This window comes from Enterobacter sp. ECC_219_Taxon_10 (assembly GCF_058354905.1).
This window is the reverse complement of record NZ_CM178005.1, coordinates 3655818-3713488: the sequence shown is the minus strand read 5'-3', so window position 1 is coordinate 3713488 and position 57671 is coordinate 3655818. Positions and strand designations below refer to the sequence as shown.

Annotated in this window: 49 protein-coding genes, 1 tRNA gene, 3 rRNA genes and 1 other annotated feature (2 of these 54 cut by a window edge); of the genes, 36 read left to right on the top strand and 17 right to left on the bottom strand. The window is 55.4% G+C overall.

Annotated elements, in window-relative coordinates; translation table 11 throughout:
* The 3 genes in view from aroF to AC4ICF_RS17545 are tightly spaced (at most 60 nt apart) and all read left to right on the top strand, a layout consistent with a single transcriptional unit that may run on beyond the window.
* On the top strand, nt 1-532 hold the 3' portion of the coding sequence (aroF, locus tag AC4ICF_RS17555) for a 3-deoxy-7-phosphoheptulonate synthase AroF (RefSeq protein ID WP_041908638.1). Its footprint begins 539 nt before the window's first position; the window shows 532 of its 1071 coding nt (coding positions 540-1071); its start codon lies beyond the left edge, outside the window; the stop codon is at nt 530-532.
* 10 nt (nt 533-542) lie between these two features.
* Nucleotides 543-1664 (top strand): bifunctional chorismate mutase/prephenate dehydrogenase, encoded by a 1122-nt coding sequence (gene tyrA / locus AC4ICF_RS17550; RefSeq protein ID WP_163330166.1) that lies wholly within the window; start codon nt 543-545, stop codon nt 1662-1664.
* Nucleotides 1665-1724: 60 nt separating this feature from the next.
* Nucleotides 1725-2597, top strand: coding sequence for an SMP-30/gluconolactonase/LRE family protein (locus AC4ICF_RS17545; protein ID WP_316380198.1), 873 nt, complete (start codon nt 1725-1727; stop codon nt 2595-2597).
* Here AC4ICF_RS17545 and pheA read toward each other — a convergent pair.
* From pheA to bamD, 5 genes are all read right to left on the bottom strand, one after another.
* The gene (pheA, locus tag AC4ICF_RS17540) at nt 2594-3754 is read right to left on the bottom strand and encodes a bifunctional chorismate mutase/prephenate dehydratase (RefSeq protein ID WP_116343784.1); all 1161 of its coding nucleotides are present in this window, start codon (nt 3752-3754) and stop codon (nt 2594-2596) included. The genes AC4ICF_RS17545 and pheA overlap by 4 nt on opposite strands.
* 30 nt (nt 3755-3784) lie before the next feature.
* Nucleotides 3785-3910: a sequence feature (Phe leader region), on the bottom strand.
* On the bottom strand, nt 3862-3909 hold the full coding sequence (gene pheL / locus AC4ICF_RS17535; RefSeq protein ID WP_100249759.1) for a pheA operon leader peptide PheL: 48 nt from the start codon (nt 3907-3909) through the stop codon (nt 3862-3864). (Overlaps the previous feature by 48 nt.)
* Before the next feature lie 103 nt (nt 3911-4013).
* Entirely contained in the window at nt 4014-4355 is a 342-nt protein-coding gene (gene raiA / locus AC4ICF_RS17530) for a ribosome-associated translation inhibitor RaiA (protein ID WP_003863162.1), read from the bottom strand.
* 260 nt (nt 4356-4615) lie between these two features.
* The gene (locus AC4ICF_RS17525) at nt 4616-5944 is read right to left on the bottom strand and encodes an IS4 family transposase (protein WP_479984861.1); all 1329 of its coding nucleotides are present in this window, start codon (nt 5942-5944) and stop codon (nt 4616-4618) included.
* A gap of 119 nt (nt 5945-6063) precedes the next feature.
* The gene (gene bamD / locus AC4ICF_RS17520) at nt 6064-6801 is read right to left on the bottom strand and encodes an outer membrane protein assembly factor BamD (protein WP_023308867.1); all 738 of its coding nucleotides are present in this window, start codon (nt 6799-6801) and stop codon (nt 6064-6066) included.
* Nucleotides 6802-6932: 131 nt separating this feature from the next.
* On the opposite strand from bamD, the gene rluD reads away from it, so the two are divergent.
* From rluD to AC4ICF_RS17480, 8 genes are all read left to right on the top strand, one after another.
* Nucleotides 6933-7913, top strand: coding sequence for a 23S rRNA pseudouridine(1911/1915/1917) synthase RluD (rluD, locus tag AC4ICF_RS17515; protein ID WP_080330260.1), 981 nt, complete (start codon nt 6933-6935; stop codon nt 7911-7913).
* Nucleotides 7910-8641, top strand: coding sequence for a purine nucleoside phosphorylase YfiH (gene yfiH, locus AC4ICF_RS17510; protein ID WP_316380974.1), 732 nt, complete (start codon nt 7910-7912; stop codon nt 8639-8641). The genes rluD and yfiH overlap by 4 nt, the downstream gene beginning before the upstream one ends.
* A 129-nt stretch (nt 8642-8770) precedes the next feature.
* Nucleotides 8771-11344: an ATP-dependent chaperone ClpB gene (gene clpB, locus AC4ICF_RS17505; protein ID WP_116343782.1), complete on the top strand. Its 2574-nt coding sequence runs from the start codon at nt 8771-8773 to the stop codon at nt 11342-11344.
* 426 nt (nt 11345-11770) lie between these two features.
* A 16S ribosomal RNA gene (locus AC4ICF_RS17500) occupies nt 11771-13310 on the top strand.
* An 85-nt stretch (nt 13311-13395) separates the two neighbouring features.
* Nucleotides 13396-13471: transfer RNA gene (locus AC4ICF_RS17495), tRNA-Glu, on the top strand.
* Between the two features lie 182 nt (nt 13472-13653).
* A 23S ribosomal RNA gene (locus AC4ICF_RS17490) occupies nt 13654-16557 on the top strand.
* A 68-nt stretch (nt 16558-16625) separates the two neighbouring features.
* Nucleotides 16626-16741: ribosomal RNA gene (gene rrf, locus AC4ICF_RS17485) — 5S ribosomal RNA — on the top strand.
* The 16S, 23S and 5S rRNA genes sit together here with 1 tRNA gene alongside, the layout of an rRNA operon.
* A 211-nt stretch (nt 16742-16952) precedes the next feature.
* Nucleotides 16953-18248 (top strand): MFS transporter, encoded by a 1296-nt coding sequence (locus AC4ICF_RS17480; RefSeq protein ID WP_163330604.1) that lies wholly within the window; start codon nt 16953-16955, stop codon nt 18246-18248.
* Here AC4ICF_RS17480 and AC4ICF_RS17475 read toward each other — a convergent pair.
* The 5 genes from AC4ICF_RS17475 to trxC all read right to left on the bottom strand — a co-directional run bounded on the left by AC4ICF_RS17475 (nt 18245) and on the right by trxC (nt 23966).
* Complete coding sequence (locus AC4ICF_RS17475) at nt 18245-18568, bottom strand: YfiM family lipoprotein (protein ID WP_116343333.1); 324 nt, start codon at nt 18566-18568, stop codon at nt 18245-18247. The two genes, AC4ICF_RS17480 and AC4ICF_RS17475, sit on opposite strands and share 4 nt — an antisense overlap.
* Nucleotides 18569-18613: 45 nt before the next feature.
* Nucleotides 18614-19969, bottom strand: coding sequence for a CDP-diacylglycerol--serine O-phosphatidyltransferase (pssA, locus tag AC4ICF_RS17470; RefSeq protein WP_116343332.1), 1356 nt, complete (start codon nt 19967-19969; stop codon nt 18614-18616).
* A 110-nt stretch (nt 19970-20079) separates the two neighbouring features.
* Complete coding sequence (locus AC4ICF_RS17465; RefSeq protein ID WP_316380679.1) at nt 20080-22743, bottom strand: bifunctional acetate--CoA ligase family protein/GNAT family N-acetyltransferase; 2664 nt, start codon at nt 22741-22743, stop codon at nt 20080-20082.
* 35 nt (nt 22744-22778) lie between these two features.
* The gene (gene tapT, locus AC4ICF_RS17460) at nt 22779-23477 is read right to left on the bottom strand and encodes a tRNA-uridine aminocarboxypropyltransferase (RefSeq protein ID WP_316380678.1); all 699 of its coding nucleotides are present in this window, start codon (nt 23475-23477) and stop codon (nt 22779-22781) included.
* 69 nt (nt 23478-23546) lie between these two features.
* A complete protein-coding gene (gene trxC, locus AC4ICF_RS17455) occupies nt 23547-23966 on the bottom strand; it encodes a thioredoxin TrxC (protein ID WP_061097357.1) in 420 nt (139 codons plus the stop codon).
* Between the two features lie 204 nt (nt 23967-24170).
* On the opposite strand from trxC, the gene AC4ICF_RS17450 reads away from it, so the two are divergent.
* The gene (locus AC4ICF_RS17450; RefSeq protein WP_316380677.1) at nt 24171-25301 is read left to right on the top strand and encodes a tRNA/rRNA methyltransferase; all 1131 of its coding nucleotides are present in this window, start codon (nt 24171-24173) and stop codon (nt 25299-25301) included.
* A gap of 40 nt (nt 25302-25341) precedes the next feature.
* On the opposite strand, the gene ung is transcribed toward AC4ICF_RS17450, so the two are convergent.
* Nucleotides 25342-26031: a uracil-DNA glycosylase gene (ung, locus tag AC4ICF_RS17445; protein WP_023333064.1), complete on the bottom strand. Its 690-nt coding sequence runs from the start codon at nt 26029-26031 to the stop codon at nt 25342-25344.
* Between the two features lie 314 nt (nt 26032-26345).
* Between ung and grcA the strand changes: the two genes are divergently transcribed.
* Complete coding sequence (gene grcA / locus AC4ICF_RS17440) at nt 26346-26729, top strand: autonomous glycyl radical cofactor GrcA (protein ID WP_006176733.1); 384 nt, start codon at nt 26346-26348, stop codon at nt 26727-26729.
* 52 nt (nt 26730-26781) lie between these two features.
* On the opposite strand, the gene srmB is transcribed toward grcA, so the two are convergent.
* Nucleotides 26782-28110 (bottom strand): ATP-dependent RNA helicase SrmB, encoded by a 1329-nt coding sequence (gene srmB / locus AC4ICF_RS17435; protein WP_116343327.1) that lies wholly within the window; start codon nt 28108-28110, stop codon nt 26782-26784.
* A 132-nt stretch (nt 28111-28242) separates the two neighbouring features.
* Between srmB and trmN the strand changes: the two genes are divergently transcribed.
* Nucleotides 28243-28980, top strand: coding sequence for a tRNA(1)(Val) (adenine(37)-N(6))-methyltransferase TrmN (gene trmN, locus AC4ICF_RS17430; RefSeq protein WP_023344703.1), 738 nt, complete (start codon nt 28243-28245; stop codon nt 28978-28980).
* Here the strand turns inward: trmN and nadB are convergent.
* Entirely contained in the window at nt 28965-30584 is a 1620-nt protein-coding gene (gene nadB / locus AC4ICF_RS17425; RefSeq protein ID WP_116343324.1) for an L-aspartate oxidase, read from the bottom strand. The genes trmN and nadB overlap by 16 nt on opposite strands.
* Before the next feature lie 344 nt (nt 30585-30928).
* Here nadB and rseD point away from each other — a divergent pair, with 344 nt between their 5' ends.
* From rseD to acpS, 12 genes are all read left to right on the top strand, one after another.
* On the top strand, nt 30929-31012 hold the full coding sequence (rseD, locus tag AC4ICF_RS17420; RefSeq protein WP_233002681.1) for a rpoE leader peptide RseD: 84 nt from the start codon (nt 30929-30931) through the stop codon (nt 31010-31012).
* Nucleotides 31009-31584: an RNA polymerase sigma factor RpoE gene (gene rpoE / locus AC4ICF_RS17415; RefSeq protein WP_006176728.1), complete on the top strand. Its 576-nt coding sequence runs from the start codon at nt 31009-31011 to the stop codon at nt 31582-31584. Before rseD ends, rpoE begins: the two co-directional genes overlap by 4 nt.
* A 31-nt stretch (nt 31585-31615) precedes the next feature.
* Nucleotides 31616-32266: an anti-sigma-E factor RseA gene (rseA, locus tag AC4ICF_RS17410; protein ID WP_014832926.1), complete on the top strand. Its 651-nt coding sequence runs from the start codon at nt 31616-31618 to the stop codon at nt 32264-32266.
* Nucleotides 32266-33219 carry a sigma-E factor regulatory protein RseB gene (rseB, locus tag AC4ICF_RS17405; RefSeq protein WP_041908666.1) on the top strand — a complete coding sequence of 318 codons (954 nt, stop codon included), beginning with the start codon at nt 32266-32268 and terminating at the stop codon, nt 33217-33219. The genes rseA and rseB overlap by 1 nt, the downstream gene beginning before the upstream one ends.
* A complete protein-coding gene (gene rseC / locus AC4ICF_RS17400; RefSeq protein WP_116343322.1) occupies nt 33216-33692 on the top strand; it encodes a SoxR-reducing system protein RseC in 477 nt (158 codons plus the stop codon). Before rseB ends, rseC begins: the two co-directional genes overlap by 4 nt.
* A 185-nt stretch (nt 33693-33877) precedes the next feature.
* Entirely contained in the window at nt 33878-35677 is a 1800-nt protein-coding gene (gene lepA, locus AC4ICF_RS17395) for a translation elongation factor 4 (protein WP_014884847.1), read from the top strand.
* Between the two features lie 16 nt (nt 35678-35693).
* Entirely contained in the window at nt 35694-36668 is a 975-nt protein-coding gene (gene lepB, locus AC4ICF_RS17390; RefSeq protein ID WP_116343320.1) for a signal peptidase I, read from the top strand.
* A gap of 222 nt (nt 36669-36890) precedes the next feature.
* Nucleotides 36891-37571: a ribonuclease III gene (gene rnc / locus AC4ICF_RS17385; protein ID WP_003860711.1), complete on the top strand. Its 681-nt coding sequence runs from the start codon at nt 36891-36893 to the stop codon at nt 37569-37571.
* Nucleotides 37568-38473, top strand: coding sequence for a GTPase Era (gene era / locus AC4ICF_RS17380; RefSeq protein ID WP_025757643.1), 906 nt, complete (start codon nt 37568-37570; stop codon nt 38471-38473). The genes rnc and era overlap by 4 nt, the downstream gene beginning before the upstream one ends.
* A gap of 17 nt (nt 38474-38490) precedes the next feature.
* Entirely contained in the window at nt 38491-39198 is a 708-nt protein-coding gene (gene recO / locus AC4ICF_RS17375; RefSeq protein ID WP_116343316.1) for a DNA repair protein RecO, read from the top strand.
* 33 nt (nt 39199-39231) lie between these two features.
* Complete coding sequence (gene pdxJ, locus AC4ICF_RS17370) at nt 39232-39963, top strand: pyridoxine 5'-phosphate synthase (protein ID WP_116343315.1); 732 nt, start codon at nt 39232-39234, stop codon at nt 39961-39963.
* Entirely contained in the window at nt 39963-40343 is a 381-nt protein-coding gene (gene acpS, locus AC4ICF_RS17365) for a holo-ACP synthase (protein ID WP_163330599.1), read from the top strand. The genes pdxJ and acpS overlap by 1 nt, the downstream gene beginning before the upstream one ends.
* Here acpS and AC4ICF_RS17360 read toward each other — a convergent pair.
* Nucleotides 40340-40600, bottom strand: a complete 261-nt coding sequence (locus AC4ICF_RS17360) for a YfhL family 4Fe-4S dicluster ferredoxin (RefSeq protein ID WP_316380676.1) — start codon at nt 40598-40600, stop codon at nt 40340-40342. The two genes, acpS and AC4ICF_RS17360, sit on opposite strands and share 4 nt — an antisense overlap.
* Nucleotides 40601-40646: 46 nt before the next feature.
* Nucleotides 40647-41495: a MurR/RpiR family transcriptional regulator gene (locus AC4ICF_RS17355; protein ID WP_316380675.1), complete on the bottom strand. Its 849-nt coding sequence runs from the start codon at nt 41493-41495 to the stop codon at nt 40647-40649.
* Nucleotides 41496-41612: 117 nt separating this feature from the next.
* On the opposite strand from AC4ICF_RS17355, the gene murQ reads away from it, so the two are divergent.
* From murQ to tadA, 4 genes are read left to right on the top strand one after another with little or no spacing between them, the layout of a single operon-like run.
* Entirely contained in the window at nt 41613-42506 is an 894-nt protein-coding gene (gene murQ, locus AC4ICF_RS17350; RefSeq protein ID WP_116343308.1) for an N-acetylmuramic acid 6-phosphate etherase, read from the top strand.
* 11 nt (nt 42507-42517) lie between these two features.
* Nucleotides 42518-43879 (top strand): PTS transporter subunit EIIC, encoded by a 1362-nt coding sequence (locus AC4ICF_RS17345; protein WP_163330595.1) that lies wholly within the window; start codon nt 42518-42520, stop codon nt 43877-43879.
* A 3-nt stretch (nt 43880-43882) separates the two neighbouring features.
* A complete protein-coding gene (gene yfhb / locus AC4ICF_RS17340; protein ID WP_116343304.1) occupies nt 43883-44518 on the top strand; it encodes a phosphatidylglycerophosphatase C in 636 nt (211 codons plus the stop codon).
* Between the two features lie 24 nt (nt 44519-44542).
* A complete protein-coding gene (gene tadA / locus AC4ICF_RS17335) occupies nt 44543-45082 on the top strand; it encodes a tRNA adenosine(34) deaminase TadA (RefSeq protein WP_116343302.1) in 540 nt (179 codons plus the stop codon).
* Here tadA and mltF read toward each other — a convergent pair.
* The gene (gene mltF / locus AC4ICF_RS17330) at nt 44970-46520 is read right to left on the bottom strand and encodes a membrane-bound lytic murein transglycosylase MltF (RefSeq protein WP_116343300.1); all 1551 of its coding nucleotides are present in this window, start codon (nt 46518-46520) and stop codon (nt 44970-44972) included. The genes tadA and mltF overlap by 113 nt on opposite strands.
* A 267-nt stretch (nt 46521-46787) precedes the next feature.
* Between mltF and purL the strand changes: the two genes are divergently transcribed.
* The 5 genes from purL to glnB all read left to right on the top strand — a co-directional run bounded on the left by purL (nt 46788) and on the right by glnB (nt 55103).
* Entirely contained in the window at nt 46788-50675 is a 3888-nt protein-coding gene (purL, locus tag AC4ICF_RS17325) for a phosphoribosylformylglycinamidine synthase (RefSeq protein WP_316380674.1), read from the top strand.
* Between the two features lie 533 nt (nt 50676-51208).
* Nucleotides 51209-52633: a two component system sensor histidine kinase QseE/GlrK gene (gene qseE, locus AC4ICF_RS17320; RefSeq protein ID WP_320719960.1), complete on the top strand. Its 1425-nt coding sequence runs from the start codon at nt 51209-51211 to the stop codon at nt 52631-52633.
* A 4-nt stretch (nt 52634-52637) separates the two neighbouring features.
* Entirely contained in the window at nt 52638-53375 is a 738-nt protein-coding gene (qseG, locus tag AC4ICF_RS17315) for a two-component system QseEF-associated lipoprotein QseG (RefSeq protein WP_116343293.1), read from the top strand.
* Nucleotides 53362-54699, top strand: a complete 1338-nt coding sequence (gene glrR, locus AC4ICF_RS17310) for a two-component system response regulator GlrR (protein WP_028014084.1) — start codon at nt 53362-53364, stop codon at nt 54697-54699. The genes qseG and glrR overlap by 14 nt, the downstream gene beginning before the upstream one ends.
* 65 nt (nt 54700-54764) lie before the next feature.
* Nucleotides 54765-55103, top strand: a complete 339-nt coding sequence (gene glnB / locus AC4ICF_RS17305) for a nitrogen regulatory protein P-II (protein WP_003860685.1) — start codon at nt 54765-54767, stop codon at nt 55101-55103.
* A gap of 75 nt (nt 55104-55178) precedes the next feature.
* Here glnB and hmpA read toward each other — a convergent pair whose 3' ends face one another.
* Nucleotides 55179-56369 carry an NO-inducible flavohemoprotein gene (gene hmpA, locus AC4ICF_RS17300; RefSeq protein ID WP_316380672.1) on the bottom strand — a complete coding sequence of 397 codons (1191 nt, stop codon included), beginning with the start codon at nt 56367-56369 and terminating at the stop codon, nt 55179-55181.
* A 304-nt stretch (nt 56370-56673) separates the two neighbouring features.
* Between hmpA and glyA the strand changes: the two genes are divergently transcribed.
* Nucleotides 56674-57671, top strand: the 5' portion of a protein-coding gene (gene glyA, locus AC4ICF_RS17295) for a serine hydroxymethyltransferase (protein WP_025757663.1). Its footprint extends 256 nt past the window's final position; only the first 998 of its 1254 coding nucleotides appear in the window; its start codon is at nt 56674-56676; its stop codon lies beyond the right edge, outside the window.

Genomic DNA, 57671 nt, shown 5'->3' with positions numbered 1-57671 from the left:
GTCGATGCCGGTTGGCTTTAAAAACGGTACCGATGGCAGCCTGGCGACGGCGATCAACGCCATGCGCGCCGCCGCTATGCCGCACCGCTTTGTCGGTATCAACCAGGCGGGCCAGGTGTGTCTGCTGCAAACGCAGGGCAACCCGGACGGTCATGTGATCCTGCGCGGCGGGAAAGCGCCAAACTACAGCCCGGCGGACGTGGCGCAGTGTGAAAAAGAGATGGAACAGGCGGGACTGCGTCCGGCACTGATGGTAGATTGCAGTCATGGTAATTCGAATAAAGATTACCGTCGCCAGCCAGCGGTTGCGGAATCCGTGGTTGCACAGATCAAAGACGGAAACCGTTCGATTATTGGTCTGATGATTGAGAGCAACATTCATGAAGGCAATCAGTCATCAGAACAGCCGCGCAGCGCGATGAAGCACGGCGTCTCCGTCACGGATGCCTGCATCAGCTGGGAAACCACCGATGCGCTGCTGCGTGAGATCCATAAAGATTTAAGCGGCCAGCTGGCGACGCGTCTGGCTTAAGAGGGTAGTTATGGTTGCTGAATTGACCGCACTGCGCGATCAAATTGATGAAGTAGATAAGGCGCTGCTGGACCTGCTGGCGCGCCGCATGGCACTGGTTGCTGAAGTCGGTGAGGTGAAGAGCAAATACGGCCTGCCGATTTACGTCCCGGAGCGCGAAGCCTCAATGCTGGCCTCCCGTCGTAAAGAGGCCCAGGCGCTGGGCGTTTCGCCGGATTTGATTGAAGATGTTCTGCGTCGCGTGATGCGGGAATCCTATTCCAGCGAAAACGACAAGGGCTTTAAAACCCTCTGCCCGTCCCTGCGGCCGGTGGTGATTGTCGGCGGAGCAGGACAGATGGGGCGTCTGTTCGAGAAAATGCTGACGCTTTCTGGCTATCAGGTGCGCATTCTGGAAAAAGAGGACTGGGCGCATGCTCCGGAACTGATGAAAGATGCCGGAATGGTCATCGTCAGCGTGCCGATCCACGTGACGGAGCAGATCATCGGAAAGCTCCCGCCTCTACCGAAAGATTGCATTCTGGTGGATCTGGCCTCCGTCAAAAATGGTCCTCTGCAGGCGATGCTGGCTGCACATACCGGCCCGGTGCTGGGCCTGCACCCTATGTTTGGCCCGGACAGCGGCAGCCTGGCGAAGCAGGTGGTGGTTTACTGCGACGGTCGTCAGCCGGAAGCCTATCAGTGGTTCCTGGAGCAGATCCAGGTCTGGGGCGCGAGGCTGCACCGCATCAGCGCGGTCGAGCACGATCAGAACATGGCGTTCATTCAGGCGCTGCGCCACTTTGCGACCTTTGCCTACGGTCTGCATCTGGCGGAAGAGAACGTGCAGCTTGAACAGCTGCTGGCGCTCTCTTCACCTATCTATCGTCTGGAGCTGGCGATGGTCGGGCGTCTGTTTGCGCAGGATCCGCAGCTTTACGCCGACATCATTATGTCGTCTGAAAATAACCTGGCGCTGATCAAGCGCTACTATCAGCGCTTTGGTGAAGCCATTACCCTGCTGGAGCACGGAGACAAGCAGGCGTTTATCGACAGCTTCCGCAAAGTGGAGCACTGGTTCGGCGATTACGCCACGCGTTTCCAGAGTGAAAGCCGCACGCTGTTGCGCCAGGCAAATGACAGTCGCCAGTAATCCAATGATGTATATACTGAAAGCCAGCAATGCTGGCTTTTTTCATTTTGGGGAACTGTCATGGCTGAACCGCAGCTGCTGTTGAACTACACCGGGCATCTGCCCGAATGCCCGACGTGGAGCGCAGAAGAAAATGCGCTTTACTGGGCGGATATTCTGGAAGGGGAGATCCACCGCTACCACCTGTCAACGGCGGAACATACCGTGCTCTCCTTCCATGAAGAGGTGGGCTGCTTTGCCCTGCGCGAGCGCGGCGGCTTTATTGTCGCCATGCGCAACGGCATATGGCTTGCCGATAAGCATGGGCTCCTGCAGCGCAAGGTGTGCGATAACCCCTCAAACCCGCAGCTCGCACGTTTTAATGATGGGGGGACCGACCATCAGGGACGCTTCTATGCGGGCACGTTCTGGGGGCCGGGAGATTACAACGGTGCCCTGCTGATGCGCATCGACAACGACCTGGCGCCGAAGGTGATCCAGTGCGATATTCACGGGCACAACGGCTTAGCGTTTAGCCCGGATAAGCGGTGGATGTTTACCTCCGACACGCCAAACGGCGTAATTTACCGTACGCCGCTTGATGAGCATGGTGACCCTGGCAGGCGCGAGGTGTTTCGTCAGTTTAAAGCGGGAGAAGGGATACCCGACGGCGCGGCGATGGATGTGGAAGGCTGCTACTGGAGTGCGCTGTTTGACGGCTGGCGTATTGCGCGTTTTTCTCCGCAAGGGGAGCAACTGGAAGAATACCGCATGCCGGTGCGTTGCCCGACGATGGTCTGCTTTGGCGGCGACGACATGAAAACGCTGTTCATTACCACCACGCGGGAAAATATGGATGCGGAGGAGGTGGAGAAGTATCCGCTCTCCGGCGGCATCTTCACCCTGCCTGTCAGCGTAGCAGGGATGAAGAAAAGCCGGTTTATCGAACGTTAAGCCGGGTCAACCGGGACGACGTTTTCGCTCGGATAGCAGCCCAGCACTTTCATGGAGCGCGTGATTTCGCCCAGTTCGCGCAGGGCTTTCTGCATGGAAGCTGACTCCAGGTTGGCCTGGATATCGAGGTAGAACATCTCTTCCCACGGGTTACCGTGGATTGGGCGTGATTCCAGTTTGGTCATGATCAGGTTGTGGTTGCGCAGCACCAGCAGGGCTTCAACCAGCGCGCCGGCCTGCTGGCCGGTTGCCATCAGCAGCGTGGTTTTCGCCGGCACCTGGTCTGACACGTTGATAGCCTTGCGGGCCAGCACCACGAAACGGGTGATGTTTTGCGTCTGGTTTGCCAGGTTGCGTTCCAGCACTTGCAGTCCATACAGCGCGCCGCCCGCTTCGCTGCCGAGCGCTGCAACGGTTGGGGAGTTGGCCTGCGCCACTTTTTCCATCGCCGCCGAGGTGCTTTCGGTGTACTCAATTTTCCAGTTCGGATAGCGGTTCAGGAACTGGCTGCACTGCTGGAACGGCTGCGGATGGCTGTACACGGTTTCGATCGTGCTCAGGTCGGTTGAGCCGGAGACCAGCACGCAGTGATCGATAGGGATCGTCAGCTCGCCGACAAGTGACAGGCTGGTGTGCTGCAGTAAATCATAGACGTCGTTAATGGCACCGGAGCTGGTGTTTTCAATCGGCACGACGGCGTAATCGGCCTGGCCGGTCTCGACCTGGTTAAAAATGTCGGCAAACTTCGCACAGCCGCTCTCAATAAATTCTTCGAAGTGGCGCGCGGCATATTGACGTGCGGCCAGGTGAGAGTAGGAGCCTTTAGGCCCGAGGAAGGCGATGCGTGCCGAGTGCGGGTTGGTTTTGTTCAGATGCTGCTGGAGTAACGCTTGCTGGGTGAGAACGGAGTCTTCGATGATGAGCTGGAACAACCGGGTGATGTAATGGGCATCGAGGTGATGCGCTCTGCCTAGCTGGATCAGACGCTCCAGCAGGTCGCGCTCGCGGTCGATATCACGCACCGGGCGATGGGAGTCCAGTTTGGCTTTGCCTACTTCAATGGCGAGCGCGCGGCGTTCGGCCAGCAGCGCCAGCAATTTTTCATCCAGCGCGCTGATTTTTACTCGAAGATCCAGTAACGGGTTTTCCGGTGTCATAGTGTTGCCTGTCTCATTTTATCGTTATCAATAAAAAAGGCCCCCCGGTATGGGAGGCCTTATTGTTCGTCTTCGCATTCTTTATCACACGACGAAACGCCTCCCGTTCAGGGGAAGGTAAAAAAGAATGCGAAGAAGAACGGCGTAAGTTTCATAAAGTCATCCTGTGATTGATACCGTTAAAGTACCCGTACTGTTTTCACCCTGTCAATAAAAAACGCGCCCGAAGGCGCGTTGGCGGTACACTCAATTTAAAGGATTACTCTTCTTCAACTTCTTCCGCGAAGCTGGCGTCTTTCACCGATGTCGCGGCGCGACGGGCTTCACCTTTGTGTTGCACTTTATTGAGCTGCCGTTCCAGCTTGTTGATCAAATCGTTAATAGCGGTGTACATATCCTCGTGTTTTGCGCTGGCGACCAGATGGCCGTTTGGAGTATTGATAGTTGCGTCAGCGATGAAACCCTGGGGCTCCTTGGACAGGATGATATGTGGATTAATCAAATGAGTTTGCCATTTATCCAGTTTGGCGAGACGGTCTGCGACGTGCTGGCGAATTGCCGGAGTAATTTCCATTTGTTTACTGGTAATGTTCATTGTCATAAATTTTACCTCTTGTCTTTCCGTCTTGGTGATTCCAGCATACCCGACCTAATGTCAAAATGTGTGATTTAGATCACGTTATTTTGTCGGTTTTTGTCAGGGAATCTTTTTTGTGAGGCAGGGCAGGAAGAGGTGAGATTTACCTTGTGGAAGGTACGAATTGCGGTCATAGTTGACGGGATGTGTTGAGGCTAAAGCGCTTCAGCGGATGTCTGAAATGAATAAAGAAACGGCAGCCTTCTGGCTGTAATGCCAGTCAGTTAAGCAACTGACTGGCTTTTTTTCGGGGCTGTGGGGTATCTCCAGGGCCTTTCCTTTACCACCCTCGGGAAGGCCCTTTCCCTTCTTGTCGGCAACTTTACCAGTTGCGCCATGCTTTCAAGATCACGCATCAGCTCCGGGATACGCCCTGGTGAAGCGCCCTGCAGCGTCATCAGCATTCTCATGACCATGCCGCATGATTCTGAGAAGCTCAGCTGATTCGGCCAGTATCCTTTCAGATGGCCCGCCATTTTAATCATCTGATATCGCACCAGATTATACGCCAGTAACACGCCCCATAACTCCTGCTCCACAAGCTCCGGCTTTTTACTTCTCAGCGTCAGCCTGCTCAGTTGCATCGTTTGTTTTATCTCCCTGTACCCCAGCTCTATTTCCCAGCGATGGCTGTACAGGTCTGCCATTTCTCCTCCGGGATAGCGCATGGCGTCCGTCATCGACGTCAGCAGATGGCTGACTTTCCCTTTGCGCGTCACGGTCAGCAGGCGGGCTGTCATCTCATCTCCCAGACCCGGCCATTTTTTTCGTGCCTGTGGGCTGGTTTTCAGCTTCACCAGATAGTCGCCTTTACCCAGCTTTCTGACCTCTTCATACTGTGCTCCCTTTCTGAGAGGGAGCATCCAGTGACGGTGTTCTCCTGCCTGGCTCCATGCATTCAGCAACCCCAGCGAGTAGTAGCCTTTATCCATTAACGTCAGGGTGTTATCGCCGGTCTGCTCTATCAGTTGCTCCGCGAGCTCATTTTCACTGTTTTTCATCGTGCCGAAGGCCGCTGCCGTCAGCAGATGGCTGGTCAGCTCCATCTGGCAGACCATTTTTACCTGCGGATAGAGTGCCGGGTTTCCGCCATGCGTCTGGCGGGGAAAGGCGCTGTCGTTTTCCGGCGTGTCCGGTGTTCGCCAGAACACACCATCGATGGCCAGCAGGGTCAGGCCGCACCAGTGCGGATGCGGCGTGGCGTTATGCCAGAGCTGCGCTGTTTGCGTGAACACGCGGCGGACGGCTTCGCTTCCCAGCCGCTGACGGGCCTGGATCACGGCGCTGGGGGCAACGAACGGACGATTGCCGGGTAACATGATATCCAGCCGGTTAACTATCTGATGAAGCGGCTCCTTGCGCTCAAGGGCCATACCGACAATGCACCAGACCATCATTTCCAGAGGAAGGCGCCGTTTGCGTAACGTGACGGTGCCGGATTCTTCAAGGCAGCGGGAAATCAGTTCCGGGTCAAGACAGTCGCCCAGAGAAGTCAGAGGGTTACGCAAAGAATCGTAACGGGATACCAGATCAAGAGCCTGTCCAATGTGCATAAAAAAATCCGGAAACGGGTAAACATTTCCGGATTCTTACACAGCCACTGGATCGGTCAACCGATCCTTAACTGATCAGCATTACAGCCTTCTGGCTGCCGTTTTGCATTGAAGCGATATCAGGTGTTGCTGCTGTTCGCAGCGATGATTTTCGCCACTTTTTCAGCCTGAGCGGTCATCTGCATCTGACGGTAAGCATTTTCCATCAGCTTCAGGCCGTCACGCGTTGCCTGAGTATCCGGATAATCACGCAGCATACCTTCTACGCGGTTAACCACAGCAACCCATGCGCCACGGCGGGTATAGTATTCCGCAACGGAGTATTCATACTTTGCCAGACGATCTTTCAGGAACACCAGACGTTTGGTTGCGTCGGTGACGTACTGACTGTTCGGATAGCCGCGCACCAGCTTGGAGAAGTCATTGAAGGCATCGCGCGCATGCTGCGGGTCACGGTCGGAACGATCCACGCCGAAGAAGCCCTGCAGCGCACTATCATCCAGCGCCATGTTGGTCAGACCGCGCATGTACATAACGTAATCGATGTTAGGATGAGTCGGGTTCAGACGCATGAAACGATCGATAGTTGCCTGAGCCAGCGGCAGATCGGCATTTTTGTAGTAGGCGTAGATGAGATCTAACTGTACCTGCTGCGAATACGGACCAAACGGATAGCGATTATCCAACGCTTCCAGTTGCGTTATCGCCTGTTTCCAGTTACCGTCCTGCAACTTTTGTTGTGCAGTCGCATAGATTTCATTCGGCGGATTGTCAGGGACCTGTTCATTCGAACCGGAGCAGCCCACCAAAGCCAGGCTCAACGTGGCCGCTGCCACCAGATATTTCATGCGCGTCATGACGTTTTGACTTTCCTCAAATGTTTGTCCGGGAGAAACTCTGTTCCTGCTCCCGATTAAGACCAGCTACAATAGCACACTATATTAAACGGCAAAGCCGTAAAACCCAACGTTAAACAAAGAAGCAGTTTATGGCACAACGAGTAGAACTCACCGCAACAGTCTCCGAAAATCAGCTCGGTCAACGCTTAGATCAGGCTTTGGCCGAATTGTTCCCTGATTATTCGCGTTCACGCATAAAAGAATGGATCCTTGACCAGCGTGTGCTGGTAAACGGCAAGATCTGGGACAAACCAAAAGAGAAAGTGTTTGGTGGGGAAGCTGTTGCCATCAATGCTGAAATCGAAGAGGAAATCCGCTTCGAGCCGCAGGATATCCCGCTGGACATCGTCTATGAAGATGATGACATTCTGGTGATCAACAAGCCGCGCGACCTGGTTGTACATCCGGGCGCGGGTAATCCTGACGGTACGGTGCTTAATGCACTTCTCCATTATTATCCGCCGATCGCGGATGTTCCACGTGCAGGCATCGTTCACCGTCTGGATAAAGACACCACCGGTCTGATGGTAGTGGCGAAGACTGTTCCTGCTCAAACTCGTCTGGTGGAATCACTGCAGCTGCGTGAAATCACCCGCGAATATGAAGCGGTGGCGATTGGGCACATGACTGCTGGCGGCACGGTAGAAGAGCCGATCAGCCGTCACCCGACGAAACGTACCCATATGTCGGTGCATCCGATGGGTAAACCTGCGGTGACGCACTATCGCATTATGGAGCACTTCCGTATTCATACCCGCCTGCGTCTGCGCCTGGAAACCGGGCGTACTCACCAGATCCGCGTTCACATGGCGCACATTACCCATCCGCTGGTGGGGGATCAGGTGTACGGTGGGCGTCCGCGTCCGCCAAAAGGCGCATCGGATGAGTTCATCAGCGTATTGCGTAAATTCGACCGTCAGGCGCTGCACGCGACCATGCTGCGTCTTTATCATCCGATTACAGGAATCCAGATGGAGTGGCATGCGCCTATCCCGCAGGATATGGTGGAACTTATTGACGCCATGCGTGCCGATTTCGAAGAACATAAGGATCAAGTGGATTGGCTATGACCAAACTGATTGTCCCGGAGTGGCCGCTGCCTGCAGGCGTGGCCGCCTGTAGTTCGACCCGTATTGGCGGCGTGAGCCAGGGCGCGTGGGAGTCTTTAAACCTCGGCGCGCACTGCGGCGACAGCCTGGAGCACGTTGAAGAGAACCGCACGCGTCTCTTTGCTGCGGGAAATCTGCCGTCGAAACCGGTCTGGCTGGAGCAGGTTCACGGTAAAGCGGTACTGAAGCTGACGGGAGAACCATACGCTTCTAAACGCGCCGATGCCTCTTACAGTAATACTCCGGGCACGGTTTGTGCCGTCATGACAGCCGATTGTCTGCCGGTTCTGTTCTGTAATCGCGCAGGCTCTGAAGTGGCTGCCGCGCATGCGGGCTGGCGTGGCCTGTGCGAGGGCGTTCTGGAAGAGACTGTCTCCTGCTTTAATGATGATCCCGCCAATATCATGGCGTGGCTTGGTCCGGCGATTGGGCCTCGTGCTTTTGAAGTGGGGCCAGAGGTTCGCGAAGCCTTTATAGATAAAGATCCGCAAGCCATTGAGGCCTTCCTGCCTGCCGGGGAAAAATATCTGGCGGATATTTATCAGCTTGCCCGCCAGCGCCTGAATAATATTGGCGTAATGCAGATCTTCGGTGGCGATCGCTGTACGTTCACCGAAAAGGGTGATTTTTTCTCCTATCGCCGCGACAAGACGACGGGTCGTATGGCAAGTTTCATTTGGCTGATATAACCTAAAGAATCAAGACGATCCGGCACGTGCCGTTTTCTTTTCACATAATTCAGGTCATTAACCTTGAATAATTGAGGGATGACCTCATTTAATCTCCAGTAGCAAATTTGACCTGTTATGGGAGGAGTTATGCGTCTGGATCGTCTTACTAATAAATTCCAGCTTGCTCTCGCCGATGCCCAGTCCCTTGCACTGGGGCACGACAACCAGTTTATCGAACCTCTTCATTTAATGAGCGCCTTGCTAAATCAGGAAGGGGGATCGGTACGTCCTTTATTAACGTCTGCTGGCATTAATGCTGGCCAGTTACGCACCGCTATCGATCAGGCGCTGAGCCGTTTACCGCAGGTAGAAGGTACCGGCGGTGACGTGCAGCCGTCTCAGGATCTGGTGCGAGTGCTGAACCTTTGCGACAAGCTGGCGCAAAAACGTGGGGACAACTTTATTTCGTCGGAACTGTTTGTTCTGGCGGCGCTTGAATCACGCGGTACCTTGACCGACCTGCTGAAATCTGCCGGTGCAACCACCACCAATGTGACTCAGGCGATTGAGAAAATGCGCGGAGGTGAAAGCGTGAACGATCAGGGAGCCGAAGACCAACGTCAGGCTTTGAAGAAATTTACGGTCGATCTGACCGAACGCGCTGAGCAGGGCAAACTTGACCCGGTGATCGGCCGTGACGAAGAGATCCGCCGTACGATTCAGGTACTGCAGCGTCGTACCAAGAACAACCCGGTGCTGATTGGTGAACCGGGTGTCGGTAAAACCGCCATCGTTGAAGGGCTGGCACAGCGTATCGTGAACGGCGAAGTGCCGGAAGGGCTGAAAGGCCGCCGCGTACTGGCGCTGGATATGGGCGCGCTGGTGGCCGGTGCGAAATACCGCGGGGAGTTCGAAGAGCGTCTGAAAGGCGTGCTGAACGACCTGGCGAAACAGGAAGGCAACGTTATTCTGTTTATCGACGAACTGCACACCATGGTGGGTGCCGGTAAGGCGGACGGCGCGATGGATGCCGGGAACATGTTGAAACCTGCGCTGGCGCGCGGTGAACTTCACTGCGTTGGTGCCACTACGCTTGATGAGTACCGTCAGTACATTGAAAAAGATGCTGCGCTGGAACGTCGTTTCCAGAAAGTGTTTGTCGCTGAGCCAAGCGTTGAAGATACCATCGCGATCCTGCGTGGTCTGAAAGAGCGCTATGAACTGCACCACCACGTGCAAATTACTGACCCGGCCATCGTTGCGGCGGCGACGCTTTCGCATCGTTACATCGCCGACCGTCAGTTGCCCGATAAGGCCATTGACCTGATTGATGAAGCAGCTTCAAGCATTCGTATGCAGATTGACTCGAAGCCGGAAGAGCTGGACAGACTTGACCGACGCATCATTCAGCTCAAGCTGGAACAGCAGGCGCTGAAGAAAGAGTCTGATGAGGCCAGTAAAAAACGCCTCGATATGCTCAATGAGGAACTGGACGATAAAGAGCGCCAGTATTCTGAGCTGGAAGAAGAATGGAAGGCAGAAAAAGCCTCCCTGTCAGGCACGCAGACTATTAAAGCAGAACTCGAACAGGCAAAAATTGCCATTGAGCAGGCGCGACGCGTGGGCGACCTGGCGCGGATGTCGGAGCTGCAGTACGGCAAAATCCCTGAGCTGGAAAAACAGCTTGAAATCGCCACGCAGTCTGAAGGCAAAACCATGCGTCTGTTACGTAACAAAGTGACTGATGCGGAAATTGCTGAGGTGCTGGCGCGCTGGACCGGTATTCCGGTGGCACGCATGATGGAAAGCGAACGCGATAAGCTGCTGCGCATGGAGCAAGATCTGCATCAGCGCGTGATTGGTCAGGATGAGGCAGTTGAGGCAGTGTCCAATGCTATTCGTCGTAGCCGTGCCGGGTTGTCCGATCCTAATCGTCCGATTGGTTCATTCCTGTTCCTGGGGCCAACCGGTGTCGGTAAAACCGAACTGTGTAAAGCGCTGGCTAACTTTATGTTCGACAGCGACGACGCGATGGTGCGTATCGATATGTCCGAGTTTATGGAGAAACACTCCGTCTCGCGTCTGGTCGGTGCGCCTCCGGGATATGTTGGTTATGAAGAGGGTGGTTACCTGACCGAAGCGGTGCGTCGTCGTCCTTATTCCGTCATTCTACTGGATGAGGTGGAAAAAGCGCATCCGGATGTGTTCAACATCCTGCTGCAGGTGCTGGACGATGGTCGTCTGACCGACGGGCAGGGGAGAACGGTCGATTTCCGTAATACGGTAGTTATCATGACCTCGAACCTGGGTTCCGATTTGATTCAGGAACGTTTCGGTGAGCTGGACTACAGCCATATGAAGGATCTGGTGCTCGGTGTGGTGAGCCATAACTTCCGTCCGGAGTTCATTAACCGTATTGACGAAGTGGTGGTATTCCATCCTCTGGGTGAGAAACATATTGCGTCGATTGCGCAGATCCAGCTGCAGCGTCTGTACAAACGTCTGGAAGAGCGTGGTTATGAAATTCACATCTCCGACGATGCGCTGAAGCTGCTGAGCGAGAATGGTTACGATCCGGTGTACGGTGCGCGTCCATTAAAACGTGCTATCCAGCAGCAGATCGAAAACCCGCTGGCGCAGCAGATCCTCTCCGGAGAGCTGATTCCGGGCAAAGTTATCCGTCTGGAAGCCAACGACGATCGCATTGTGGCAGTGCAGTAAGTCACAAAACGCAAAAACGAGCCGCTTGCGGCTCGTTTTTGTTTAAAAACCAGGCGAAAATTGAGGTCTGGGATGCGTTTCGCCTGGAAAGTGAGCAGTCAGTAAATAATTTTCACTTTATCCTTGCAGCTTCGGAATTACTCCCTATAATGCGCCTCCACTGACACGGAACAACGGCACACACGCCGCCGGGTCAGCAGAGAAAGGCAAAATAAACGCTTGACTCTGAAGCGGGAAAGCGTAATATGCACACCCCGCGCCGCAGCGAAAACGAAGCGGCACTGCTCTTTAACAATTTATCAGACAATCTGTGTGGGCACTCAAAGTGACATGGATTCTTAACGTCGCAAGACGAAAAATGAATACCAAGTCTCTGAGTGAACATGCGTAATTCATTACGAAGTTTAATTCACGAGCATCAAACTTAAATTGAAGAGTTTGATCATGGCTCAGATTGAACGCTGGCGGCAGGCCTAACACATGCAAGTCGAACGGTAGCACAGAGAGCTTGCTCTCGGGTGACGAGTGGCGGACGGGTGAGTAATGTCTGGGAAACTGCCTGATGGAGGGGGATAACTACTGGAAACGGTAGCTAATACCGCATAACGTCGCAAGACCAAAGAGGGGGACCTTCGGGCCTCTTGCCATCAGATGTGCCCAGATGGGATTAGCTAGTAGGTGGGGTAACGGCTCACCTAGGCGACGATCCCTAGCTGGTCTGAGAGGATGACCAGCCACACTGGAACTGAGACACGGTCCAGACTCCTACGGGAGGCAGCAGTGGGGAATATTGCACAATGGGCGCAAGCCTGATGCAGCCATGCCGCGTGTATGAAGAAGGCCTTCGGGTTGTAAAGTACTTTCAGCGGGGAGGAAGGCGATAAGGTTAATAACCTTGTCGATTGACGTTACCCGCAGAAGAAGCACCGGCTAACTCCGTGCCAGCAGCCGCGGTAATACGGAGGGTGCAAGCGTTAATCGGAATTACTGGGCGTAAAGCGCACGCAGGCGGTCTGTCAAGTCGGATGTGAAATCCCCGGGCTCAACCTGGGAACTGCATTCGAAACTGGCAGGCTAGAGTCTTGTAGAGGGGGGTAGAATTCCAGGTGTAGCGGTGAAATGCGTAGAGATCTGGAGGAATACCGGTGGCGAAGGCGGCCCCCTGGACAAAGACTGACGCTCAGGTGCGAAAGCGTGGGGAGCAAACAGGATTAGATACCCTGGTAGTCCACGCCGTAAACGATGTCGACTTGGAGGTTGTGCCCTTGAGGCGTGGCTTCCGGAGCTAACGCGTTAAGTCGACCGCCTGGGGAGTACGGCCGCAAGGTTAAAACTCAAATGAATTGACGGGGGCCCGCACAAGCGGTGGAGCATGTGGTTTAATTCGATGCAACGCGAAGAACCTTACCTACTCTTGACATCCAGAGAACTTTCCAGAGATGGATTGGTGCCTTCGGGAACTCTGAGACAGGTGCTGCATGGCTGTCGTCAGCTCGTGTTGTGAAATGTTGGGTTAAGTCCCGCAACGAGCGCAACCCTTATCCTTTGTTGCCAGCGGTTAGGCCGGGAACTCAAAGGAGACTGCCAGTGATAAACTGGAGGAAGGTGGGGATGACGTCAAGTCATCATGGCCCTTACGAGTAGGGCTACACACGTGCTACAATGGCGCATACAAAGAGAAGCGACCTCGCGAGAGCAAGCGGACCTCATAAAGTGCGTCGTAGTCCGGATTGGAGTCTGCAACTCGACTCCATGAAGTCGGAATCGCTAGTAATCGTGGATCAGAATGCCACGGTGAATACGTTCCCGGGCCTTGTACACACCGCCCGTCACACCATGGGAGTGGGTTGCAAAAGAAGTAGGTAGCTTAACCTTCGGGAGGGCGCTTACCACTTTGTGATTCATGACTGGGGTGAAGTCGTAACAAGGTAACCGTAGGGGAACCTGCGGTTGGATCACCTCCTTACCTTAAAGAACCTGCCTTTGCAGTGCTCACACAGATTGTCTGATGAAAAGTAAGCAGCAAGGCGTCTTGCGATTGAGACTTCAGTGTCCCCTTCGTCTAGAGGCCCAGGACACCGCCCTTTCACGGCGGTAACAGGGGTTCGAATCCCCTAGGGGACGCCACTTGCTGGTGCGTGAGTGAAAGTCACCTGCCGTCATATCTCAAAACTGACTTACGAGTCATGTTTGAGATATTTGCTCTTTAAAAATCTGGATCAAGCTGAAAATTGAAACGACACACAGTTAATGTGTGTTCGAGTCTCTCAAATTTTCGCAATCAGAAGTGAAACATCTTCGGGTTGTGAGGTTAAGCGACTAAGCGTACACGGTGGATGCCCTGGCAGTCAGAGGCGATGAAGGACGTGCTAATCTGCGAAAAGCGCCGGCGAGGTGATATGAACCTTTGACCCGGCGATGTCCGAATGGGGAAACCCAGTGTGATTCGTCACACTATCGTTAACTGAATACATAGGTTAACGAGGCGAACCGGGGGAACTGAAACATCTAAGTACCCCGAGGAAAAGAAATCAACCGAGATTCCCCCAGTAGCGGCGAGCGAACGGGGAGCAGCCCGGAGTCTGAATCAGCTTGTGTGTTAGTGGAAGCGTCTGGAAAGTCGCACGGTACAGGGTGACAGTCCCGTACACGAAAATGCACAGGTTGTGAACTCGAAGAGTAGGGCGGGACACGTGGTATCCTGTCTGAATATGGGGGGACCATCCTCCAAGGCTAAATACTCCTGACTGACCGATAGTGAACCAGTACCGTGAGGGAAAGGCGAAAAGAACCCCGGCGAGGGGAGTGAAAAAGAACCTGAAACCGTGTACGTACAAGCAGTGGGAGCACCTTCGTGGTGTGACTGCGTACCTTTTGTATAATGGGTCAGCGACTTATATTCTGTAGCAAGGTTAACCGTATAGGGGAGCCGAAGGGAAACCGAGTCTTAACTGGGCGTTAAGTTGCAGGGTATAGACCCGAAACCCGGTGATCTAGCCATGGGCAGGTTGAAGGTTGGGTAACACTAACTGGAGGACCGAACCGACTAATGTTGAAAAATTAGCGGATGACCTGTGGCTGGGGGTGAAAGGCCAATCAAACCGGGAGATAGCTGGTTCTCCCCGAAAGCTATTTAGGTAGCGCCTCGTGAACTCATCTTCGGGGGTAGAGCACTGTTTCGGCTAGGGGGCCATCCCGGCTTACCAACCCGATGCAAACTACGAATACCGAAGAATGTTATCACGGGAGACACACGGCGGGTGCTAACGTCCGTCGTGAAGAGGGAAACAACCCAGACCGCCAGCTAAGGTCCCAAAGTCATGGTTAAGTGGGAAACGATGTGGGAAGGCACAGACAGCCAGGATGTTGGCTTAGAAGCAGCCATCATTTAAAGAAAGCGTAATAGCTCACTGGTCGAGTCGGCCTGCGCGGAAGATGTAACGGGGCTAAACCATGCACCGAAGCTGCGGCAGCGACACTATGTGTTGTTGGGTAGGGGAGCGTTCTGTAAGCCGTCGAAGGTGGCCTGTGAGGGCTGCTGGAGGTATCAGAAGTGCGAATGCTGACATAAGTAACGATAAAGCGGGTGAAAAGCCCGCTCGCCGGAAGACCAAGGGTTCCTGTCCAACGTTAATCGGGGCAGGGTGAGTCGACCCCTAAGGCGAGGCCGAAAGGCGTAGTCGATGGGAAACAGGTTAATATTCCTGTACTTGGTGTTACTGCGAAGGGGGGACGGAGAAGGCTATGTCAGCCGGGCGACGGTTGTCCCGGTTTAAGCGTGTAGGTGTGTGTTCCAGGCAAATCCGGTTCACTTTAACACTGAGGCGTGATGACGAGGCACTACGGTGCTGAAGTGATAAATGCCCTGCTTCCAGGAAAAGCCTCTAAGCATCAGGTAACACGAAATCGTACCCCAAACCGACACAGGTGGTCAGGTAGAGAATACCAAGGCGCTTGAGAGAACTCGGGTGAAGGAACTAGGCAAAATGGTGCCGTAACTTCGGGAGAAGGCACGCTGATATGTAGGTGAAGCCCCTGCGGGTGGAGCTGAAATCAGTCGAAGATACCAGCTGGCTGCAACTGTTTATTAAAAACACAGCACTGTGCAAACACGAAAGTGGACGTATACGGTGTGACGCCTGCCCGGTGCCGGAAGGTTAATTGATGGGGTTAGCGGCAACGCGAAGCTCTTGATCGAAGCCCCGGTAAACGGCGGCCGTAACTATAACGGTCCTAAGGTAGCGAAATTCCTTGTCGGGTAAGTTCCGACCTGCACGAATGGCGTAATGATGGCCAGGCTGTCTCCACCCGAGACTCAGTGAAATTGAACTCGCTGTGAAGATGCAGTGTACCCGCGGCAAGACGGAAAGACCCCGTGAACCTTTACTATAGCTTGACACTGAACACTGGTCCTTGATGTGTAGGATAGGTGGGAGGCTTTGAAGCGTGGACGCCAGTCTGCGTGGAGCCGTCCTTGAAATACCACCCTTTAATGGCTGGTGTTCTAACGTGGACCCGTGATCCGGGTTGCGGACAGTGTCTGGTGGGTAGTTTGACTGGGGCGGTCTCCTCCCAAAGAGTAACGGAGGAGCACGAAGGTTAGCTAATCCTGGTCGGACATCAGGAGGTTAGTGCAATGGCATAAGCTAGCTTGACTGCGAGAGTGACGGCTCGAGCAGGTGCGAAAGCAGGTCATAGTGATCCGGTGGTTCTGAATGGAAGGGCCATCGCTCAACGGATAAAAGGTACTCCGGGGATAACAGGCTGATACCGCCCAAGAGTTCATATCGACGGCGGTGTTTGGCACCTCGATGTCGGCTCATCACATCCTGGGGCTGAAGTAGGTCCCAAGGGTATGGCTGTTCGCCATTTAAAGTGGTACGCGAGCTGGGTTTAGAACGTCGTGAGACAGTTCGGTCCCTATCTGCCGTGGGCGCTGGAGAATTGAGGGGGGCTGCTCCTAGTACGAGAGGACCGGAGTGGACGCATCACTGGTGTTCGGGTTGTCATGCCAATGGCACTGCCCGGTAGCTAAATGCGGAAGAGATAAGTGCTGAAAGCATCTAAGCACGAAACTTGCCCCGAGATGAGTTCTCCCTGAGACTTTAAGTCTCCTGAAGGAACGTTGAAGACGACGACGTTGATAGGTCGGGTGTGTAAGCGCAGCGATGCGTTGAGCTAACCGATACTAATGAACCGTGAGGCTTAACCTTACAACGCCGAAGATGTTTTGGCGGAAGAGACAGAAGATTTTCAGCCTGATACAGATTAACAGAATTTGCCTGGCGGCTTTAGCGCGGTGGTCCCACCTGACCCCATGCCGAACTCAGAAGTGAAACGCCGTAGCGCCGATGGTAGTGTGGGGTCTCCCCATGTGAGAGTAGGGAACTGCCAGGCATCAATCAAGAAGAACCCCGTACCGTAAGGTGCGGGGTTTTTTGCTTTGTGTTCCGGAAAATCTGGCCTTTCTCTTAATCCCTTATCCTGCTAATAAAATGTGTGATCCCTGTCTCAATGTTATTTATAACAAAATCATAACATTTCATTTACGAGGTAATTGAGTCTGCTGGCTCAATACGCCGCTGTATATGGCAGGAGCATAATCACAATGACAGAAAGCATTGCATCAAACGGGACGCTGGCTAACAGCGATACCCGAAGAAGGGTATGGGCAATCGTCAGTGCCTCTTCAGGGAACCTGGTAGAATGGTTCGACTTTTACGTCTACTCATTCTGTTCACTCTACTTCGCACATATTTTCTTCCCCTCCGGCAACACCACGACGCAGCTTCTACAAACGGCAGGAGTATTTGCCGCAGGATTCTTAATGCGCCCCATCGGTGGCTGGCTGTTTGGCCGCATTGCGGATCGCCGCGGGCGTAAGGCCTCCATGCTGATCTCCGTGTGTATGATGTGCTTTGGTTCTCTGGTGATCGCCTGTTTACCGGGATATGAATCGATTGGCACCTGGGCTCCGGCGCTACTTTTGCTGGCCCGCTTATTTCAGGGGTTATCGGTGGGCGGTGAATACGGTACCAGTGCAACCTACATGAGTGAAATTGCGCTGGAAGGCCGTAAAGGCTTTTACGCCTCATTCCAGTACGTCACGCTTATTGGTGGTCAACTGCTGGCGATTCTCGTGGTGGTGATCCTGCAGCAGATCCTGACAGACGAACAACTCCACGCCTGGGGATGGCGAATTCCTTTTGCGATGGGGGCCGTGCTGGCAGTTGTTGCACTTTGGCTACGTCGTCAGCTGGATGAAACCTCGCAGAAAGAGGTCAGAACGCTGAAGGAGGCGGGAACCTTTAAAGGATTATGGCGTAACCGCAAGGCTTTCCTGATGGTGCTGGGCTTTACTGCGGGCGGCTCCCTCAGCTTTTATACATTCACCACCTATATGCAGAAGTACCTGGTGAACACCACCGGGATGCACGCAAATGTCGCCAGCGTTATTATGACTGTGGCGCTATTTGTCTTTATGCTCATCCAACCGATTATCGGAGCGCTTTCGGATAAAATTGGCCGACGTACGTCAATGCTGATCTTTGGCGGGCTGTCGGCGTTGTGTACCGTGCCTGTTCTGTCTGCGCTCCAGCACGTATCATCGCCATATGCCGCATTTGCGCTGGTCATGCTGGCGATGGTGATTGTCAGTTTCTATACCTCTATCAGCGGGATACTGAAAGCCGAAATGTTCCCGGCACAGGTGCGTGCGCTGGGGGTTGGGCTTTCTTATGCAGTAGCCAACGCGTTGTTTGGTGGTTCGGCGGAGTACGTTGCGCTGTCGCTTAAATCATGGGGAAGTGAAACGACATTCTTCTGGTACGTGACGGTAATGGGGGCGCTGGCCTTTGTTGTCTCCCTGATGCTGCATCGCAAAGGGAAAGGTATTCGTCTTTAATAATGCGCCATCTGCCACACGGCATAGCCGGTCGTTGCGCCGGCGACATCCCAGGCGAAATCTTTCCAGCTCCAGCCGCTCCCTGAGGGGCGGCTATCCCACAGTTCTTTTGATGCCCCAAGGCCCACAGAGAACATCAACCCTATCCCCGCGCTACGGTCACGGCTGTATCCCTGATGCTGCGCGTACTCATTACCCGCTGCGGAAAGCATAGCGGAAGCGAGGAAATGCTGTGCTTTATCCTGACCGGACCAGCTATCGTTGGCCATATGACTGCAGCCACTCAGAAAGAGGACGCTCAGTAACAGGAGGATGCGCATTTTAGGGCTCCATAAAAAAGCCCTGCGGGTGGCAGGGCCTGGACATTACAGAATACGGCTGATAAGTCGATCAATACGGATACGACGCAAGCGGCGAATCAGCTTGCGGACTTTCACCGGATAATCGGCAATGCTCTGCAGCTCGCGGTAATGATTAACCACCGTGGTATGCGTGCGAATCAACTCCAGTTCACGCTCACGCTGTGCGGCTAACTCATGCTGAGGGTCATGGATCAGGATCGCGTTTTCCAGATCCAGTCGCCACGCGCGCGGGTTCAGATTGTTACCGGTCAGCAGCATCCACTCATCGTCAACCCATATGCCTTTCAGATGGTAACTGTTGTCTTCATCTTTCCAGAGACGCACAACCAGCTGGTCAGTGTTTACGTAATATTGTAAACGGCTCAGGAAACGGCGCAGGTTAATCTCATAAAGATAAGGCAGCGCGCCGATGATTTTGAACGGCTGATCTTCAGGAATGAAGAAGTCGTTTGCCGTTTTATCCCCGACGATAATTTCCACTTTTTTACCATCGCGCAGTAGCTGAATAATGTTACGTACCAGTACGGCGGGAAGGTTAAAGTACGGCGTGCAGATGGTAAGTTTCTGCTCCGCGCACGGCATCAGATGGAAGATCGTTTTATTCAGCAGGCTTGATTTGCCGAGCCCAACCAGCGGGGTAACGGATAACTCTTCGTTATTCGCATCGCCCTGAAAATGGTAGACCGCATCGCGCAGCTCCTGGCGGAAGGCGCGAACATCATTTTTGATCTCCGGGCTTTTAGGGCGCTCAGGATCGTCAAGGCGATTAACGCCACGGCCGTGTACCAGGTTTTTATCAACCCAGTTAAACATAATATCGGCCATCTGCGGATTACGGATCAGATGGTAACGATCGTAGCGATATTTATCGAGCTGATGAAGGTAAACGTCATTCAGACTTGCGCCGCTGTACAGGACGCTGTCATCAATGATAAACCCTTTAAAATGGAGAACGCCGAGCGCTTCACGGGTATTCACCGGTACGCCATAAACAGGCACATCGACGCCAGGATTTTCCTGCGCCGTGCGGCAATACCAGTCTGCATTGGTATTTGAAGCGGCCGCGCCAATACGGCCACGCTGGGCGCGATGCCAGTCAACCAGTACGCGAACATCCAGCTCTGGACGCTGACGCTTGGCTTCATAGAGCGCGTTCAGGATCGCGCGCCCGCCTTCATCTTGTTCAAGATACAGGGCCACAATGCAAATGCGTCGCGTGGCACTGGCAATCTTTTCCAGAAGCGTCTCCCGAAAATGAGCGGGAGCGTAAAAGAACTCTACATCATCAACTGACTGAGAAATCTTCGGTAGTTGAGCAAGGTGTTGTTGATGTTTATTACGCTTAAATTTTGACAACATCACAGTGCGTTTCTTCTCTGTTCATTGAAGGGTTGTCTGTACCATGCAAACAACATAAGCGGACAATGATACCACCAGTCCCGTCCAAAGTGGGTAACATTTCCAGTAGCTTACTCGGGTTTGTCTGCTGATGTCAGGCCGAGAGATAAGGCGACAATACCTTCGTCCAGCTGAATATCAACGTCAAATCCGAGTTTTCGCGCCAGGGTCACCATACCGCGATTGTTCGGCATAGTAATGCCATTCAGACGTAACAATCCGTGATCTCGCGTATAACTGATGAGTTTTTCCAGCAGCCGTCTGCCCAGACCAAGGCCTTTAAGATCGGAGCGTACCAGGACGGCAAACTCCGCGTCGACGTTATCCGGGTCAGAAATAGCGCGCGTCACGCCCAGGATCTCATCGCCCCGATCGGAACGCCGAACAGCGACAAATGCCATTTCTCGATCGTAGTCGATCTGGGTCATATTGGCTAAATCATCATGGGTAAATTCGTTGATTTCGCTAAAGTAGCGGTAATAAAGATCCTCTTTCGTGACTTGAGAGATAAAGGCCCGCAGCTGAGGTTCATCTTCCGGCAGAATAGGGCGGAACAAGGCGCGTTCCCCATTCTTCATCTCAACCCACTCTTCCAGCTGCAGAGGATACGGACGGATCGCCAGGCGGCTCTCTCTGTCCCCTTCGTATGGCGCGATATCCAGCGTCACGTCCAGCGCCGTAAATTCAGTGCCGGAAGCGAGCAGCGGATGGATATCTAGCCTCTGGATCTCCGCACAATCTACGATCAGGTTAGACACCTGCACCAGGAACTGACTCAACCCGGCAATATCGAGCGGACGCAGGGCACTGCGGCCTCGGATCTTTTTGCTTTTAATCGCCTGAATGATGAGATAGCGCGCCAGATTCATGTTCAGCGGTGGTAATGCCACCGCGGCCTGCTCTTCCGGACGCCACTCAACGCCGCCTTCTCCCAGCATAATGAGCGGGCCAAAGACGGGATCGTGTTCAACCACTACCCGCAGTTCCTGAGCGCCTGCGCGGTTAGCCATGCTCTGCACCAGCAGCCCGTGGATCCGCGCCTGCGGCCAGGCCATTTTGACGCGATCGAAAATGGCATCGGCTGCCTGCTGCACCTCCGTTGCCGTACGCAGGTACAGCATGACCCCCTGAACGTCCGACTTATGCGGAATATCGGGGGAACGCAGCTTAAGGGCGACCGGGTAGCCAATTTGTTCGGCTATATGTACGGCCTCAGCGCTGTCGCTGGCGATCCAGGTTGGCAGAGTTTGCATCCCGTAGCTGCCCAGAATGGGCTGCACTTCATGCGTATCAAGCGAGGTCGCGCCTTCTTCGATAGCTTGCTGCAACAGCCGGTGAACGTCGACGGTGTTCGCCGTCAGATTACCCGGCAAAGCCGGCGTCTCACGCAGCTGTTTCTGGTTGCGTCGATATTCCACCATATGCATAAATGCCGTGATGGTGCCTTCCGGCGTGCGGTAGGTTGGCAGTCCGGCTTCACTGAACAGGCGTCGTGCCTCCTGAGAGGAAAACTCACCGCACCAGTTGGTCAGTAGGGTGACGTATTTGCCGCGCGGGTGGTTTCGTACTGCCTCAATCATCGCCCGCGCGCTTTCACTGCCCGGCGCAACCGCGCTGGGGGAGTGGATAATCATCAGCGCATCGAAATCCTGGCTGTCCAGCAAAATGGAGATTGCCCTGATATAGCGATCGCTGCTGGCGTCATCGCGCAAATCAAGCGGATTGCCGGGCGTCACGCTCGCGGGAAGCGCCTCTCTGAGGCGTTGCAGCGTCTCTTCACCCAACGTGGCCAGTTTGCCGTTACGCAGCCAAAGCTCATCCAGCGCGAGTGCGGCAGGGGCGGCACCATTACTGACGATCATCAACTTCTCACCACGCAGCGGTCGCATATGGCTTAGCGTCTCAACGGCGGAAAAAAGTTCATGCGTATCCTGCACCCGCAGTAACCCCGCGCGCTGAATGGCGGCATCCCAGGCGGGATCCATGCCGGAATGGGACTGCAGCAGACGCTGAGCCGCAGGACTGCGACCGCTTTTGATAACGAGGATCGGCTTATTGCGGGAAGCACTTCGTGAAGCCGATACAAAACGACGGGCGTCGCTCAGATGCTCAAGGTAAAGGAGGATTGCGCTGGTTTTGCTGTCTCTCGCCAGGAAATCCAGCAGCTCGTCAACGTCGATATCCATGCTGTCGCCCAGGGCAATGAAGTAGGAAAATCCCATCTCACGCTGCTGCGCCCAGTCGAGGATAGTGTTCGATACGGCTGCCGACTGTGAGATAAAGGCGAGTTTGCCTTTGCGAATTGGCACCGGGGAGAAGCTGGCGTTCAGCCCCTGCCAGGGCGCGAGCAGACCCAGGCTGTTCGGCCCAAGAATGCGCATCTGATAACGGCTGGCGCAGGCCAGCAGTTCGGGTTGCTGTTCAGGCGGCGACGAGAGAATAATGCAGGTTTTACACCCTTTCTTGCCGAGTGACTCCAGCAATTCCGGATTGCGTTTGGCGTTTGTACACAGAACGGCGAGATCCGGTACGAAAGGCAGGCTCTCCACGTCCGGCCACGCAAGCACGCCCTGAACGGCCTTATAAGCCGGCGTGACGGGCATAACGGGACCGTTGAATCCCCCGGCCAGCAGGTTACGCATCATCAGATAGCCTGCACGATCGGGTTTCATTGATGCGCCGATGACGGCAATGGATTTAGGTCGGAGTAGCGCTTCTAACCCTCTCTGGCTCATGCAGGCCTCCTGTAAATGCAAGCGACCTGATGATTTTAAACGCTTTCTGTCTCCGTTGCTGTGATGCTGCCCTTATGAACGGTTTTTGCCGCCAGATAGCGCTCCCGGAAACATGAGAAATGGTTGCCCAGGGCGCCGGCCGCTGCGGTATCTCCTGCTAAATCCAGCAGCGCAATGGCCACTTCGGCGGTGCAGTATTGCCCGTCAGCATGGGCTTCGCGCAGGCGGTAGGCCGAGACGCGGGAAAGATCGACAGAAATCACCGGCAGCGCGTCAAGATAGGGGCTTTTGCGAAACATTTTCCGCGCTTCGGTCCAGGTTCCGTCCAGCATAATAAACAGTGGCGGTTTCCCTGATGGCGGCGCGGTAAGGACCTGACGCTGTTCTCCCGCATAAGACGCCGGGAAAACCACCATCGGCTGGTAGTCTGGGCTTGCCACCAGGTCGAGCAGAGCCTGAGGCGGTGCCGTACGGGACCACTGAAACGCGGCGGTATCCGGCAGAATATCGGCGATAAGACGCCCTGTATTGCTGGGTTTCATCGGCTCGGTATCGAACATGACCAGACAAAAGCGGCTCTCCGCCGAACTCGGGGCCAGCGTTTCGCACAGACAAACCTTCAGCGGCAGCAGGCAGCGCTGACAGCGGCGAATACGGTTGCCGCGGGCGAGGAACGGTCGGGTAGCGCGCGCAAGGCGCTCGGCGCGTAATGTAAGGACAGCGTTATCAGTCATGGGCGAAATGGAGGAAAAACCCTATTTTCGCAGAGGCGGGAACGGGGCACAAGATGTGCCCCGGGAATGTTACAGCGATTCGTTTAACCAGCTATCAAAGGGGGCTTTTGGAACCGCACCGTTGAGCATATCGATCACTTCACCATTTTTGAAAATCATGATGGTCGGGATACTGCGAATACGAAAACGTGCGCTCAGCTCGCGTTCGGCTTCGGTATTGACCTTCACGAACCGCATTTTCCCGCTGCGCTCTTCGGCCACATCTTCGAAGATTGGCGCAAAGCTGCGGCACGGACCGCACCAGGGCGCCCAGAAATCGACCACCACCGGGAGATCGTCCTTGAGGAGTTTGTCCAGCGTAGCACCCGTCGCGTTAATGACATCGCCATCAAACAATTCATGGCCACAACGTCCGCATTTCGCACCATCTTCAATCCGATCGTCCGGAATGCGATTAAGAGCCTGACAGTTGGCACATACGGTATTCATAACTAACCTCTGATAGAGCCGTGGGACAGCGGCAGAACGCCGATAATGTTTCTAATATGTTACATATTATCAATGAGCCTGTTTGAAACAACAATGCGTTTTATTCAATGAGAACAATAGTCACAGGCTTTTGTACGAAATTATGGCTATGCGCTGGCACATCGGGTAATCTGCGCGCTTCGCGCAGCGCTGGTGGAGAAAAGCATGAACGACGAAATGAAAAACAAAAGCGGCAAGGTCAAAGTGATGTATGTCCGCAGTGATGATGACTCTGATAAACGCACCCAAAATCCGCGTACCGGAAAAGGGGGCGGGCGTCCGGCGTCCTCTCGTGCAGACGGTGGCCGTCGCCCCGCCCGCGATGACAAAAATACCCGCGGTGATGACCGCAAACGTGACGATCGCAAACGCGATGACCGTCCGCGTTCCGACCGCCCACGCAGTGACCGTCCACGCGACGATCGTCCGCGTGATGACTTCTCACGCGATAACGCCTCCCCGTGGCGCACCGTTTCTCGCGCCCCTGGCGATGAGACGCCGGAAAAACCAGATCACGGCGGTATCAGCGGTAAAAGCTTTATTGACCCGGAAGTACTGCGCCGTCAGCGTGCGGAAGAGACCCGCGTGTATGGCGAGAACGCCTGCCAGGCGCTGTTCCAGAGCCGTCCTGAGTGTATCGTCCGCGCCTGGTTTATCCAGAGCGTGACCCCGCGCTTTAAAGAAGCGCTGCGCTGGATGGCCGCGAACCGTAAAGCCTACCACGTTGTGGATGATGCCGAGCTGACCAAAGCCTCCGGTACTGAACACCACGGCGGCGTCTGCTTCCTGATCAAAAAACGTAACGGCACGACCGTGCAGCAGTGGGTCAGCCAGGCGGATGCCGATGACTGCGTGCTGGCGCTGGAAGACGTGGGCAACCCGCACAACCTGGGCGCAATGATGCGCAGCTGCGCGCACTTTGGCGTGAAGGGCGTGCTGCTGCAGGATGCCGCGCTGCTGGAATCCGGCGCCGCGATCCGTACTGCGGAAGGCGGGGCCGAGCACGTACAGCCTATCACCGGCGACAGCGTTCTGGATGCCCTTGAGCAGTTCCGTAAAGCGGGCTATTCCATCGTAACCACATCGAGCCATGCCGGCACGCCGCTGTTTAAAGCGACGCTGCCGCGTAAAATGGTGCTGGTATTAGGTCAGGAACGCGATGGTCTGTCTGACGCGGCGCTCTCCAGTGCAGATCTGAGCGTCTCTATCGACGGAACAGGCAATGTGGAAAGTCTGAACGTATCCGTTGCGACCGGCGTGCTGCTGGCCGAGTGGTGGCGTCAGAACAAGGCATAAGCCTCTTAATGTGCCGGGCCTGACCCGGCACATTCAAATCCTACTCGCTCTCTGCCGGTAACACAGGCATCCAGTCAATTGGCGTTTCGCCACGTTTTTCCAGCCATTCATTTGCCAGAACAAAATGATTACTGCCAAAGAAGCCGCGATGCGCAGACAGCGGTGACGGGTGCGGTGCCTTCAACACGTGATGACGCTGACGGTCGATAATCGCACCTTTCTTCTGCGCATGCGATCCCCAGAGTAAAAACACGACCCCTTCACGATGCTCGTTGATAAGGCTGATGACTTTATCGGTAAAGGTTTCCCACCCAAGGCTGGCGTGCGAATGCGCCTGACCTGCCCGTACGGTGAGCACCGTATTCAGTAACAGCACACCCTGGCGCGCCCAGCTTTCCAGATAACCGTGGTTGGGGCGGGTAAACCCGGGCACGGTTCCCTCAAGCTCTTTATACATGTTGAGCAGAGAAGGGGGGATAGCCACGCCCGGACGAACGGAAAACGCCAGCCCGTGCGCCTGCCCAGGGCCGTGATAGGGATCCTGGCCCAGTATGACCACTTTCACATCGCTCAGCTCGGTATAGCGAAACGCGTTGAACACATCTTTTTGCGGCGGATAAATCGTCTGCCCGGACTGACGCTCAGCGGCAACGGTGCTGAGCGTGTTGATAAAATAAGGCTGCTGCTTTTCTTCTGCCAGCACGTCATGCCAGGTTAAAGGTGTCGTCATGTCGCTCTCCTGCGAATCTCAATCTGTGACTAGCTTACCTGTTTAACTCCGGTGAGCAAAATTACGCGCTGAAATGCGTGCTAAGCAATTAAATTTATTTTGAAATGATGCAGGTTAAGTTTAATTGGCAGGGGTGTGAAATTGATCTTAAACAATAAATTCAAACCACACTCTTTATGTGGTTGGTGTTTTTGTTGATTTAAATCAATAAATCACCGGGGTGTGAATGATATATATACACACAAGAAACAATGGTTTTACCAATTGGCCGCGTAAGGCCAGCATCAGTTAATGTAGCCTAAGGGAGGCAACACATGATTACAGGTATCCAGATTACCAAAGCGGCAAATGACGATCTGCTCAACTCTTTCTGGCTGCTGGACAGCGAGAAAAATGAAGCGCGCTGTGTAGTAGCGAAAGCGGGTTTTGCTGAAGATGAAATCGTACCGGTGAACAAACTGGGCGAAATCGAATACCGTGAAATCCCAATGGAAGTGCAGCCGGAAGTGCGCGTTGAAGGGGGTCAGCACCTGAACGTTAACGTGCTGCGCCGCGAAACGCTGATGGATGCCGTTGAGCACCCAGAGAAATACCCGCAGCTGACTATCCGTGTGTCTGGCTATGCGGTTCGTTTTAACTCACTGACTCCAGAACAGCAGCGCGACGTTATCGCCCGTACCTTTACTGAAAGCCTGTAAGGTTTCAGCCACGGGGGTGGAATAAAAAAGCCGGGAAATGCCCCGGCTTTTTTTACTCTTCAGTTTTGGTCTCTGGCGCAGCAGAGCTTGGCTTACGGCGCTTACCAATGTTTTTGGTATCGCGGTGGCGTTGCTTCACGCGCGGCTTCTCTTTTTCTTTCTCTTTTCTCTCAGCACGTTTCGCCAGCGCTTTCTTGGACGGTTTACCCGTCATTTTTTCACTCGGCGCACGTGTAGTTGGGCGCAATCCATCAATAACGCGCGCTTTCAGCGGCTCGTCAACATAGCGGCCAATTTTCTGCAGCAGCAGGTGGTCATGCGCTTCAACCAGTGAAATCGCAATCCCTTTGCGGCCCGCGCGACCGGTACGGCCAATGCGGTGCAGATAGGTATCTCCGCTACGCGGCATATCGAAGTTAATGACATGGCTTACGTCAGGGATGTCGATCCCGCGTGCGGCAACGTCTGTTGCGACCAGCACGTTAACGCGGCCATCGGTCAGACGCTTAATACCTTCGGTACGCTTGATCTGCGCCATCTCACCTTCAAGATAGCAGTTGTTGATCCCGGCGTTACGCAGCATTTCAGCCAGCTCGTGCACGCGCTCGCGCTTACGCACAAACACGATGGTGCGGGTGGCGTCTTCCTGCTTAAGCAGGTGCTTGAGCAGCTCAACCTTGTGCTCAAGATTGTCCGCACGGTAATACCACTGGTGGATCTTCTTACGCTCTCGCGTGGACGGCGTCGCAGAGACTTCCACCGGATCTTCCAGCAGACGCTCTGCGAAGTCCTTGATCGCATCCCCTTCAAGGGTGGCAGAGAACAGCATCGTCTGGTTACGCCAGCGCGTTTCACCTGCAATATGCTCGATATCCTGCGCAAAGCCCATGTCCAGCATGCGGTCGGCTTCGTCGAGGATCAGCGTTTCTACCGCGCGGCAGTCGAAGTTCTCTTCTTTAATGTACTGCAGCAGGCGGCCCGTCGTCGCGACGACGATGTCCTGGTTTTCGCTGAACACTTCAGCGTGGTTCATATACGCAACGCCGCCGGTGATAGTGGCAATATCCAGATGTGTATTCGCCGCGAGTTCACGCGCGTGATCGGCAACCTGCATAGCCAGTTCGCGCGTAGGCGTCAGGATCAAAATACGCGGCGGGCCAGATTTTTTACGTGGAAAGTCGAGCAGGTGCTGCAACACAGGCAGCAAATAGGCTGCTGTCTTCCCCGTGCCGGTTGGCGCAGAACCGAGCACATCGCGGCCCTCAAGCGCAGGCGGAATGGCCGCTGCCTGAATGGCGGTCGGGCGTGTAAAGCCTTTGCTCTCAAGTGCATTGAGCAGGCTTTCATCGAGTTCAAGTTCGGAAAAAGTCGTTACAGTCATGTTCTACCTCTGTGTGGGGCGCTGATTATAGACGTTACGGCTGTAATCTTCATCTGTTTGTATGGATATCGCTTTGCGGCCACTTCGCTTTCCCCTATGCTACTCCAGTTTCACTTAGAAGGTTGTCCTGACATGTCTCAACTCAAAGCGCAGCTGCGCCGCGATGGTTTTACGTTTAAACAATTTTTTGTCGCCCACGATCGCTGTGCCATGAAAGTCGGTACAGACGGCATTTTACTGGGAGCATGGGCACCTGTCGCAGGCGTTAAGCGTATTCTTGATATCGGTACCGGCAGCGGGCTGGTGGCGTTGATGCTTGCGCAGCGTACGGAAGAACATGTCACCATTGATGCTGTCGAACTGGATGCGCAGGCCGCAGAGCAGGCGAGTGACAATATGGCCGAATCTCCCTGGGCAGCCCGAATGAAAGTGGAATGCGCAGATGTGCTCGCCTGGGCGCCTGAACAAACCGCGCGTTACGATCTGATTGTCAGCAACCCTCCCTACTACGAGCCCGGCGTTGAGTGCGGGACACCCGAGCGTGAACAGGCGCGTTATACCGGCTCCCTCGATCATAAAGCGCTGCTCACCAGTGCGGCAGAACTCATCTCCGAAGAAGGTTTTTTCTGTGTGGTCCTGCCCGAGAGTACCGGCAACACGTTCATTGGTATCGCGCAGGAGATCGGCTGGACGTTACGTCTGCGAACTGACATCTCTGATACGGAAGGCCGGTTGCCGCACCGCGTGCTGCTGGCGCTCTCGCCAAAAGAGGGTGAATGCTTTAATGACCGAATGGTGATCCGTGGGCCAGACCAGCGTTATTCCGAAGATTACACGGCTCTGACCCAGGCGTTTTATCTGTTTATGTAAACCTGCGGGGCGAGTATCGATGGGCCGGACTCAGGAAGCTGATCCGGGTAGTCGAGGGTGTAGTGCAGCCCGCGGCTCTCTTTACGCATCATCGCGCAACGAACAATAAGCTCGGCAACCTGCACCAGATTGCGCAGCTCCAGCAGATTATTGGAAACGCGGAAATGGGCATAATATTCATCAATTTCCTGTTGCAGCATCGTAATGCGGCGCAACGCCCGTTCCAGACGTTTCGTGGTGCGCACAATCCCAACGTAGTCCCACATAAATAGCCGTAGCTCGTGCCAGTTGTGCTGGATCACGACCCGCTCGTCCGGGTTATCCACGCGGCTTTCATCCCAGGCAGGCAACTGCTCTGTCTCGCGGGCGTAAGGCATTCGCCTGGTGATGTCTTCCGCTGCTGACCAGCCGTACACCAGACATTCAAGCAACGAGTTAGAGGCCATACGGTTCGCGCCGTGAAGTCCGGTATAGCTGACCTCACCAATAGCATACAGTCCGTCTACGTCAGTGCGTCCATGATCGTCAACCATGACGCCACCGCAGGTATAGTGTGCCGCAGGCACAATGGGCACTGGATCGCGGGTCAAATCAATCCCCAGGCTCAGCAGTTTTTCGTAAATCATCGGAAAATGCTGGCGAATGAACTCTGCTGGCTTATGGCTGATATCAAGATACATGCAGTCCACGCCAAGACGCTTCATTTCATGGTCGATGGCGCGCGCGACGATATCGCGCGGGGCCAGCTCACCCCGGGCGTCGAAGTCGGGCATAAAGCGGGAGCCATCAGGGCGTTTCAAATAAGCGCCTTCGCCACGCAGGGCTTCCGTCAGCAGAAAGTTGCGCGCCTGAGGATGGAACAGGGCGGTGGGGTGAAACTGATTAAATTCGAGATTTGCCACGCGGCAGCCGGCGCGCCAGGCCATGGCGATACCGTCCCCGGAAGCGATATCCGGGTTCGTGGTGTACTGGTACACCTTGGAGGCGCCACCTGTAGCCAGCACGACGGCCTTTGCCTGACAGGTTTCCACCTTCTCTTTATTACGGTTCCAGACCCACGCCCCCACAACGCGACGCGTGCCGGGCAAGCCAATCTTGTCGGAAATGATCAGATCAACGGCGTTGCTCCGCTCAAGGACACGGATATTAGGATGGTTCAGCGCTTTGCTGACCAGCGTGGTTTCCACTTCTTTTCCGGTAGCATCCGCGGCGTGCAGGATGCGGCGGTGGCTGTGGCCGCCTTCACGGGTCAGGTGGTAGCTCTCTTCACCGTTAGGCTGAACCTGGGTATCAAATAATACGCCCTGATCGATGAGCCACTGAACGCAATGGCGGGCATTGCTTGCGACAAACTCTGCGGCGTGCGCATCCACGATCCCGGCTCCGGCAATCAGCGTATCTTCCACATGCGACGCAATGCTGTCGGTCTCGTCAAACACCGCGGCAATACCGCCCTGGGCATAAAATGTTGAGCCTTCACTTATCGGACCTTTGCTCAGGACAATAACGTTCTGATGTTCGGCCAGACGAAGCGCCAGAGAAAGACCGGCAGCACCGCTGCCGATGATCAGTACATCACAATGAAGTTCAGGTGTTGTGTTCATGATTTTTTGTTTAATTTACTAAACAGTGTTTGGGCAGAATAGCACCTGAATGCGAGATATCGCACGTTTTTTTTAGTGGGTGTTGCAATTGCTAAACGCGTAAGCAGGGGTAAACGAGAGGTAAATGAATGAAATTATTTTGCGAAGCAGATCGTTAGCGTCAGATTTTGTGATGAAATAAAGCCCGTGTTGCGTTACTCTTCTGGCGGGAAAAAGATGTTTCTTGTCAGAAAGTGGTGCGTATCGTGAACAGACTTATAATGAGAGAAAATGAACGGTCTGCGGCGCGATGAACAAAAACAAAGGCGTTACGGAACTTATTGAAGATCAAACACTCTAAGCTGGTGCTTGCTCAAAGTGCGGTAGTTGTAGAGTGGCGTTTCGATAACGCGTGGAATTTAGGTTTGGGGAGACATTACCTCGGATGAGCGAGCAGTTAACGGACCAGGTCCTGGTTGAACGGGTCCAGAAGGGAGATCAGAAAGCCTTTAACTTACTGGTGGTGCGCTACCAGCATAAGGTGGCGAGTCTGGTGTCCCGTTATGTACCGTCAGGTGATGTACCTGACGTGGTGCAAGAGTCTTTTATTAAGGCCTATCGCGCGCTGGATTCGTTCCGGGGAGATAGTGCTTTTTATACCTGGCTGTACCGTATTGCTGTCAATACGGCAAAGAATTATCTGGTTGCTCAGGGCCGTCGTCCGCCGTCCAGTGATGTTGACGCTATCGACGCCGAAAACTTCGAAAGTGGCGGTGCGCTGAAAGAAATTTCGAACCCTGAGAACTTAATGTTGTCAGAAGAACTGAGACAAATTGTTTTTCGCACGATCGAGTCGCTCCCGGAAGATTTACGCATGGCAATTACGTTACGGGAGCTTGATGGTCTGAGCTATGAAGAGATAGCCGCTATCATGGATTGCCCGGTCGGCACGGTGCGTTCACGAATTTTCCGTGCGCGAGAAGCTATTGATAATAAAGTTCAACCGCTTATCAGGCGTTGACGATAGCGGGATACTGGAAAAGGTATTAGGCATGCAGAAAGAAAAACTTTCCGCTTTAATGGATGGTGAGACGCTGGATAGTGAGCTGCTCAACGAGCTGTCTCATTCTCCCGAAATGCAAGAGACTTGGGAGAGTTACCATCTCATCCGTGACACGCTGCGCGGTGATACCGGAGAGGTTCTCCATTTCGATATCTCAGCCCGCGTGATGGCGGCCATCGAGAATGAGCCTGTTCATCAGACCACTCCGCTGATTCCTGAAGCTCAACCTGCGCCTCACCAGTGGCAGAAAATGCCGTTCTGGCAAAAGGTGCGTCCATGGGCCAGCCAGCTCACCCAAATGGGGGTGGCTGCATGCGTATCGCTTGCAGTTATCGTTGGCGTCCAGCACTATAATACTCAGTCTGAAACTAATCAGCAGCCAGAAGCGCCAGTGTTCAACACACTGCCGATGATGGGCAAAGCCAGCCCGGTAAGTCTGGGCGTACCGGCTGATGCCTCCGCCAGCGGCGGTCAGCAACAGCAGGTGCAGGAGCAGCGCCGTCGCATTAATGCGATGTTGCAGGATTACGAGTTGCAGCGTCGTCTGCACTCTGAACAGCTTCAGTTTGAGCAGGCCCAAACTCAGCAAGCTGCTGTGCAGGTGCCCGGAAACCAAACTTTAGGAACGCAATCGCAGTAATGAAGCAACTTTGGTTCGCCATGTCTCTGATGGCGGGTAGCCTGTTCTTCTCTGCTAACGCCTCGGCTGATGTTTCATCCGGGGCGTTGTTGCAGCAAATGAATCTGGCCAGCCAGTCACTCAATTACGAGTTGGCATTTATCAGCATCAACAAGCAGGGCGTCGAGTCGTTACGCTATCGCCATGCCCGTCTTGATAACCAGCCGCTCGCCCAGCTTTTACAGATGGATGGTCCACGTCGGGAAGTTGTCCAGCGTGGCAACGAAATCAGCTATTTCGAACCCGGTCTGGAGCCTTTCACTCTGAATGGCGACTATATCGTTGATTCTCTGCCGTCGCTTATCTATACCGACTTCAAACGGCTTGCCCCTTACTATGATTTTATTTCGGTAGGGCGTACCCGTATTGCAGACAGACTGTGTGAAGTGATTCGCGTGGTTGCGCGCGATGGCACGCGCTACAGCTATATCGTCTGGATTGATGCGGAAACCAAGCTGCCGATGCGTGTGGATCTGCTCGACCGCGACGGTGAGACGCTTGAACAGTTCCGCGTCATCTCCTTCAGCGTGAACAATCAGGTTGGCAACAGCATGCAGAATCTGGCGAAGGCCAGCCTGCCGCCGCTGCTTTCTGTTCCGGCAGGGGACTCCGCTAATTTCAACTGGGTTCCTTCATGGATCCCGCAAGGTTTTAGTGAAGTGTCCAGCAGCCGTCGTCAGTTGCCCACTATTGATACGCCAGTTGAATCACGCCTCTATTCCGATGGCTTGTTCAGCTTCTCGGTGAACATCAACCGCGCAACGGCAAATAGCGCTGAACAAATGCTTCGTACCGGGCGTCGTACGGTCAGCACAACGGTACGCGATAATGCAGAGATCACGATTGTGGGGGAATTACCTCCGCAGACGGCGAAGCGCATTTCAGACAGCATTAAATTCAGGGCCGCACAATGATTAAAGAGTGGGCTACCGTCGTCTCATGGCAGAATGGTATTGCGCTGGTCAGTTGTGATGTTAAAGCCTCATGCAATAGCTGCGCATCCCGAGCCGGTTGTGGCAGCCGCGTGCTGAATAAGTTAGGGCCACAGACATCGCATACGATTTCCGTGCCGAGCGAACAGCCGCTGGTGGCGGGTCAGAAGGTGGAACTGGGGATTGCGGAAGGCAGCCTGCTCAGTTCCGCGATGCTGGTTTATCTCTCTCCGCTGGTGGGGCTGTTTGTCATGGGCGGCCTTTTTCAGATGCTATTTGGTACCGACGTGGCCGCCATGTGCGGTGCCGCGCTGGGGGGAGTGGGAGGATTTTGGCTTGCCAAAGGTCTCTCGCCGAAGCTCGCTGCGCGCGAAGAGTGGCAGCCTGTCATTCTCAGCGTCGGGCTGGCGCCAGACCAGCTTCGTGTTGAGACGCTCTCTTCTGAGGCCCGGTGATCCATCGGGCTTTATCATTTTTTACGACCTAATACAGAAAACGACCTCTCTTCACGCTATACCTGTCTCTAAGTGCATTTCCAGGTAGCGAGGATGTAGTGTAGAATGCTGCGTTTTCGCACTGAAAAACGTCAGGCTAAGAACAGCGGCCTCCAGGAATTCGTAAGGCATAATTATTTAACTATATGAAGAACATACGTAACTTTTCGATCATTGCTCACATTGACCACGGTAAGTCGACGCTGTCTGACCGTATTATCCAGATTTGCGGTGGCCTGTCTGATCGTGAAATGGAAGCCCAGGTTCTGGACTCCATGGACCTGGAACGCGAACGCGGTATCACCATTAAGGCACAAAGCGTTACGCTGGATTACAAAGCGGCTGATGGTGAAACCTATCAACTGAACTTTATCGACACCCCAGGCCACGTTGACTTCTCCTATGAAGTATCACGCTCGCTGGCGGCCTGTGAAGGCGCGCTGCTGGTTGTCGATGCCGGGCAGGGCGTTGAAGCCCAGACCCTGGCAAACTGCTATACCGCGATGGAGATGGATCTCGAGGTTGTGCCGGTTCTGAATAAGATCGACCTGCCAGCCGCCGATCCTGAGCGCGTCGCAGAAGAGATTGAAGACATTGTCGGCATTGACGCGACCGACGCCGTCCGCTGCTCTGCCAAAACCGGTGTGGGCGTGACCGACGTGCTGGAACGCCTGGTACGTGATATTCCGGCACCTGAAGGTGACCCGGATGGTCCGCTGCAGGCGCTGATCATCGACTCCTGGTTCGATAACTACCTGGGCGTTGTTTCACTGGTGCGTATTAAAAATGGCACCATGCGTAAAGGCGACAAAATCAAGGTCATGAGTACCGGGCAGGTCTACAACGCAGACCGTCTGGGTATCTTTACGCCAAAACAGGTTGACCGTACCGAACTTAAATGCGGCGAGGTAGGTTGGCTGGTCTGCGCCATTAAAGACATCCTCGGCGCGCCAGTGGGCGATACCCTGACCGGCGCGCGTAACCCGGCAGACAAAGCGCTGCCAGGCTTTAAAAAGGTGAAACCGCAGGTTTACGCGGGCCTGTTCCCGGTCAGCTCTGACGACTACGAAAACTTCCGTGATGCGCTTGGCAAACTGAGCCTGAACGATGCCTCCCTGTTCTACGAGCCAGAAAGCTCAACGGCGCTGGGCTTCGGCTTCCGCTGCGGCTTCCTCGGCCTGCTGCACATGGAGATCATTCAGGAACGTCTGGAGCGTGAATACGATCTGGATCTGATCACTACCGCACCGACCGTAGTCTACGAAGTGGAAACCACCTCGAAAGAAGTGATCTACGTCGACAGCCCGTCTAAGCTGCCGCCGCTGAACAATATTCACGAGCTGCGCGAGCCTATCGCAGAGTGTCACATGCTGCTGCCGCAGGAGTTCCTGGGCAACGTTATCACGCTCTGTATTGAGAAGCGTGGCGTGCAGACCAACATGGTTTATCACGGTAACCAGGTGGCGCTGACCTATGAAATCCCGATGGCGGAAGTGGTACTCGACTTCTTCGACCGTCTGAAGTCTACCTCCCGTGGCTATGCGTCACTGGATTACAACTTCAAACGTTTCCAGGCCTCCAACATGGTCCGCGTAGACGTGCTGATCAACGGCGAGCGTGTGGACGCGCTGGCGCTGATCACCCACAACGACAATGCGCCGTACCGTGGCCGCGAGCTGGTAGAGAAGATGAAAGATTTAATCCCGCGTCAGCAGTTCGACATTGCGATTCAGGCAGCGATTGGCAACCACATCATCGCGCGTTCTACAGTGAAACAGCTGCGTAAAAACGTTCTGGCGAAGTGCTACGGCGGTGACGTCAGCCGTAAGAAAAAGCTGCTGCAGAAGCAGAAAGAAGGTAAGAAGCGTATGAAGCAGGTCGGTAACGTTGAGCTGCCGCAGGAAGCATTCCTTGCCATTCTTCATGTTGGTAAAGACGGCAAATAACCTTTAAGGAGTTGGCATGGCGAACATGTTTGCCCTGATCCTGGTCATCGCTACGCTGGTGACAGGTCTGCTGTGGTGTCTGGATAAGTTTATCTTCGCCCCAAAACGCCGTGAACGTCAGGCTGCCGCGCAGGCGGCTACTGGCGACCAGCTGGATGCGAAAACCCTCAAGAAAGTTGGCCCGAAACCGGGCTGGCTGGAAACGGGCGCGTCGGTATTCCCGGTGCTGGCGATTGTGCTGGTGGTACGTTCGTTTATTTACGAGCCGTTCCAGATCCCATCAGGTTCAATGATGCCAACGCTGCTGATTGGTGATTTTATTCTGGTGGAGAAATTTGCCTACGGCATTAAAGATCCTATCTACCAGAAAACGTTGATTGAAACCGGTCATCCAAAACGTGGCGACATTGTGGTGTTTAAATATCCGGAAGATCCGCGTCTGGACTACATCAAGCGTGCGGTAGGCCTGCCGGGTGATAAGGTGACCTACGATCCGGTTGCGAAGGAAGTCACCGTTCAGCCGGGCTGCAGCTCCGGTACCGCCTGTGAAAACGCGCTGCCAATCACCTACTCCAACGTCGAGCCAAGTGATTTTGTGCAGACCTTTGCCCGTCGTAACGGCGGTGAGGCGACCAGCGGGTTCTTCCAGGTGCCGAAAGGCGAAACCAAAGAGAACGGTATCCGCCTGGTCGAGCGTAAAGAGACGCTGGGTGACGTGACGCACCGCATTCTGACCGTGCCAATCGCGCAGGATCAGGTGGGGATGTATTACAAACAGCCGGGTCAGCAGCTGGCCAGCTGGATCGTACCGCCGGGACACTACTTCATGATGGGTGATAACCGCGATAACTCCGCGGACAGCCGTTACTGGGGCTTTGTGCCGGAAGCGAATCTGGTGGGTAAAGCAACTGCGATCTGGATGAGTTTTGAGAAGCAGGAAGGCGAATGGCCGACCGGCGTACGCCTGAATCGTATTGGCGGAATCCATTAATTCTCAGGAAAAGAACACGTAGCCGCGTTATTTCGCGGCTACGTGAATTATTTCCTCGATAAATCTCTTTGAACTAACGACATCCCCTGTCGTTGTGTATAGAATATTCCCCCGAAGTTTAAGGTTGGCCCTGCAAGGGTGCCACGGCACACGAAACCGCGTTGGTTTTCTCAGGTCGGTTTCGTGTGCTGCATTTTTGACGCATTCATTTATTGGTATCGCATGAACCCCATCGTAATTAATCGGCTTCAACGGAAGCTGGGCTACACTTTTCATCATCAGGAGTTGTTGCAACAGGCATTAACCCACCGCAGTGCCAGCAGCAAACATAATGAGCGTCTCGAGTTTCTGGGTGACTCTATTTTAAGTTTCGTGATTGCGAATGCGCTTTATCATCGTTTCCCGCGCGTGGACGAAGGTGATATGAGCCGCATGCGTGCCACGCTGGTTCGGGGTAATACCCTTGCGGAAATCGCGCGCGAATTTGAACTGGGCGAATGTCTGCGTCTTGGGCCGGGTGAACTGAAAAGCGGCGGCTTCCGTCGTGAATCTATTCTTGCCGATACGGTCGAAGCATTAATTGGTGGCGTGTTCCTGGACAGCGATATCCAAACCGTAGAAAAGCTGATCCTTAACTGGTATCAGACCCGTCTGGACGAAATCAGCCCGGGCGATAAACAAAAAGATCCTAAAACGCGCCTGCAGGAATATCTGCAGGGTCGTCATCTGCCGCTGCCATCCTATCTGGTGGTGCAGGTCCGTGGCGAAGCGCACGATCAGGAATTTACCATCCATTGCCAGGTCAGTGGCCTGAGTGAACCGGTGGTGGGCACAGGTTCAAGCCGCCGTAAGGCTGAACAGGCTGCCGCCGAACAGGCGTTAAAAATGCTGGAGCTGGAATGAGCATCGACAAAACCTATTGCGGATTTATTGCCATCGTCGGACGTCCGAACGTTGGTAAATCCACCCTGCTGAATAATCTGCTCGGGCAGAAGATTTCTATCACCTCGCGTAAGGCGCAGACCACGCGTCACCGCATCGTCGGCATCCATACTGAAGGCGCGTATCAGGCGATCTACGTCGATACCCCGGGCCTGCACATGGAAGAGAAGCGCGCCATCAACCGCCTGATGAACAAGGCGGCGAGCAGCTCCATCGGCGACGTAGAGCTGGTGATTTTCGTTGTGGAAGGCACCCGCTGGACGCCGGACGACGAGATGGTGCTGAACAAGCTGCGTGACGGTAAAACGCCGGTCATCCTCGCGGTCAACAAAGTTGACAACGTGCAGGAAAAAGCCGATCTGCTGCCGCATCTGCAGTGGCTGGGTAGCCAGATGAATTTCCTGGATATCGTCCCGCTGTCTGCTGAGACCGGCCTTAACGTGGATACCATCGCGGGCATTGTGCGCAAGCATCTGCCGGAAGCGATTCATCACTTCCCGGAAGACTACATCACCGATCGCTCTCAGCGCTTTATGGCGTCTGAAATCATCCGTGAAAAGCTGATGCGTTTCCTGGGCGCTGAACTGCCGTACTCTGTGACGGTGGAGATCGAGCGTTTCCAGAGCAACGAGCGCGGTGGCTACGACATCAACGGCCTGATCCTCGTTGAGCGTGAAGGGCAGAAGAAGATGGTGATCGGCAACAAAGGCGCCAAGATCAAAACCATCGGTATCGAAGCTCGCAAAGACATGCAGGAGATGTTCGAAGCACCGGTTCACCTGGAGCTGTGGGTGAAGGTGAAATCTGGCTGGGCCGATGATGAGCGTGCTCTGCGCAGCCTCGGTTACGGCGAAGACCAGTAAACAAAGACGGCGAGTATATGGAAGGTTGGCAGCGCGCCTTCGTTCTGCATAGTCGTCCCTGGAGCGAAACCAGCCTGATGCTGGACGTCTTCACGGAAGAGTCCGGTCGCGTGCGCCTTGTTGCGAAAGGCGCACGTTCCAAACGTTCTAACCTGAAGGGTGCTCTACAGCCCTTCACGCCGCTGCTGGTCCGCTTTGGTGGGCGAGGGGAAGTCAAAACCCTGCGCAGTGCCGAAGCCGTCTCCCTGGCGCTTCCTCTTTCTGGTATCACCCTGTACAGCGGTCTGTACGTCAACGAACTTATCTCACGGGTTCTTGAACATGAGACTCGCTTCTCTGAACTTTTCTTTGATTATCTGCACTGTATCCAGGCCCTGGCTGGTGCGACCGGCACGCCCGAGCCCGCCCTGCGTCGTTTTGAACTGGCGCTGCTGGGGCACCTGGGTTACGGGGTTGATTTTCTGCACTGCGCGGGAAGCGGAGACGAGGTTGAAGACGAGATGACCTACCGCTATCGGGAAGAAAAAGGATTCATCGCCAGCGTCGTGATAGACAACAGTACCTTTACCGGGCGCCAGCTGCGGGCGCTATATGAGCGTGAGTTTCCCGATCGGGATACCCTGCGCGCAGCAAAACGCTTTACCCGGATTGCCCTCAAGCCGTATCTTGGCGGCAAGCCCTTAAAGAGCCGCGAATTATTCAGGCAGTTTATGCCGAAACGTTAGACCACAGAATCGAAAAGAAAACCGAGGATTGTCATGGCTGAATTACTGTTAGGCGTCAACATCGACCACATCGCCACGCTGCGTAATGCGCGCGGCACGGCGTATCCCGATCCGGTTCAGGCGGCGTTTATCGCTGAACAGGCTGGCGCCGACGGTATTACCGTGCACCTGCGTGAAGACCGTCGCCACATTACCGACCGCGACGTGCGCATTCTTCGCCAGACGCTGGACACCCGCATGAATCTGGAGATGGCGGTCACCGAAGAGATGCTGGCGATTGCCTGCGAGACCAAACCGCACTTCTGCTGTCTGGTGCCGGAAAAACGCCAGGAAGTGACCACCGAAGGCGGGCTGGACGTGGCGGGGCAGCAGGACAAAATGCGCGATGCCTGTAAACGCCTGGCGGATGCCGGTATCCTGGTTTCTCTGTTTATCGACGCCGATTTCGCCCAGATTAAAGCGGCGGCCGACGTGGGCGCGCCGTATATCGAAATCCACACCGGCTGCTATGCCGATGCCAAAAATGATGCCGAGCAGGCCAAAGAGCTGGAGCGTATCGCCAAAGCGGCCACCTACGCCGCAAGCCTGGGATTGAAGGTTAATGCCGGTCACGGCCTGACCTACCATAACGTGAAGGCCATTGCCGCCCTGCCGGAAATGCACGAGCTGAACATCGGCCACGCCATTATTGGCCGCGCGGTGATGAGCGGCCTGAAAGAGGCGGTTTCTGAGATGAAACGCCTGATGCTGGAAGCGCGTCAGTAATGGCCATTCTGGGCTTAGGCACCGATATCGTCGAAATAGCCCGCATAGAAGCGGTGATCGCCCGGAGCGGCGATCGCCTCGCAAGACGCGTGCTGAGCGATAACGAATGGGCCATCTGGGAAGCGCACCAGCAGCCGGTGCGTTTTCTGGCAAAGCGCTTTGCGGTAAAAGAGGCTGCGGCCAAAGCCTTCGGGACCGGCATTCGTAACGGCCTGGCGTTTAACCAGTTCGAAGTATTTAACGATGAGCTGGGCAAACCGCGCCTGCGGTTATGGGGCGAGGCTGAAAAGCTGGCTGAGAAGCTGGGCGTGAATCACATGCACGTGACGATCGCGGATGAACGCCACTATGCCAGCGCGACGGTGATTATCGAAAGCTAAATTTTGTCCGCGTGATGCAGCAGGACAAATTTATCCCACAGCTGTTCTTCGCTCTCAACGTGTGCCGGATCCTTCAGGATAGTGTTGGGGATCGGGCACACCTTCTGGCAGGTCGGCGTTTCATAGTGGCCGATGCATTCCGTGCAGCGGTCGCTGTTAATCTCGTAAATGCTGTCGCCCATCGAAATCGCCCGGTTCGGGCATTCCGGTTCGCACATATCGCAATTGATGCATTTTTTGGTAATTAACAGCGCCATCAGGAAATTCTCAGAAACAACACAAACTGGGCGGGCATTATACGCGTCAAACCAGTTTCTTTACCAGTTCTTCGCTGTGACGAATACGCTCGGGCGCGCGCTCCAGATCCTGCTGTACCAGCGCCATAAACAGCAGGTCCGTCAGCATCATTTGCGCGCTGGTGGACGAGATAGCCGCGCTGCGCGTGGCTTGCTCTTCGGCAATAGTATATAAACAGCGCGTTGCCCGCTGCTGCAGCGAATTTGGGGTGAATCCGGTAATGGCCAGAATTTTACCGCCGACGCGCAGGGATTCGTCGGTGGCCATATTGATCTCGCGGCGCTCGCCGGAATAGGAGATGGCCAGCAGCAGATCGTCAGGATCCATTGCCTGTACGGTCGCCAGCAGGGCATGCATATCCTGCTCGACAATAGCGTTAAAACCGATTTTAGTCAGCTTCCAGCCAAAATTACGCGCCACCAGACCGGACGCGCCAATACCGGTCAAAATAATACGCCGCGCCGCGCGCAGCATCGCCACGCTTTCCAGTAACTTCTCTTCGGTATTCACATCCAGCGTGGCGTGCATCGCCGCCACGTTCTCTTTGATCAGCTTTTCCCCGACCAGACGCATGGGATCATCGCCGCGGATCTGGTTATGCACCGGCATGGACTGCGGGTTTGGGTTACTCACCAGCGCTTCGCTGATCGCAAGCTTAAGGGCAGGGAAGCCTTTAAAGCCAATCTTCTGGGCAAACTTCACCACGCTTGACTGACTCACCCCGGCTTCGCTTGCCAGCTGCTGCGAGCTGAGATGACGGGCGCGGTCAGGTTGAGAAAGCAGAAAGTCCGCCAGCTTTTTGTCGCTTTGAGCAAAGCCGGCGTAGCGCTGGCGAATGCGAATTAAACAGTTCATAGGTACTCCCGGCGGAAATGTGATTGTCTGCGCAAATACGAATTTTGCTCGCCTGAATGAATTTTATATTCCATTATAGTGAGATTATTATGAATTAAAAATTCTTGAGGTACAAAAATGAATCTTGGCTCACTTGTTTCTGAAACGCGTAACCCGCAAACCATGGATCTGGATGCGCTCTCCACCCTGGAGCTGGTTAACCGCTTTAATCAACAGGATACGCTGGTCGCGCAGGCAGTGAAAGAGACATTGCCTGAGGTAGCGAAAGCGGTCGATGCGGCGGCGGCGGCCCTTAAGGCCGGCGGTCGCATTATCTATATGGGCGCCGGCACCAGCGGGCGTCTTGGCGTGCTGGATGCCTCGGAATGTCCGCCCACCTTTGGCGTTCCGCACGGCCTGGTCGTTGGCCTGATTGCGGGGGGCCCCGGCGCGCTGCTGAAAGCTGTTGAAGGTGCGGAAGATAACAAACAGCTGGGCGAGGATGACCTGAAGGATCTGAACCTGACGGCGAACGATCTGGTGGTCGGCCTGGCGGCATCCGGGCGCACGCCGTACGTCATTGGTGGCCTGGAATACGCCAACCGGACCGGCTGCACGACGGTCGCCATCTCCTGCAATCCCGGCTCCCCGATTGCGCAGGTGGCCGCTATCGCTATCTCTCCGGTCGTTGGGCCGGAAGCGCTCACCGGCTCCACGCGCCTGAAATCCGGGACCGCGCAAAAGCTGGTGCTCAATATGATCTCCACCGGCGCGATGGTGAAATTTGGCAAGGTCTACCAAAACCTGATGGTGGATATGCAGGCCACCAACGTCAAGCTGGTGGATAGAGCCTGCCGCATGGTGATGGAGGCGACAGGCGCAGGCCGTGAAGAGGCAGAAGCGGTACTCAAACAGACCGATCACGATGTTAAACCCGCCATTCTGATGATCTTAAGCGGGCTGGATGCGGCGGCCGCGCGAGCCAGGCTTGATGCGCATAACGGCTTCTTACGGGCGGCATTAGAAAACTAGCAGAGGCGTGTATGGACAAAACAGCAGCGCTCGCCAGCGATATCCTGCAGGGGATCGGCGGAGAAAAAAATATTCAGCGTCTGGAAAACTGCATGACGCGCGTGCGTGTCGAGGTGCATAACGACGACCAGCTTGACGTGCCGGGTCTGAAGAAGCTATCCGGCGTCAGTGGCTATGTGAAACAGGGGCAGCAGCACCAGCTGATCGTCGGGCCGGGCAAGGCGGCGCAGGTCGTCGATGCCATGCGTGCGCTGATGGGCGGCGAAGCGAGCGTGACGGTTGACGATGCTGAACGCACCAAAGCGCAGGCGAAGGCGAAATATAAAGCCCCTATGAGCGACGCGCTGCGACAGCTGGCAAACGTCTTTATCCCGCTGATCCCCGCGTTTATTGCCTCTGGCCTGATCACCGGGATCATCAACATCCTCAAGCGGCCGGATATCGTCGGGGACTTTGCCACGCAGTATCCGAACCTGCTGGGTATTCTCGCAATCTTTGGCAGCGCGGTGTTTGCCATCATGAACATTCTGGTCGGGGTCAATACCGCCAAAGTGTTTGGCGGCTCGCTGGCCATGGGTGGCGTAATGGCGGGGATCTTGTCCAGCCCGCAGCTGGCGCAAATCACGCTGTTTGGCGAGGCACTCCAGCCTGGTCGCGGCGGGGTAATTGCCGTGCTGCTGGTGGTTATTCTGATGTGCTGGATCGAGAAAAAGCTACGTACGGTTCTGCCCGGCTCGATTGAGCTTATCCTCAACCCGCTGCTGACCACCTTAATTACCGGTAGCGTCGCGATTGTGGTCCTTCAGCCGCTAGGTGGGTGGATCTCTGATGCCATCGCCCACGGCGCGTCACTGGCTATTGACCGCGGCGGCCTGTTAGTGGGCGCGGTGCTGTCAGGCACCTTCCTGCCGCTGGTGCTGACCGGCCTGCACCAGGGGCTGGTACCTATTCACGTCGAGCTGGTGCAGGCGCACGGTTATAACGCGCTGCTGCCTATTCTCTCGATGGCGGGCGTCGGGCAGGTGGGGGCAGCGATTGCCGTCCTGATGAAAACCCGCAATGCGCGCCTGAAAAAAGTGATTAAAGGGGCGTTGCCGGTCGGGCTGCTCGGTATCGGCGAGCCGTTGATATTCGGCGTCACGCTGCCGCTGGGTAAACCGTTCCTCGCCGCCTGTCTGGGCGGCGCGGTGGGCGGGGCGCTCATCAGCTACTGGAAAGTCGCCACCGTTATCACCTTTGGTCTTTCCGGTTTACCGCTGGCGTTAACCATCGTGACCGGAAAAGTGATGCTCTATCTGTTAGGCTATTTAGTAGCGGTGATCGCCGGGTTCCTGTTTACCTGGCTGTTAGGATTCAACGACCCAGAGGAATAAGGTTTGGCCAATCACGAGCGTCGCGTTGTCTTTTTCGACCTGGATGGAACGCTGCATCAGCAGGATATGTTTGGTACGTTTATGCGCTACCTGCTGCGGCGTCAGCCTCTGAACGCGCTGCTCGTCTTACCGCTCTTACCCGTGATTGGCATTGCGCTGTTGGTAAAAGGCCGGGCGGCGCGCTGGCCAATGAGCCTGCTGCTCTGGGGATGCACCTTCGGTCACAGTGAAGCGCGGCTCAAACAGCTCGAACAGGATTTCGCTGACTGGTTTCGCGGCCACGTTGCCGCGTTTCCCGTGGTGCAGGCGCGCCTCACCAGCTATCTTGATGCCAACGATGCCGACATCTGGTTGATTACCGGCTCGCCGCAGACGCTGGTGGAGCGGGTCTACTTTGATACGCCCTGGCTGCCGCGCGTAAATCTTATCGCCACGCAAATTTCCCGCGGCTACGGCGGCTGGGTGCTGACGATGCGCTGCCTGGGGCATGAAAAAGTGGTCCAGCTGGAAAAACGTATCGGCACGCCGCTGCGGCTGTACAGCGGCTACAGCGACAGCAAACAGGACAACCCGCTGCTCTACTTTTGCCAGCACCGCTGGCGCGTGACTCCCCTCGGCGAACTTCAGCAACTCGAATAGTCTTATCTATAAGGGCTGTGTATAATGCCGCCCGCTTTTCGACTGGAGTATCAACCCTTGTCCAACCCTGAATACAATCATGAATACTGGATGCGCCACGCGCTGACGTTGGCTCAACGTGCCTGGGACGAGGGCGAAGTGCCCGTGGGCGCGGTGTTGGTTCATAACAACCAGGTGATTGGCGAAGGGTGGAATCGTCCTATTGGCCGCCACGATCCTACCGCGCACGCCGAAATCATGGCGCTTCGTCAGGGCGGGCTGGTGCTGCAAAACTATCGCCTGCTTGATACCACCCTGTACGTCACCCTGGAACCGTGCGTGATGTGTTCCGGTGCGATGGTCCACAGCCGGATCGGGACGCTGGTGTTTGGTGCGCGGGATGAAAAAACCGGTGCGGCCGGTTCGCTGATGGACGTGCTGGGGCACCCGGGGATGAACCACCAGGTGCAGACTATCGGTGGGGTACTTGCACCAGAGTGTTCGGGGCTATTAAGCGATTTCTTTCGAATGCGCCGTCAGCAGAAAAAGCAACAAAAGGCAGAATTGAAGCTGTCGGATGATTAAGCTCGCCCGGCGCCACAACCGGATAACTTTCCGCCAGCTGTTTTGCCTCTGTTGCCTCTTTCTCTTTCTCCAGCAGATAGCCGACCAGGCTAATCTGATACTTACGAATATTTTCCACGTAGGCGTAGGCTTCATGTCCGCGCGCGTAGCCATACGTCAGCTTGTTATACCATGGCTTCTGGCTCAGCAGCGGCAGGCGCTGTTTGACGTCTGACCAGCTGTCCGGGTTCCCCTTCGTTTTCGCCGTCAGAGCCCGCGCGTCAAGCATGTGCGCATAGCCCATGTTGTAGGCCGCCAGTGCGAACCAGATCCGCTCTTCTTCCGGCACCGTTTCCGGCACTTTAGCCATCATATCCTGCAGGTAGCGCGCCCCGCCGCTGATGCTCTGTTCCGCATCGGTACGATCATTCACGCCCAGGCTCAGCGCGGTATTTTTGGTTAACATCATTAACCCACGCACGCCCGTGGGGGAAGTCGCCTGGGTGTCCCAGTGGGACTCCTGGTACGAGATCGCCGCCAGCAGTTTCCAGTCAATTTCCTGGGCGTATTTTTCAAATAACGGCTGAAGGTCCGGCAGGACGCTGTCTACCGCGCGCAGGAAGCTGCGGGTATCAACGTAATCGAAGTCATCCCCGTGGCCGAGGTACTTCTCCTCAAGGCGCGCCAGCGTGCCGTCTTCATTAATGGTGTTGTAGAAATCAAGCATGGCCGCAGAGAGGGTCTGATCGTCATCCAGATGGGTAAACCAGGTAACGGGCTGTTCGTCCGTCACGTCCAGCGCCACGGCGATTTCTGGATGCACCCGCTGGAAAAGGCTGATCGCCACCGAATCGGCAATAGTGTAGGGCAGTTTCTGATCTTTGACCTGCTCCAGCAGCGCCGTCGTACCGAGTTTGGGATCGACCGTCCAGCTCAGATCGGGGTATTTCTTCTCCTTAAGCTCGCGCAGATCGTCAATCACCACATGGCCGGGCGCAATCGCCAGCTGTTGCGCGTTGATCGAGGCAAGCGTACGCGGGCGCAGGCTCCCGACGCGATAGACCAGCTGCTGGGAAACGGAGTAGTAGGTCGGGCCTGGCTGGTAGTTCTTGCTGCGCTCGCTGTTATAGACCAGACCGGCGGCAAGGATATCGGCATCGTCGTTATCGAGGTCGTCAAACAGCTGGTTGATGTTCTGACGAACGGTAATTTTAAGCTTCACGCCCAGATAATCGGCGAACTGCTGCGCCAGCTCATAATCCAGACCAATAATTTTGCCGTTAATGTCGCTGTAAATCAGCGGAGAGTTGAGGGTACTGACGCGCAGTTCCCCCCGCTCCTGAATGGCGGCGATACGGTTTTCGGCTTTGCCGAACCAGGGGATGGAAGGCCAGAGGGCCACTGCCAGCAGCAACGTTACAATGCCGATGAGCAGATAATTAATCTTTAATTTTTTCAATTAGTTAATTCTCTGCGACGCCGGATGCCTCAGTCTGCTGTAGCCATGTTAACAATAAGGTTTGCCATTGAATGAGCGGCATTTTGCGTAAACTTGCGCCACTTGGCAACCAATTAGAGAGACAGGTCACATCTATTGCTAAACATCTTCGCAAATTTTATTTCGACGCAAACGGTTTCGTCGACGCTCAGGATTCTCTATAATGACGCCCGTTTTCCCCCCTTGCGCACACTGTAAGCGCCCCGGCGCTTCGAAGACGAGAGACTTATGATGGAAATTCTGCGTGGTTCGCCTGCACTGTCTGCCTTCCGTATTACCAAACTGCTGGCACGTTTTCAGGCGGCCGACCTTCCGGTAAGCAATATTTACGCTGAGTATGTCCATTTTGCTGACCTGAATGCCCCCCTCAATGCAGAGGAGCGCGTACAGCTGGAACGCCTGCTCAAGTATGGTCCAAATCTGAGCAGCCATACGCCAACCGGCAAACTGATCCTTGCGACGCCGCGTCCGGGTACCATCTCCCCCTGGTCTTCCAAAGCTACCGACATCGCCCACAACTGCGGCCTGAGCCAGATTAACCGTCTGGAGCGCGGCGTGGCGTACTATGTTGAAGCCTCTACCCTGAGCGACGCGCAGTGGCAGGCGGTTGCGGCTGAACTGCACGATCGCATGATGGAGAGCGTGTTTGCCTCTCTCGATGACGCGCAGAAGCTTTTCTCCCACCATCAGCCTGCGCCGGTACAGAGCGTGGATCTGCTGGGGCAGGGCCGTCAGGCGCTGATTGACGCCAACCTGCGTCTCGGCCTGGCGCTGGCAGAAGACGAAATCGACTACCTGCAGGATGCGTTCATTAAGCTCAACCGTAACCCGAACGATATCGAACTCTATATGTTCGCGCAGGCTAACTCTGAGCACTGCCGCCACAAAATTTTCAACGCCGACTGGATTATTGACGGCGAACAGCAGCCGAAGTCGCTGTTCAAAATGATCAAAAACACCATGGAGCAAACCCCTGACCACGTGCTGTCTGCCTACAAAGACAACGCCGCTGTGATGGAAGGTTCCGAGGTGGGCCGCTTCTTCGCCGATCGCGAAGCAGGGCGCTATGACTTCCACCAGGAGCCTGCGCATATCCTGATGAAAGTGGAAACCCACAACCACCCGACCGCAATCTCTCCGTGGCCGGGGGCGGCGACCGGCTCCGGCGGTGAAATCCGTGACGAAGGGGCGACCGGTCGTGGTGCAAAACCCAAAGCGGGTCTGGTCGGTTTCTCCGTATCCAACCTGCGTATCCCGGGCTTTGAACAGCCGTGGGAAGAAGATTTCGGCAAGCCAGAGCGCATTGTCACCGCGCTGGATATCATGACCGAAGGCCCGCTGGGCGGGGCAGCGTTCAACAACGAATTTGGCCGTCCGGCGTTGAACGGTTACTTCCGTACCTATGAAGAGAAAGTGGACAGCCACAACGGCGAAGAGCTGCGCGGCTACCACAAACCGATCATGCTGGCGGGCGGGATCGGTAACATTCGTGCCGATCACGTGCAGAAAGGCGAGATCGTCGTCGGCGCGAAGCTGATCGTGCTGGGCGGCCCGGCCATGAATATCGGTCTGGGCGGCGGCGCGGCCTCCTCTATGGCCTCCGGCCAGTCTGACGCGGATCTCGATTTCGCGTCCGTGCAGCGCGACAACCCTGAAATGGAGCGTCGCTGCCAGGAAGTGATCGACCGCTGCTGGCAGCTGGGCGATGCCAACCCGATTCTGTTCATCCACGACGTGGGCGCGGGCGGTTTGTCCAACGCCATGCCTGAGCTGGTGAGCGACGGCGGCCGCGGTGGACGCTTCAACCTGCGCGATATCCTGAGCGATGAGCCGGGCATGAGCCCGCTGGAAATCTGGTGTAACGAATCCCAGGAGCGCTACGTGCTGGCGGTTGCTGCGGATCAGCTGCCGCTGTTTGACGAGCTGTGCCGCCGCGAGCGCGCGCCGTATGCCGTCATCGGTGAAGCGACCGAAGAGCAGCACCTTTCCTTAAGCGACACCCACTTTGACAACCAGCCGATCGATCTGCCGCTCGACGTGCTGCTCGGTAAAACGCCGAAGATGACCCGCGACGTAACAACCCGCAAAGCGGCGGGCAAAGCGCTGGATCGTCAGGGCATCACCGTGGCAGAAGCGGTCAACCGCGTGCTGCACCTGCCTGCTGTGGCGGAGAAAACCTTCCTGGTGACCATCGGTGACCGTACCGTGACCGGTATGGTCTCCCGCGACCAGATGGTCGGCCCGTGGCAGATCCCGGTCGCTAACTGCGCCGTGACCACCGCGAGCCTCGACAGCTACTACGGCGAAGCGATGGCTCTCGGCGAACGCACCCCGGTGGCGCTGCTGGACTTCGCCGCCTCTGCCCGTCTGGCGGTGGGTGAAGCGCTGACCAACATTGCCGCGACGCAGATTGGCGACATCAAACGTATCAAGCTTTCCGCGAACTGGATGGCCGCTGCCGGCCACCCTGGCGAAGACGCGGGCCTGTATGAAGCCGTGAAAGCGGTGGGTGAGGAGCTGTGTCCAGCCCTCGGCCTGACCATTCCGGTGGGTAAAGACTCCATGTCGATGAAAACCCGCTGGCAGGAAGGTAACGAGCAGCGCGAGATGACCTCTCCGCTGTCGCTGGTGATCACCGCGTTTGCCCGCGTGGAAGACGTGCGCCACACCGTTACGCCGCAACTGGCCACTGAAGACAACGCCCTGCTGCTGATTGACCTGGGCAAAGGCCACAATGCGCTGGGCGCCACCGCGCTGGCGCAGGTTTACCGTCAGCTCGGCGACAAGCCAGCCGACGTGCGCGACGTGGCGCAACTGAAAGGCTTCTACGACGCGATTCAGGCGCTGGTGGCGCAGCGCAAGCTGCTGGCCTACCACGACCGCTCCGACGGCGGCCTGCTGGTGACGCTGGCAGAGATGGCCTTCACCGGCCACTGCGGCGTGGAAGCGAACATTGCCACGCTTGGCGAAGACCGCCTGGCGGCGCTGTTTAACGAAGAGCTGGGCGCGGTGATTCAGGTTCGTGCGGCAGACCGCGATGCGGTTGAAGCGCTGCTGGCTCAGTATGGCCTGGCTGACTGCGTGCACTATCTGGGTAAAGCCGTTCAGGGTGACCGCTTCGTCATTGAAGCTGACGGTCACGCCGTGTTCAGCGAAAGCCGCACCACGCTGCGCATGTGGTGGGCGGAAACCACCTGGCAGATGCAGCGCCTGCGTGATAACCCGGAATGTGCCGATCAGGAGCACAATGCGAAGGCTAACGACAACGATCCTGGCCTGAACGTGAAGCTCACCTTCGACATCAATGAAGACATTGCCGCGCCGTACATTGCGACCGGCGCGCGTCCGAAAGTGGCCGTTCTGCGCGAGCAGGGCGTTAACTCCCACGTTGAGATGGCGGCAGCCTTCCACCGCGCGGGCTTTGACGCTATCGACGTCCACATGAGCGACCTGCTGGCCGGACGTACCGGTCTGGAGGATTTCCATGCGCTGGTAGCGTGCGGCGGTTTCTCCTACGGGGACGTGCTGGGCGCGGGTGAAGGCTGGGCGAAGTCCATTCTGTTCAATAGCCGCGTGCGCGATGAGTTCGAAACCTTCTTCCACCGTCCGCAAACGCTGGCGCTGGGCGTGTGCAACGGCTGCCAGATGATGTCTAACCTGCGCGAACTGATCCCTGGCAGCGAAGCCTGGCCGCGCTTTGTGCGTAACCAGTCAGACCGCTTTGAGGCGCGCTTCAGCCTGGTAGAAGTGACTCAGAGCCCGTCTCTGCTGCTGCAGGGGATGGTCGGGTCGCAGATGCCAATCGCCGTTTCTCACGGTGAAGGTCAGGTGGAAGTGCGCGATGCGGCGCATCTGGCTCAGCTGGAGAGCAAAGGCCTGGTTGCGCTGCGCTTTGTCGATAACTTCGGCAAGGTCACAGAAACCTATCCGGCTAACCCGAACGGCTCCGTCAACGGTATTACGGCGGTGACCAGCGAAAGCGGCCGCGCGACTATTATGATGCCGCACCCGGAGCGCGTGTTCCGTACCGTGAGCAACTCCTGGCATCCGGAAAACTGGGGCGAGGACAGCCCGTGGATGCGCATCTTCCGCAACGCGCGTAAACAGCTGGGTTAAGAAGTAAAGCAGGTACTTTGCAGGCCCGGTAAGCGGTAGCGCCACCGGGCTTTTTTATGCGTGTCGCAAAATTGCGACAAAGAGGGTACATGACTGTCTCTAAATGGAGACATATAACTCATTGATTTATATATGGCAGTAAATGTTCCCATTAAGGTGTTGCTTAATAGCGACACTTAGCCTGGAAATCATTCAACACACAATGAACCGGTTAAGTGAGTAAAAATTATATATTTCAATGTGTTAATATTTTGTTTTGCATTCTGGCATGGGTGTTGCATAATATTAACCAGTGGCTCATTCACCTTCTTATGTCAGCCCCTTCGGGACGTGCTACATAAACTTCGAATGACGCACAAAAAGGTGCCTGCCGTCCAACTACTGATCATAGCGATGCTTTATCAGGCCAGGGCGAAACGTCGAGTTAGGCACCGCCTTATTCCATGACAAAGCCGGGTTTTTACCCGGCTTTGTTGTATCTGAAGGGCAGACTCAGTTACGCTCTCCGTAAACCCCATGAAGAGAGTAATGCGTTGAAACGCTGGCCCGTTTTTCCCCGCTCCCTGCGACAGCTCGTGATGATGGCCTTCCTGCTGATCCTGCTGCCATTGCTGATCCTCGCCTGGCAGGCGTGGCAGAGCCTGAATGCGCTGAGTGCCCAGGCGGCACTGACGAACCGCACCACGCTTATCGACGCCAGACGCAGTGAAGCGATGACCAACGCCGCGCTGGAGATGGAGCGTAGCTATCGCCAGTACTGCGTGCTCGACGATCGGACACTGGAGAAGGTGTACCAGAGCCAGCGCAAGCGCTACAGCGAAATGCTGGACGCCCACGCGGGCGTGCTGCCGGACGACAGGCTCTATCAGGCACTACGTCAGGATCTGAACGATCTCGCGCAGCTGCAGTGCCATAACAGCGGCCCGGATGCGGCTGCCGCCGCGCGCCTTGAAGCCTTTGCTGCCGCCAATACCGAAATGGTGCAATCCACGCGGACGGTGATTTTCTCTCGCGGCCAGCAGCTACAGCAGGAGATTGCCGAGCGCGGCCAGTTCTTCGGCTGGCAGGCGCTGGTGCTGTTCCTGGTGAGCCTCGGGCTGGTGCTGCTCTTTACCCGCATGATCATCGGCCCGGTGAAGGGTATTCAGCGTATGATCAACCGCCTGGGGGAGGGGAAATCGCTCGGGGATACGGTTGCCTTTAAAGGTCCTCGGGAGCTGCGATCCGTCGGCCAGCGCATTATCTGGCTATCCGAGCGCCTGGCGTGGCTGGAATCCCAGCGCCACCAGTTCCTGCGCCATATCTCTCATGAGTTGAAAACCCCGCTGGCCAGCATGCGTGAAGGAACGGAGCTGCTGGCGGACGAGGTGGCAGGACCGCTTACGCCGGAGCAGAAAGAGATTGTCGAGATTCTGGACGCCAGCAGCCGCAACCTGCAAAAGCTCATTGAGCAGCTTCTGGATTACAACCGCAAGCTGGCTGATGGGGCGGTCGTGCTGGAAGAGGTGGAAATTGAGCCGCTGGTGGATATGGTGATCTCCGCCCACAGCTTGCCGGCAAGAGCTAAAATGATGCATACCGGGGTAGAGCTGAATGCACCGACCTGTCTCGCTGAACCCATGCTATTAATGAGCGTTCTGGACAATCTTTACTCCAATGCGGTGCACTATGGTACTGAATCCGGTAACATTTATATCCGAAGTTTTACGAAGGGTTCCCGGGTGTTTATTGACGTCGCAAACACCGGCACCCCGATCCCCGATGACGAAAAAACCATGATCTTCGAACCCTTTTTCCAGGGGAGTCATCAGCGGAAAGGTGCGGTAAAAGGAAGCGGTCTGGGCTTAAGCATCGCCCGGGACTGCATACGACGCATGCAGGGTGAGCTAAACATTGCCACGGACGAACGTTCAGATGTTTGCTTCCGTATTGAACTGCCCCTGAGCCGGAAAAATTAATAAAATGAATCTATATCTGGTGAGTATGTCACACGTCTTTTTCCGCGCCATACGCGCGGTGTTTTCCAGCAAAGCGGGTCGCCTGAGTCTGCCCTGTTTAGTTCTGGCGGGGTGCGTTTCCCATGCGCCGCAAAGTGCGATAAGCGGTAAACAAGAAGATAAATGGCCCGATAACCAGCTGGCGGATTTCCTCTCTACCCGCTGTGACGATATCTGGAATCTGTCAGGGCATGACGTCGAAAATAACCCGCTGTTCTGGCTGCGCGGAATAGATTGCGCTCAGCGGCTTGCGCCGGTAGACGCCCGCTCGAAGGCGGCGATGCTGGATGAGGACACCTGGCAGGACGCTTTCAAGCGTGGGATTTTACTGGCCGATGCGAAAATTACCCCCGTTGAACGTCGGGCCAACGTGACCCGGCTGGACACGTTTGTGATCAATCTTCCCGCACAGGTGCGCCCGGTCTACCAGCTCTGGCGGGACGGGCAGACGTTACAGTTGCAGCTGTCTGAAGAGCGCTCCCGCTACAGCAAGCTGCAACAGTCAACCGACAGCGAGCTTGATACGCTGCGCCAACAGCAGCAACATTTACGTAGCCAGCTGGATACCACCACGCGCAAGCTGGAAAACCTGACCGATATCGAAAGGCAGCTCTCGTCGCGTAAATATCAGCCAGGTAGTTCATCTGCTGCACCGGACAGCGATATGCCGAAACAAGAGGATGTGAAGCATGACGAGCCGTAAACCAGCCCATCTCTTACTGGTGGATGACGATCCCGGCCTGTTAAAGCTGCTGGGGATGCGTCTGGTGAGTGAAGGCTACACCGTGGTAACCGCGGAAAGCGGGCAGGAGGGGCTGAAGGTCCTCAGCCGCGAGAAGATTGACCTGGTGATCAGCGACCTGCGGATGGACGAAATGGATGGCATGCAGCTGTTCGCCGAAATCCAGAAGCAGCAGCCGGGCATGCCGGTGATTATCCTGACGGCGCACGGGTCAATCCCGGATGCCGTTGCCGCAACCCAGCAGGGCGTATTCAGCTTCCTCACCAAGCCGGTAGATAAAGACGCGCTTTACAAAGCTATAGACAGCGCGCTGGAGCACGCCGCGCCCTCCGGCGACGACGCATGGCGTGAATCTATCGTCACCCGCAGCCCGATAATGCTGCGTCTGCTTGAGCAGGCGCGAATGGTCGCACAGTCAGACGTTAGCGTGCTGATTAATGGTCAAAGTGGAACCGGGAAAGAGATCCTGGCGCAGGCGATCCACAACGCCAGCCCGCGCAGCAAAAACGCCTTCATCGCCATTAACTGCGGTGCCCTGCCAGAGCAGCTTCTTGAATCTGAACTTTTTGGCCATGCCCGCGGCGCATTTACCGGCGCGGTGAGCAGCCGGGAAGGGCTGTTCCAGGCTGCAGAAGGGGGCACGCTGTTCCTGGACGAGATCGGCGACATGCCCGCGCCGCTGCAGGTCAAACTGCTGCGCGTGCTTCAGGAGCGCAAAGTGCGCCCGCTGGGCAGCAATCGCGATATTGATATTAACGTGCGAATCATTTCCGCCACCCACCGCGACTTGCCAAAAGTGATGGCCCGCAACGAGTTCCGAGAAGATCTCTACTACCGCCTGAACGTGGTGAACCTGAAGATACCGGCGCTGGCGGAGCGTGCGGAAGATATTCCGCTGCTGGCGAATCACCTTCTGCGCCAGGCGGCCGATCGCCATAAACCTTTCGTGCGCGCCTTTTCGACGGATGCGATGAAGCGGCTGATGGCCGCAAGCTGGCCGGGTAACGTGCGCCAGCTGGTGAACGTGATTGAGCAGTGCGTGGCGCTGACCTCCTCACCGGTTATCAGCGACGCGCTGGTGGAGCAGGCGCTGGAAGGAGAAAACACGGCCTTGCCGACGTTTGCCGAAGCGCGGAATCAGTTCGAACTGAACTATCTGCGCAAGCTGCTGCAGATAACCAAAGGCAACGTGACCCACGCGGCGCGGATGGCCGGACGCAACCGTACAGAGTTCTATAAGCTGCTCTCACGCCACGAGCTGGAAGCAAACGATTTTAAAGAGTAGTGCCGTATGGTACTGTGAGCAACCGATTACGAAGCAGCTTACAGGCAAGAGTTTAAGGACCCACCATGAAAAAGATTGATGCGATTATTAAACCTTTCAAACTGGATGATGTACGTGAAGCGCTGGCGGAAGTCGGCATCACCGGGATGACCGTGACGGAAGTGAAAGGTTTTGGTCGTCAGAAGGGCCACACCGAGCTTTATCGTGGCGCAGAGTACATGGTCGACTTTCTGCCGAAAGTGAAAATTGAAATCGTGGTCAGCGACGATATCGTCGATACCTGCGTGGATACCATTATCCGCACGGCGCAGACGGGCAAAATTGGCGACGGGAAAATCTTTGTCTTTGACGTGGCGCGCGTGATCCGTATCCGTACCGGTGAAGAAGACGACGCGGCGATTTAAAAAAGATTTGCCATGCCGGGTAAGGCACAGCCGCTACCCGGCGAAAAAAAGCCCCTCGTTCGAGGGGCTTTTTCATTACAGCACCTTATGCGGCCCGAAACATTCGTAATGAATGTGGTCTTTATTTACGCCCAGCTCAACCAGCTGCTTCGCGGCATACTGCATAAACGCCACCGGCCCACAGACGTAGAACTGCATGTCCGGCGCGCTAAACGCCCCTTCCATCTGGCTTAAGTTCATCAGACCTTCGCTGTCAAACCGTGCGGCTGCGCGGTCTGCTTCCGTCGGCAGGCGATACCAGGTATTTGCGGTGAAACGCGGCAGGGACGCCCCCAGCGCATTCACTTCATCCGCAAAGGCGTGCACGTCGCCGTTTTCCGCAGCATGGAACCAGTTGACCTGCGCACCGTGGTTTGCTTTCGCCAGCGTGTCGAGCATTGCCAGCATTGGCGTCTGGCCGACACCCGCAGAGATCAGCGTAACCGGAGTATTCGCCTCAACGGCCATAAAGAAATCGCCCGCCGGCGCGGCCAGATGAACCACGTCGCCCACGTTGGCTTCGTTGTGCAGCCAGTTGGAGACCTGACCGCCGTCCTCGCGCTTCACCGCAATGCGGTAGCCTTTGCCGTTTGGCTTGCGGGTCAGAGAGTACTGGCGGATCTCCTGGTGCGGGAAGCCTTCAGGCTTCAGCCATACGCCCAGATACTGGCCCGGCTGGTAATCGGCCACCGGCTGTCTGTCCACCGGCTCAAATTCAAAGCTGGTGATTAATGCGCTGCGCGGCGTTTTCTCGACGATGCGGAAGGCGCGAGTGCCTTCCCAGCCGCCGTTCTTGCTGGCGTTTTCGCTGTAGATCTGCGCTTCACGGTTGATAAACACGTTTGCCAGTACGCCATAGGCTTTACCCCACGCGTCCAGCACTTCCTGGCCCGGGCTGAACATTTCGTCCAGCGTCGCCAGCAGGTGGCCGCCGACGATGTTGTACTGCTCGGGTTGGATCTGGAAGCTGGTGTGTTTCTGCGCGATTTTTTCCACCGCGGGCAGCAACGCCGCCAGGTTTTCGATATTGCTGGCGTAGGCCGCGATGGCGTTGAAAAGCGCTTCACGCTGATCGCCGTTACGCTGGTTGCTCATGTTGAAAATCTCTTTGAGCTCCGGGTTGTGCGTAAACATGCGATCGTAGAAATGGGCGGTAAGTTTAGGGCCGGTTTCCACCAGCAGGGGAATGGTGGCTTTAACGGTAGCGATGGTTTGAGCGTCGAGCATGGCAGCTTCCTTCTGATGTCACTTTAATGATGCATTTTAAATGCATCTTATAAAAAATACCCATGCTTTGTAAATGGTTCTTTGCAAGATGAAAAATATGCATCACAAACCTGAAAAGAAATCCGCTGGAAATAGCGAGATCTTTATTCCTCAAACCCTTGCGTGGCGTGAAGGAAAACGTTTGCGTAAAATCGTTTGTCAAGACCTGTTATCACAGAACTATTCAGTTATACTGTTGCCCGTCGTCCAACAGGACTGCCTTTTCAGGCCAAAATTTACTTGTTAGCTGAGTCAGGAGATGCGGATGTTAAAGCGTGAAATGAACATTGCCGATTATGATGCCGAACTGTGGCAGGCTATGGAGCAGGAAAAAGTACGTCAGGAAGAGCACATCGAACTGATCGCCTCCGAAAACTACACCAGCCCGCGCGTGATGCAGGCGCAGGGCTCTCAGCTGACCAACAAATACGCTGAAGGTTATCCGGGCAAGCGCTACTACGGCGGTTGCGAGTACGTTGATATCGTAGAGCAGCTGGCAATCGACCGTGCGAAAGCACTCTTTGGCGCTGACTACGCAAACGTCCAGCCGCACTCCGGCTCCCAGGCTAACTTCGCGGTTTACACCGCACTGCTGCAGCCGGGCGATACCGTTTTAGGTATGAATCTGGCGCAGGGCGGCCACCTGACTCACGGCTCCCCGGTTAACTTCTCCGGCAAACTGTACAACATCATCCCTTACGGTATTGATGAGTCCGGTAAAATTGACTACGAAGATATGGCGAAGCAGGCTAAAGAGCACAAGCCGAAGATGATCATCGGCGGCTTCTCCGCTTACTCCGGTATCGTTGACTGGGCAAAAATGCGTGAAATCGCAGACAGCATCGGCGCGTACCTGTTCGTTGACATGGCGCACGTTGCGGGCCTGATTGCCGCAGGCGTTTACCCGAACCCGGTTCCACACGCTCACGTTGTGACCACCACCACCCACAAAACCCTGGCGGGTCCACGCGGTGGCCTTATCCTGGCGAAAGGCGGTGACGAAGAGCTGTACAAAAAACTGAACTCCGCCGTGTTCCCAAGCGCGCAGGGCGGCCCGCTGATGCACGTTATCGCGGCAAAAGCGGTAGCGCTGAAAGAAGCGATGGAGCCTGAGTTCAAGGTTTACCAGCAGCAGGTTGCTAAGAACGCTAAAGCGATGGTGGAAGTTTTCCTGAACCGTGGCTACAAAGTGGTTTCCGGCGGGACTGAAAACCACCTGTTCCTGCTGGATCTGGTTGATAAAAACCTGACCGGTAAAGAAGC

Bases quoted from the DNA above. Each gene is read 5' to 3' on its own strand.
- tyrA (WP_163330166.1), top strand. From the start codon at position 543: ATGGTTGCTGAATTGACCGCACTGCGCGATCAAATTGATGAAGTAGAT.
- AC4ICF_RS17545 (WP_316380198.1), top strand. From the start codon at position 1,725: ATGGCTGAACCGCAGCTGCTGTTGAACTACACCGGGCATCTGCCCGAA.
- pheA (WP_116343784.1), bottom strand. From the start codon at position 3,754: ATGACACCGGAAAACCCGTTACTGGATCTTCGAGTAAAAATCAGCGCG.
- raiA (WP_003863162.1), bottom strand. From the start codon at position 4,355: ATGACAATGAACATTACCAGTAAACAAATGGAAATTACTCCGGCAATT.
- AC4ICF_RS17525 (WP_479984861.1), bottom strand. From the start codon at position 5,944: ATGCACATTGGACAGGCTCTTGATCTGGTATCCCGTTACGATTCTTTG.
- bamD (WP_023308867.1), bottom strand. From the start codon at position 6,801: ATGACGCGCATGAAATATCTGGTGGCAGCGGCCACGTTGAGCCTGGCT.
- rluD (WP_080330260.1), top strand. From the start codon at position 6,933: ATGGCACAACGAGTAGAACTCACCGCAACAGTCTCCGAAAATCAGCTC.
- yfiH (WP_316380974.1), top strand. From the start codon at position 7,910: ATGACCAAACTGATTGTCCCGGAGTGGCCGCTGCCTGCAGGCGTGGCC.
- clpB (WP_116343782.1), top strand. From the start codon at position 8,771: ATGCGTCTGGATCGTCTTACTAATAAATTCCAGCTTGCTCTCGCCGAT.
- AC4ICF_RS17480 (WP_163330604.1), top strand. From the start codon at position 16,953: ATGACAGAAAGCATTGCATCAAACGGGACGCTGGCTAACAGCGATACC.
- AC4ICF_RS17475 (WP_116343333.1), bottom strand. From the start codon at position 18,568: ATGCGCATCCTCCTGTTACTGAGCGTCCTCTTTCTGAGTGGCTGCAGT.
- pssA (WP_116343332.1), bottom strand. From the start codon at position 19,969: ATGTTGTCAAAATTTAAGCGTAATAAACATCAACAACACCTTGCTCAA.
- AC4ICF_RS17465 (WP_316380679.1), bottom strand. From the start codon at position 22,743: ATGAGCCAGAGAGGGTTAGAAGCGCTACTCCGACCTAAATCCATTGCC.
- tapT (WP_316380678.1), bottom strand. From the start codon at position 23,477: ATGACTGATAACGCTGTCCTTACATTACGCGCCGAGCGCCTTGCGCGC.
- trxC (WP_061097357.1), bottom strand. From the start codon at position 23,966: ATGAATACCGTATGTGCCAACTGTCAGGCTCTTAATCGCATTCCGGAC.
- AC4ICF_RS17450 (WP_316380677.1), top strand. From the start codon at position 24,171: ATGAACGACGAAATGAAAAACAAAAGCGGCAAGGTCAAAGTGATGTAT.
- ung (WP_023333064.1), bottom strand. From the start codon at position 26,031: ATGACGACACCTTTAACCTGGCATGACGTGCTGGCAGAAGAAAAGCAG.
- grcA (WP_006176733.1), top strand. From the start codon at position 26,346: ATGATTACAGGTATCCAGATTACCAAAGCGGCAAATGACGATCTGCTC.
- srmB (WP_116343327.1), bottom strand. From the start codon at position 28,110: ATGACTGTAACGACTTTTTCCGAACTTGAACTCGATGAAAGCCTGCTC.
- trmN (WP_023344703.1), top strand. From the start codon at position 28,243: ATGTCTCAACTCAAAGCGCAGCTGCGCCGCGATGGTTTTACGTTTAAA.
- nadB (WP_116343324.1), bottom strand. From the start codon at position 30,584: ATGAACACAACACCTGAACTTCATTGTGATGTACTGATCATCGGCAGC.
- rpoE (WP_006176728.1), top strand. From the start codon at position 31,009: ATGAGCGAGCAGTTAACGGACCAGGTCCTGGTTGAACGGGTCCAGAAG.
- rseA (WP_014832926.1), top strand. From the start codon at position 31,616: ATGCAGAAAGAAAAACTTTCCGCTTTAATGGATGGTGAGACGCTGGAT.
- rseB (WP_041908666.1), top strand. From the start codon at position 32,266: ATGAAGCAACTTTGGTTCGCCATGTCTCTGATGGCGGGTAGCCTGTTC.
- rseC (WP_116343322.1), top strand. From the start codon at position 33,216: ATGATTAAAGAGTGGGCTACCGTCGTCTCATGGCAGAATGGTATTGCG.
- lepA (WP_014884847.1), top strand. From the start codon at position 33,878: ATGAAGAACATACGTAACTTTTCGATCATTGCTCACATTGACCACGGT.
- lepB (WP_116343320.1), top strand. From the start codon at position 35,694: ATGGCGAACATGTTTGCCCTGATCCTGGTCATCGCTACGCTGGTGACA.
- rnc (WP_003860711.1), top strand. From the start codon at position 36,891: ATGAACCCCATCGTAATTAATCGGCTTCAACGGAAGCTGGGCTACACT.
- era (WP_025757643.1), top strand. From the start codon at position 37,568: ATGAGCATCGACAAAACCTATTGCGGATTTATTGCCATCGTCGGACGT.
- recO (WP_116343316.1), top strand. From the start codon at position 38,491: ATGGAAGGTTGGCAGCGCGCCTTCGTTCTGCATAGTCGTCCCTGGAGC.
- pdxJ (WP_116343315.1), top strand. From the start codon at position 39,232: ATGGCTGAATTACTGTTAGGCGTCAACATCGACCACATCGCCACGCTG.
- acpS (WP_163330599.1), top strand. From the start codon at position 39,963: ATGGCCATTCTGGGCTTAGGCACCGATATCGTCGAAATAGCCCGCATA.
- AC4ICF_RS17360 (WP_316380676.1), bottom strand. From the start codon at position 40,600: ATGGCGCTGTTAATTACCAAAAAATGCATCAATTGCGATATGTGCGAA.
- AC4ICF_RS17355 (WP_316380675.1), bottom strand. From the start codon at position 41,495: ATGAACTGTTTAATTCGCATTCGCCAGCGCTACGCCGGCTTTGCTCAA.
- murQ (WP_116343308.1), top strand. From the start codon at position 41,613: ATGAATCTTGGCTCACTTGTTTCTGAAACGCGTAACCCGCAAACCATG.
- AC4ICF_RS17345 (WP_163330595.1), top strand. From the start codon at position 42,518: ATGGACAAAACAGCAGCGCTCGCCAGCGATATCCTGCAGGGGATCGGC.
- tadA (WP_116343302.1), top strand. From the start codon at position 44,543: ATGCCGCCCGCTTTTCGACTGGAGTATCAACCCTTGTCCAACCCTGAA.
- purL (WP_316380674.1), top strand. From the start codon at position 46,788: ATGATGGAAATTCTGCGTGGTTCGCCTGCACTGTCTGCCTTCCGTATT.
- qseG (WP_116343293.1), top strand. From the start codon at position 52,638: ATGAATCTATATCTGGTGAGTATGTCACACGTCTTTTTCCGCGCCATA.
- glrR (WP_028014084.1), top strand. From the start codon at position 53,362: ATGACGAGCCGTAAACCAGCCCATCTCTTACTGGTGGATGACGATCCC.
- glnB (WP_003860685.1), top strand. From the start codon at position 54,765: ATGAAAAAGATTGATGCGATTATTAAACCTTTCAAACTGGATGATGTA.
- hmpA (WP_316380672.1), bottom strand. From the start codon at position 56,369: ATGCTCGACGCTCAAACCATCGCTACCGTTAAAGCCACCATTCCCCTG.